At 72.6% G+C, this 40,587-nt stretch carries 32 protein-coding genes; 11 read left to right on the plus strand and 21 right to left on the minus strand.

Annotated features, from left to right (window positions below):
- The first annotated feature begins 3 nt into the window (after nt 1-3).
- From ACFC0D_RS28295 to ACFC0D_RS28310, 4 genes are read left to right on the plus strand one after another with little or no spacing between them, the layout of a single operon-like run.
- Nucleotides 4-1,026, plus strand: a complete 1,023-nt coding sequence (locus tag ACFC0D_RS28295) for an ABC transporter permease (protein ID WP_376441739.1) — start codon at nt 4-6, stop codon at nt 1,024-1,026.
- A complete protein-coding gene (locus ACFC0D_RS28300; RefSeq protein WP_376441663.1) occupies nt 1,023-1,907 on the plus strand; it encodes an ABC transporter permease in 885 nt (294 codons plus the stop codon). Before ACFC0D_RS28295 ends, ACFC0D_RS28300 begins: the two co-directional genes overlap by 4 nt.
- Nucleotides 1,904-2,869, plus strand: coding sequence for an ABC transporter ATP-binding protein (locus ACFC0D_RS28305; protein WP_376441666.1), 966 nt, complete (start codon nt 1,904-1,906; stop codon nt 2,867-2,869). The genes ACFC0D_RS28300 and ACFC0D_RS28305 overlap by 4 nt, the downstream gene beginning before the upstream one ends.
- Nucleotides 2,866-3,945 (plus strand): ABC transporter ATP-binding protein, encoded by a 1,080-nt coding sequence (locus ACFC0D_RS28310; protein ID WP_376441668.1) that lies wholly within the window; start codon nt 2,866-2,868, stop codon nt 3,943-3,945. The genes ACFC0D_RS28305 and ACFC0D_RS28310 overlap by 4 nt, the downstream gene beginning before the upstream one ends.
- 79 nt (nt 3,946-4,024) lie before the next feature.
- Here ACFC0D_RS28310 and ACFC0D_RS28315 read toward each other — a convergent pair whose 3' ends face one another.
- The 9 genes from ACFC0D_RS28315 to rimP all read right to left on the minus strand — a co-directional run bounded on the left by ACFC0D_RS28315 (nt 4,025) and on the right by rimP (nt 16,308).
- Nucleotides 4,025-4,981, minus strand: coding sequence for a bifunctional riboflavin kinase/FAD synthetase (locus ACFC0D_RS28315; RefSeq protein WP_329115235.1), 957 nt, complete (start codon nt 4,979-4,981; stop codon nt 4,025-4,027).
- Between the two features lie 31 nt (nt 4,982-5,012).
- Nucleotides 5,013-9,068: a trypsin-like peptidase domain-containing protein gene (locus tag ACFC0D_RS28320; RefSeq protein WP_376441672.1), complete on the minus strand. Its 4,056-nt coding sequence runs from the start codon at nt 9,066-9,068 to the stop codon at nt 5,013-5,015.
- Nucleotides 9,069-9,282: 214 nt separating this feature from the next.
- On the minus strand, nt 9,283-10,179 hold the full coding sequence (gene truB, locus ACFC0D_RS28325) for a tRNA pseudouridine(55) synthase TruB (protein ID WP_376441674.1): 897 nt from the start codon (nt 10,177-10,179) through the stop codon (nt 9,283-9,285).
- A complete protein-coding gene (gene rbfA / locus ACFC0D_RS28330) occupies nt 10,179-10,628 on the minus strand; it encodes a 30S ribosome-binding factor RbfA (protein WP_361434416.1) in 450 nt (149 codons plus the stop codon). The genes truB and rbfA overlap by 1 nt, the downstream gene beginning before the upstream one ends.
- 29 nt (nt 10,629-10,657) lie before the next feature.
- Entirely contained in the window at nt 10,658-10,951 is a 294-nt protein-coding gene (locus ACFC0D_RS28335; RefSeq protein ID WP_019889861.1) for a DUF503 domain-containing protein, read from the minus strand.
- 193 nt (nt 10,952-11,144) lie between these two features.
- Nucleotides 11,145-14,243: a translation initiation factor IF-2 gene (gene infB / locus ACFC0D_RS28340; RefSeq protein ID WP_376441678.1), complete on the minus strand. Its 3,099-nt coding sequence runs from the start codon at nt 14,241-14,243 to the stop codon at nt 11,145-11,147.
- 147 nt (nt 14,244-14,390) lie between these two features.
- Nucleotides 14,391-14,669: a YlxR family protein gene (locus ACFC0D_RS28345; protein ID WP_376441681.1), complete on the minus strand. Its 279-nt coding sequence runs from the start codon at nt 14,667-14,669 to the stop codon at nt 14,391-14,393.
- A gap of 131 nt (nt 14,670-14,800) precedes the next feature.
- Entirely contained in the window at nt 14,801-15,808 is a 1,008-nt protein-coding gene (gene nusA, locus ACFC0D_RS28350) for a transcription termination factor NusA (protein WP_376441684.1), read from the minus strand.
- Between the two features lie 2 nt (nt 15,809-15,810).
- Nucleotides 15,811-16,308: a ribosome maturation factor RimP gene (rimP, locus tag ACFC0D_RS28355; protein WP_376441687.1), complete on the minus strand. Its 498-nt coding sequence runs from the start codon at nt 16,306-16,308 to the stop codon at nt 15,811-15,813.
- 152 nt (nt 16,309-16,460) lie between these two features.
- On the opposite strand from rimP, the gene ACFC0D_RS28360 reads away from it, so the two are divergent.
- From ACFC0D_RS28360 to ACFC0D_RS28375, 4 genes are read left to right on the plus strand one after another with little or no spacing between them, the layout of a single operon-like run.
- The gene (locus ACFC0D_RS28360) at nt 16,461-17,072 is read left to right on the plus strand and encodes a hypothetical protein (RefSeq protein ID WP_376441690.1); all 612 of its coding nucleotides are present in this window, start codon (nt 16,461-16,463) and stop codon (nt 17,070-17,072) included.
- Nucleotides 17,069-17,485, plus strand: a complete 417-nt coding sequence (locus ACFC0D_RS28365; RefSeq protein WP_376441693.1) for a ferritin-like domain-containing protein — start codon at nt 17,069-17,071, stop codon at nt 17,483-17,485. Before ACFC0D_RS28360 ends, ACFC0D_RS28365 begins: the two co-directional genes overlap by 4 nt.
- A 56-nt stretch (nt 17,486-17,541) precedes the next feature.
- Nucleotides 17,542-18,441 carry an aminoglycoside phosphotransferase family protein gene (locus ACFC0D_RS28370; protein WP_376441696.1) on the plus strand — a complete coding sequence of 300 codons (900 nt, stop codon included), beginning with the start codon at nt 17,542-17,544 and terminating at the stop codon, nt 18,439-18,441.
- A 47-nt stretch (nt 18,442-18,488) separates the two neighbouring features.
- Nucleotides 18,489-19,460, plus strand: coding sequence for an SPFH domain-containing protein (locus tag ACFC0D_RS28375; RefSeq protein WP_376441699.1), 972 nt, complete (start codon nt 18,489-18,491; stop codon nt 19,458-19,460).
- Nucleotides 19,461-20,089: 629 nt separating this feature from the next.
- On the opposite strand, the gene ACFC0D_RS28380 is transcribed toward ACFC0D_RS28375, so the two are convergent.
- The 12 genes from ACFC0D_RS28380 to ACFC0D_RS28435 form a co-directional block, all read right to left on the minus strand.
- Nucleotides 20,090-21,790 carry a proline--tRNA ligase gene (locus ACFC0D_RS28380; protein ID WP_376441702.1) on the minus strand — a complete coding sequence of 567 codons (1,701 nt, stop codon included), beginning with the start codon at nt 21,788-21,790 and terminating at the stop codon, nt 20,090-20,092.
- Between the two features lie 68 nt (nt 21,791-21,858).
- Nucleotides 21,859-22,434 (minus strand): GNAT family N-acetyltransferase, encoded by a 576-nt coding sequence (locus tag ACFC0D_RS28385; protein WP_376441705.1) that lies wholly within the window; start codon nt 22,432-22,434, stop codon nt 21,859-21,861.
- A 20-nt stretch (nt 22,435-22,454) separates the two neighbouring features.
- Entirely contained in the window at nt 22,455-23,300 is an 846-nt protein-coding gene (locus tag ACFC0D_RS28390) for a GNAT family N-acetyltransferase (RefSeq protein ID WP_376441708.1), read from the minus strand.
- A gap of 140 nt (nt 23,301-23,440) precedes the next feature.
- Nucleotides 23,441-24,598, minus strand: a complete 1,158-nt coding sequence (gene ispG, locus ACFC0D_RS28395) for a flavodoxin-dependent (E)-4-hydroxy-3-methylbut-2-enyl-diphosphate synthase (protein WP_361434427.1) — start codon at nt 24,596-24,598, stop codon at nt 23,441-23,443.
- Nucleotides 24,599-24,700: 102 nt separating this feature from the next.
- Nucleotides 24,701-26,005: an RIP metalloprotease gene (locus ACFC0D_RS28400; RefSeq protein ID WP_376441712.1), complete on the minus strand. Its 1,305-nt coding sequence runs from the start codon at nt 26,003-26,005 to the stop codon at nt 24,701-24,703.
- Nucleotides 26,002-27,261 (minus strand): 1-deoxy-D-xylulose-5-phosphate reductoisomerase, encoded by a 1,260-nt coding sequence (gene dxr, locus ACFC0D_RS28405; protein WP_376441715.1) that lies wholly within the window; start codon nt 27,259-27,261, stop codon nt 26,002-26,004. Before dxr ends, ACFC0D_RS28400 begins: the two co-directional genes overlap by 4 nt.
- A 73-nt stretch (nt 27,262-27,334) precedes the next feature.
- Nucleotides 27,335-28,582 carry a 3-phosphoshikimate 1-carboxyvinyltransferase gene (aroA, locus tag ACFC0D_RS28410; RefSeq protein ID WP_376441718.1) on the minus strand — a complete coding sequence of 416 codons (1,248 nt, stop codon included), beginning with the start codon at nt 28,580-28,582 and terminating at the stop codon, nt 27,335-27,337.
- An 85-nt stretch (nt 28,583-28,667) separates the two neighbouring features.
- Nucleotides 28,668-30,593, minus strand: a complete 1,926-nt coding sequence (locus ACFC0D_RS28415) for an acyl-CoA dehydrogenase family protein (protein WP_376441720.1) — start codon at nt 30,591-30,593, stop codon at nt 28,668-28,670.
- A 166-nt stretch (nt 30,594-30,759) separates the two neighbouring features.
- Nucleotides 30,760-32,205, minus strand: a complete 1,446-nt coding sequence (locus tag ACFC0D_RS28420) for an aldehyde dehydrogenase family protein (protein ID WP_329115277.1) — start codon at nt 32,203-32,205, stop codon at nt 30,760-30,762.
- A gap of 159 nt (nt 32,206-32,364) precedes the next feature.
- Nucleotides 32,365-33,324, minus strand: a complete 960-nt coding sequence (locus tag ACFC0D_RS28425; RefSeq protein ID WP_376441723.1) for an EamA family transporter — start codon at nt 33,322-33,324, stop codon at nt 32,365-32,367.
- Nucleotides 33,325-33,424: 100 nt separating this feature from the next.
- Nucleotides 33,425-34,984, minus strand: coding sequence for a PucR family transcriptional regulator (locus tag ACFC0D_RS28430; protein WP_376441726.1), 1,560 nt, complete (start codon nt 34,982-34,984; stop codon nt 33,425-33,427).
- Between the two features lie 88 nt (nt 34,985-35,072).
- The gene (locus ACFC0D_RS28435) at nt 35,073-37,472 is read right to left on the minus strand and encodes an ATP/GTP-binding protein (protein ID WP_376441729.1); all 2,400 of its coding nucleotides are present in this window, start codon (nt 37,470-37,472) and stop codon (nt 35,073-35,075) included.
- A gap of 218 nt (nt 37,473-37,690) precedes the next feature.
- Here ACFC0D_RS28435 and gabT point away from each other — a divergent pair, with 218 nt between their 5' ends.
- The 3 genes from gabT (at nt 37,691) to ACFC0D_RS28450 (ending at nt 40,568) form a co-directional block, all read left to right on the plus strand.
- Nucleotides 37,691-39,025, plus strand: a complete 1,335-nt coding sequence (gene gabT / locus ACFC0D_RS28440) for a 4-aminobutyrate--2-oxoglutarate transaminase (protein WP_376441731.1) — start codon at nt 37,691-37,693, stop codon at nt 39,023-39,025.
- 332 nt (nt 39,026-39,357) lie between these two features.
- A complete protein-coding gene (locus ACFC0D_RS28445) occupies nt 39,358-39,894 on the plus strand; it encodes a phosphatase PAP2 family protein (RefSeq protein ID WP_376441734.1) in 537 nt (178 codons plus the stop codon).
- 20 nt (nt 39,895-39,914) lie between these two features.
- Nucleotides 39,915-40,568, plus strand: coding sequence for a hypothetical protein (locus tag ACFC0D_RS28450; RefSeq protein WP_376441737.1), 654 nt, complete (start codon nt 39,915-39,917; stop codon nt 40,566-40,568).
- Nucleotides 40,569-40,587: the final 19 nt, after the last annotated feature.

Consider the following 40,587-nt stretch of genomic DNA (forward strand, 5'->3'; position numbering starts at 1 on the left):
CCTCTGCGGCCCCCCACCACGGACGGCGCCTCCCGCACCGGTACGACCCTCCAGTACCTCCGCTACGTGGCCGGCAAGCTGGGCGGCGCGGCCGTCTCGCTGCTCGCCGTGCTCGTCACCAGCTTCTTCCTCTTCCGGATCATCCCGGGTGACCCGGTCAAGGCGATGACGCACGGTGTGCCGACATCGGCCGAACAGCTGGCGACCCTGCGTCGGCAGTTCGGGCTCGATCTGCCGCTCTGGCAGCAGTTCACCGACTACTGCGCCAAGGCGCTGAGCGGCGACCTCGGCACCTCGTACCAGTTCCACGCCCCGGTCGGCGATCTCATCGCCACGAAACTGCCGGCCACCCTGCTGCTCACCGGCGTGGCCGTGATGATCTACTCGGCGCTCGGGCTGTGGCTCGGCACCCGCTCCGCCTGGCACCACGGCGGGCTGGGCGACAAGCTCAACACGGGCGTCGCGCTGACCCTGTGGTCCGTGCCGTCGTTCTGGCTCGGACTGCTTCTGATCATCGTGTTCTCGGTGGGCATCGGCCCGATCCCGGGGCTCTTCCCGACGGGCGGCATGGAGTCGGGCGCGGGCGAGACCGGCTTCGCGTACGTTCTCGACGTCGCGCACCACATGGTGCTGCCGGTCCTCACCCTGGTGGCCGTCGGCTACGCGCAGACCCTCCTGGTGATGCGCTCCTCGCTGCTCGACGAGATGGGCAGCGACTATCTGACCACCGCGCGGGCCAAGGGGCTCCGGGACGACGTCGTACGACGCCGCCACGCGGTTCCGAACGCGCTGCTGCCGACCGTGACGATGGTCTTCATCAACCTCGGCCATGTGGCGGCGGGCTCGATCCTGGTGGAGACCGTGTTCTCCTGGCCGGGGCTCGGCGGGCTGTTCTACCAGGCGCTCAGCGTGCCCGATCTGCCGCTCGTCCAGGGCCTGTTCGTGGTCTTCGCCGGCGCGATGATCGTGATGAACCTGATCGCCGATCTGCTCTATCCGCTGCTCGACCCCCGGGTGGGCCGATGACTTCTCTCACATGGGAACGCCGACGCGGTACGGTGTCCCGCTTCTGGAAGCAGTACCGTACCCACCGCGCCGGTCTCTACGGTCTGGCCGGGCTCGCCGTCATCGCGCTGCTCGCGCTCGCCGCCCCGCTGATCGTCGGCGCCGACGTCCAGTCGGTCACCAATGCGCCGGGTACGGCCCTGGAGCCCCCCAGCGCCGAATTCCCGCTGGGGACCGACCAGTTCGGCCGCTCGCTGCTCGGTCTGCTGCTCTGGGGAGCGAGGATCTCACTGCTCGTCGGCCTGCTCGCGGCGGCGCTGTCGGTCGCCATCGGCACACTCGTGGGCATCATCGCCGGCCACTACGGAGGCTGGTTCTCGACCGTCGTCATGCGGATCACCGACTGGTTCCTGGTGATGCCGACGCTGGTCCTCGCGATCGTGCTGGCGACCGTGCTGTCCCGGTCGATGTGGACGGTGATCCTGGCGATCGGCGTCACCACCTGGCCGACCACCGCCCGGCTGGTGCGGGCCCAGACGATCGCGGTGGAGTCCCGGCCGTACATCGAACGGGCCACCGCGCTGGGCGGCGGACACGGGCACATCATGAGCCGGCACGTGCTGCCCAATGTGATGCCGCTGGTGCTCGCGCAGACCACGCTCGGCATCTCCACCGCGATCCTCACCGAGGCGACGCTCGCCTTCCTCGGCCTCGGCGACCCGACGGTGGTGTCCTGGGGCGGAATGCTCCAGGACGCGCGGGAGGCGGGCGCGGTCTCCTCGGGTCACTGGTGGTACCTCGCCCCGCCCGGGATCGCGATCGCACTGGTCGCGCTCGCGTTCACGCTGTGCGGGCGGGCGGTCGAGTCCGTGCTGAACCCGAAGCTGGGAGTGGGTCGATGAGCCTGCTGGAGGTACGGAACCTGAGCGTGACGTACGGGTCGGGGGCGGCCGCCGTCCCCGCCCTGCGGGGGGTCGATCTGACCCTGGCCGCCGGGCAGAAGCTCGGGGTCGCGGGCGAGTCGGGCTGCGGGAAGTCGACGATGGCGCTCGCCCTGCTGCGCCTGCTGCCGCCGTCGGCCCGGCTGACCGGGGAGATCCTGCTCGACGGCGAGGACGTCCTCGCCATGAAATGGGGACGGCTGCGGGCCGTGCGCTGGGCGGGGGCGTCGATCGTCTTCCAGGGCGCGATGCACTCGCTCAACGCGGTGCACCGGATCGGCGACCAGATCGCCGAGCCGCTGCTCACCCACGGGCGCTCCACCCCGGCGGCAGCACGCAGGCGGGTCGGGGAGCTCCTGGAACACGTGGGGCTGCCGCCCGCGCGGGCGGCGGGCTATCCGCACGAACTGTCCGGCGGGCAACGCCAGCGGGTGATGATCGCGATGGCGCTCGCCTGCGATCCCCGGTTGATCGTGGCCGACGAGCCGACGACGGCGCTGGACGTGATGATCCAGGCGCAGATCCTGCGGCTGATCGAGCGCCTGGTGGCCGACGACGGGATCAGCCTGCTGATGATCAGCCACGATCTCGCCGTGCTCGCCGACACCTGCGACCGGCTCGCGGTGATGTACGCCGGCCGGGTGGTGGAGGAGGGCCCGGCCCGGGCCGTGTACGACGCGGCCGAGCACCCGTACGGACGGGCGCTGTCCTCGGCCTTCCCGAGGATCGGCGACCCGGCGTCCCGGCGGGCTCCGCGCGGGCTCCCGGGCGATCCGCCGGACCCGGCGGATCTGCCGGTCGGCTGCGCGTTCCACCCGCGCTGCCCGATGGCGGTGGAGGTGTGCGGTGAGCAGGACCAGGAACTGCGGGAGGCGGGCGCGGGGCGCCGGGCGGCCTGCGTACACGTGGGGAGTGGCTCGTGAATCCGTTGACACCTGACGGCGGCGCGTCCGAGGCGGGCTCGCCGGTCCGGGCCGGGGCGTCGAGCGCCGCACCATCCGCGCCCGCGCCGTCGACTCCCCTGTTGTCGGCGACCGGACTGAAGGTCACCTTCCCCGGGCGGCGGGGTGCGCCGGCCGCCCGCGCGGTGGACGGGGTGGACCTGGACATCGGCGCGGGCGAGATCGTGGCGCTGGTCGGCGAGTCGGGGTGCGGCAAGACCACGCTGGCCCGTTCGCTGCTCGGCCTGGTGCCCCCGACGTCCGGGACCGTCACCTTCGCCGGGCAGCCGCTGTCGTACACCTCCCGCGCCCTCAAGGCGTACCGGAAGCGGGCGCAGTTGGTCCTCCAGGACCCCAGCGGCTCGCTGAATCCGCGCCACACGGTGTACGACGCCGTGGCCGAGGGGCTGCGGATCCACGGCTACCCGGGGGACGAGCGGGCCGCCGTCGGGGAGGCCCTGTCACGGGCCGGGCTGCGCCCGCCGGAGCGCTTCTTCCTGCGCTACCCGCACGAGCTGTCCGGCGGGCAGCGTCAGCGGGTCGTCATCGCGGGCGCGCTGGTCCTCCAGCCCGAGCTGATCGTCGCGGACGAGCCGGTGGCCTCGCTGGACGCCTCGGTACGGGGCGAGATCCTGGCGCTGCTGCTCCGTCTGCGGGACGAACTGGGCCTGTCGGCGCTGGTCGTCACGCACGACCTGGGTCTCGCGTGGAACATCGCGGACCGGGTGGCGGTGATGTACCTGGGACGGATCGTGGAGACCGGCACGGTGGAGTCGGTCCTGACCTCACCTCAGCACCCGTACACCCGGGCCCTGTTGTCGGTCCTGCCGGAGTCGGAGGGCGAGCCGGTGGTCCTGACCGGCGAGCCCCCGGACCCGGCCCGCATCCCGTCCGGGTGCCGCTTCCACGCCCGCTGCCAGGTTCTGGCCTCGGGGGAGGCGTCCGCCGTCGCGGACCGCTGCCGGGGCGAGGAGCTGCCGGTGCTGGGCGGCAGCGGGGCGCGGGACGTGGCGTGCCACTGGGTGCGTGACGGGGCGGAGGTCACGAGCGGGCGCTGACGCCCGCCGGAGGCGTCTGCGCCGCGCAGAGCCGGAGCTGCGGGGCGGGCCTCGCCCCGGACCTCCGGCGCGGCCCCGATCAGCTCTTCCGGTCGTACGCCTCGGTCAGTTCACGGCAGCGCTTCACGTCGCCGGCCATCGCTTCCAACAGGTCGTCCAGGGTGTCGAACTTCAGCATCCCGCGGACGTACGCCAGGAAGTCCACGGCCACGTGCAGGCCGTACAGGTCGAGCCCTTCCCGGTCGATCGCGTACGCCTCGACGGTCCGCTCGGTGCCGTCGAACTGGGGGTTGGTGCCGACCGAGATCGCGGCCGGCATCCGCTCCCCCGCGGCCGTCAGCCAGCCGGCGTACACGCCGTCGGCCGGGATGGCGGTGTGCGGCAGGGTCTCGACGTTGGCGGTCGGGAAGCCGAGCTCGCGGCCGCGCTGGGCGCCGCGGACGACGATGCCCTCGACTCGGTGCGGGCGGCCGAGGATCTCGCCGGCGCCCTCCATGTCGCCCTCGGCGACCAGGCGGCGGGTGAGCGTGGAGGAGAACGGCTCGCCGCCACCCGCCGTACCGCTCACGTAGAGGTCGACGACCTCGACCTCGTAGTCGTAGGTGGCGCCGAGCTCGGCCAGGAAGTCGACGTTGCCGGCGGCCCGGTGGCCGAACCGGAAGTTCGGACCCTCGATGACGGCCTTCGCGTGCAGCTTGTCGACGAGGACCTTCACGATGAAGTCCGCCGGGGAGAGCTGCGAGAACTCGGCCGTGAAGGGCAGGACGAGCACCGCGTCCACGCCCAGCTTGGCCATCAGCTCCGCGCGCCGGTGGTGCGGGGCGAGCAGGGGCGGGTGGCTTCCGGGCCGTACGACCTCGGAGGGGTGCGGGTCGAAGGTGACGACGACCGAGGGGACGCCGAGCTCGCGGGCGCGGTCCACCGCCCGCCCGATGATCAGCTGGTGCCCGCGGTGCACACCGTCGTAGGAGCCGATGGTGACGACGCTGCGCCCCCAGTCCTGGGGGATGTCCTCCAAGCCACGCCAGCGCTGCACTGTGACCGCTCCTCGTCCGCCTGTTCGCCGATTACGCAGGTCTAAGACTGCCATGCCCACGGCCGTCGTCCCGCATCGGCATGGAACTGCCGAGGCTCAGGACCGTACGGCGGGTGCCGGGGCCGACGACGGAGGCCCATTCCGCGGGGGCGGCGGTGAGCCAGCGGGCCAGCTGGGCCGCGAAGGCGGGGACTTCGCGGGCGAGCTCGCCGAGGCGTCTGTCGAGACAGGTGGCGCCCTCGGGGGTGCGGACGAGGAGGAGGGCGGCGCGGTGGACGAGGTCGCGGGTACGGACCTCGGTGCGCCGCTCGCAGCCGAGGGCGGCGGCGCGCAGCAGGGCGTCGAGGACGGCCAGGTCCCGGGCCTCGTACCGCTCGTGGTCGAGCAGGAGGTCGAGGAGTTCGGTACGCAGGAGGCGGGAGGCGCCGGTGCCGGGGGCGGCGAACACGGGGGCGAGGGCGCTGCGGACCTGGACGGGGCGGTTCTTGAGGAGGCCGGTGACGAGCGGGAAGAGGATCGCGCGGGCGGCCGGTCCGTGTTCGAGGCGCCGGTCGACGAAGGCGGCGGCGTGGCGGGCGCCGTCGGGGTGGCGGTCGACGTATTCACGCACGAGGGCGGCGGCGCGGCGGGCGAGGGCGGGAGTGGTGACCTCGGCGAGGGCGCGGAGCACCTCGCCCGCGGCCTCCCCCGGGCCGTCCAGGCGGGTCTGGAAGGCGGCGAGGACCGGTTCGGGGTGGGTGGGGAGCGCGGCGGCGAGCGCGCACGCCGGGACGCCGGCGTCGGTGAGGGCGCGGGGCAGATGGCGGGAGCGGGTGTGCGGGTCGCGGACGAGGAGGCCGAGGGCGGGGCCGTGCAGGGCGGCGTCGCCGGGGCGGGCGAGCAGGGCGAGGGCCGTGTAGCGGAGGAGTTCACGGTCGGGTCCGGTCGTGACGCGCTCGGCGACGAGGCACCCGTACGCGGCGGCGGCGGCCCGACGGGCGGGGCGCCCGTCGTCGTGGGCCCACCGGTCGACGGCCCGGCACACGGCGGACGGCTCGTCCTCGACGAGGGCGGTCAGCAGCCCGTCGGCGAGCGGATGGGCGGTGGCGACGAGGGCCTCGCAGAGGTCGTCGACGGCGAGGTGCCGATGGGTGTGCAGCAACGCCTGCGCGGCGGTGGCGACGGTGGCGTCCGGCGCGGCGGCCAACGCGCGCGTGTCGCCGAACCAACGACAGAGCAACGGCTGCACACCCCGGGGCTCGGCGACGAGCCGAGCGGCCACGGCATCGAGAAACCGTGGCACCCCATCGCCCCCGGGCGCGGCATCGGCGGGGACGACCCGCCGCAGGAGGTCCATCCGCTCCCCTTCCCCGATGCGCAACGCTTCCCAGAAGACGGGCCCGAAGGGAGCGAAGGCACCGGCGAGGGGGGCGGGGGCGGGCCCGGGCGGGTCGGCGGGCCCGGGCAGGTCGGCGGACCCGGGCAGGTCGGCGGACCCGGGCAGCTCGGTAGGTCCGGGCAGGCCGGCGGGCTGACGCGGCCCGGGTGGGTCGGCCGGCTGACGCGGCCCGGGCAGGCCGGCGGGCCCAGGCGGGCCGACCACCTGATGCGGCCCGGGCAGGCCGACTGGGCGACGCGCCCGCCGTCTGCCGGGTGACCCGGTCGGCTCGTGTGCCTGCGGCCCGCCCGGCGGGTCGGGCGGCTGGTGCGGGCGCGGCCCGGGCGGGCCCGAAGGCCCGGACGGCGCGAGGGTCCGCTGGGCGGGCAGGAGCAGCCTGGGAGCGGGGGCCTGCGGCGGGGGTGGCGGGCCGGTGCCGATGCGGTCGGCGAGATGGCGGAGGACCGGGAGGTAGGGCTTGGGGTCCGGGAGGCGCAGCAGGGTCTGGGACAGGAGTTGGGCGCCCCACCAGGCGGCGTCGGTGGACTCCCGGCCCGCGGCGGACAGGCGGTCGAGGGCGTCGGCCAGGGCCGTCAGGCGCGGCCCGAGCGCGGCAGGACCCTGTTCGCGGTCCAGGAGGAGCAGGGCCTGGACGACCGGGCCGATCCGGTGGCGGGGCACGGGGAGCGAGCGCGCGGGCTCCTCGCCGGTGCCGTGCGCGCCGGGCGGCGGGGGTACGTGTCCTGCCGGCATGGCGCGCGGCGCCCCGGAGCGGGACGGGAGCCCGACCGGCGCGCTCTCGTGCCAGCGGTGGACAAGTGCGTGCAGGGCGCCGTCGACGTCCAGGTGAGCGCCCTGGATCCAGTCGGCGAGCTCCTCGTGACCGAAGCGGTAGCCGGATCCGGCGGGAACGACGAGTCCCTCCGTGAGGACGGCGGACGCCCAGCCGGTCCGCCACGGGAAGATCTCCTCGAAGGACTCCCGGTCCAGTTCCCCCTGCCCCGGCCCGAGGCACCGACGCGCGGCCTCGTGAACCCGCCCCGCCACCCGTGCCGCGAGCCGTCGTACGGCGGTACCCCGTGGGAGTGGGCGGGACCCGGCGGCGATCCGTACCGCGACGCGCAGACACATCAGATCCAGATAGGAGCCGAAGATCTCCTCCCGCCCGGGGCGTCCGGGCACATCGCCGGGCAGCGCCTCGCGCACCTCGGCGAGCAGCCGCAGCGCGAGCGGATGCCGCGCGTCGTCGATCCCCGGATCGGTCCCACTGAGCCCGTATCGCCCCAGGGCCAGGGCCGCCTCGCCCTCGGCCAGGTCCCCGATCGGCACCCCACCGGCGGCACAGGCCGGGGACCCGAGTACGTGCACCGGCGTACGCCCACCGATGCCGGGCTCCGCGCCGGACGGGCCCGAGCCTTCGAGCCCGGCCGGGCCGGTCGGCCCCCAGCCCCCCGAACGGCCGAGGTCGGGCCGTCCGTGTCCGGCATCGCCCCGCGGACCCGACCCCTCACCCCCGCGCGCCGGACCACCTCCGTGCAAGGACTCCGGCGCGTACAGGCCGCTCGCCTGGTCCCAGTGTTCCGGGCGGCAGCCGAGCATCAGGCGGGTGCCGTGGGCGTGGAGCCAGGATTCCGTGCCCTTCGTCCAGGCGGGGAGGCGGTGGGCGAGGGTAGGGGGCATCTCCTCCGGGCCGTCGAGGATCACGAGTAGCGGGCGGCCCGCCGCACGGGCGAGGGCGGCGGCCCGTTCCGGGGTCGCGGTGGTGGCATCACCGCGCGCGCCGGTCGTCGCGACGATCCGGCCGGCCTGGCGCAGGACGCGGGCGACGGCGTCGGCGACCGAGGTGTCCTCCGCGCGCAGGTCCGCGCCGCGCAGCCAGACGGTGGGCGCGGGCTCGGCGCCCCGGGCGCGGTCGGCGCAGTGGGCCGCGAGCGCCGTGGTGCGGCCGGTGCCGGGCGCGCCGACGAGCGCGAGGACCACCGCGCCGCCCTGGGCGAAGGCGGCGAACTCCCGGACGCACACGGCCCGTTCGACGGGCTCACCCCATCCCCTGGGGCCGCCGGCCGAGCCGAGGGAGGTGGCGGTGAGTTCCAGGACGCCCGCCAGGTTCAGGTCCTGGCCGTAGCAGGGGACCGTCGCCGCGTTCCGTCGCAGCAGCGCGGCCAGCGGCTCCACGGCCGCGAGGGACACCGCGTACCCGGCCGCGTCGCGGCGGTCGCCATGCAGCGCGGTACCGAGGACCGCGACCACGGCCCCGGTCCCGGGGTCCACGACCGGGCCGCCGGCGGCCCACCCACCGAGGCGGAGCGCCTCCGCGCCCTCGGTGCCGATGGCCAGTTCGAGGGCGTGGTCGAGGACATGGAAGCGATCGGTGGCGGTGTATGTGACGGACGCACTGCCCAGGACCCGCGCCTCGCGCCAGCCGTGCGCGGCGATCCGCACGTACGTCCCGGCCTCGATCCGGGTCCGGGACGAGACGGGCAGTGGGCGGACCCCGAGCCCCTCGGTCCGTACGAGCGCGAGACCGGCCTCGGGGAGGGTCGTGATGGCATCGGCCTCGGCGAGGCACATCCGCTCGTCGGCGGCGTGCAGCACGATCCGTACGAGCCCGTCGACGGCCTCGTGGCTGGTGACGACGGTCCCCCGGTCGTCGGCGACGAAGCCCGTTCCGCGCGGTCGGCCCGCCAGATCGCAGATCCGTACCAACGTCGCCAGGTCCCCGCGTCCCATGGTGTCGACGGTAGGTCGGCAGTGATCACTCCGAGAAGTGCACCGGACGAACGCGCCCCCCAGCGCTCCCCCGTTTCACTCCGAGCGCCTGCTCGAAGGGGTGAATGAGGGGTTCGGAGTGGATAGACAGTCCCCGGAGGGGGATCGTGGAGCGGCCCCGCGCGCGTCCCCGCTCCACCATGATCAGGGCCGTCGGCCCCTGTGCGAAGGCCGCTCAGCCGAAGACGGCCAGGCTCTTGGCCTTGCCCTTCTGCTCCTCCACGAGAGCCAGCAGCCGACCGTCCGGGGCGAAGACCGCCACGGGGCCCGCCGGATAGGACGGCATCTCCAGACGGACGCCGTTCAGCAGCAGCCGGGCCCGCTTCTCGTCGACATCCCAGCGGGGGAACGCCGCCCCGGCCGCCTCGGCGACCGGCATGACCGTCAGCTCCTCCTGGAGCTGGTCCAGGGTCCTGGCCGAGTCCAGCTTGTAGGGGCCGACCCGAGTTCGCCGCAGCGCGGTCAGATGACCGCCCACGCCGAGCCCGGCGCCCAGGTCACGGGCGAGCGCCCTGATGTACGTACCGGAGGAGCAGACCACGGAGACGACGAGGTCGACGACGGGCGTGCCGTCCTCGGCGGTGGCCTCCCGGACGTCGTACACCTGGAAGGACGAGACCGTGACCGGCCGGGCCGGGATCTCGAACTCCTCGCCGCCGCGCACCCGCGCGTACGACCGCTTGCCGTCGATCTTGATGGCGGAGACCTTCGACGGCACCTGCATGATGGCGCCGGTCAGCTCCGCCACTCCCGCGTCGATCCCCTCACGGGTCACCTTGGACGCGTCCACGGAGGCCGTGATCTCGCCCTCGGCGTCGTCGGTGATCGTGGTCTGGCCGAGACGGATGGTGCCGAGGTACTCCTTCTCGGTCAGCGCGAGGTGACCGAGCAGCTTGGTCGCCCGCTCCACGCCGAGGACGAGGACGCCCGTCGCCATGGGGTCGAGCGTGCCCGCGTGGCCCACGCGGCGGGTCTTGGCGATCCCGCGCATCTTGGCCACGACGTCGTGCGAAGTGAAGCCCGACGGCTTGTCGACGATGACAAGGCCGTCGGGCGTCTTTGCGGTGCTCATCAGGCGGTGGTGCCCTCTTCGTCCTCGTCCTCGGGCTTGCGGTACGGGTCGGCCTCGCCGGCGTACTTCGCGCCCGAGGACGCCTCGCGCACCTTGGCGTCCGAGGCCCGCGCCTTGTCGAGGAGGTCCTCGATCGTCTTGGCGGTCTCCGGAAGGGCGTCCGCGACGAAGGTCAGCGTCGGCGTGAACTTCGTCCCGGCGGCGGCACCGACGGCGGAGCGCAGGATGCCCTTGGCGCTCTCCAGTCCGGCGGCCGCGCTGGCCCGCTCCTCGTCGTCGCCGTAGACCGTGTAGAAGACCGTGGCCTCCCGCAGGTCACCGGTGACGCGGGTGTCCGTGATGGTCACGTGCGTACCCAGGCGCGGGTCCTTGATGCCGCGCTGCAGCTTCTCGGCGACCACCTCCCTGATGAGGTCCGCCAGCTTCTTCGCCCGCGCGTTGTCGGCCACTGGTCCTTCTCCTTCTTCGCCTTGCTCATTCAGTCTTCATCAGTGTGGAGCCTGCGTCGCACCGACAGCAGCTCCACCTCGGGCCTGGCCGCCACCAGCCGCTCGCAGCGGTCCAGTACGTCCGACACGAACCCCGGGTCCCCGGACACCAGCGCGACGCCCAGCCGGGCCCTGCGATGGAGGTCCTGGTCGCCCACCTCGGCCGCGCTCACGGAGAACTTGCGCTGGAGCTCGGCGACGATGGGCCGGACGACGGAGCGTTTCTCCTTCAACGAATGAACGTCGCCGAGGAGCAGATCGAAGGACAGAGTCCCCACGTACATGTAGTGCCGGATGTCCCGCCGGTTCGGGTTCGGTGGCCCGCCACGCCGTCGCTTGGCAGGAACACCAGAACCGTACACGCAACGGCCGGGGCCGATCGACGGAAATAACTCCCGCCGACCGGCCCCGTCCCACCCGCCGCCCGGCCACCACCCCTGGTGGACCGCGCTACGCGCGGGCTGTTACCAATTGCGCTCAGGCGCGCGGCTTCTCGCGCATCTCGTACGTCGCGATGACGTCGTCGATCTTGATGTCGTTGAAGTTTCCGAGGTTGATACCGCCCTCGAAGCCTTCGCGGATCTCGGTGACGTCGTCCTTGAAGCGGCGCAGACCGTGGATCGTGAGGTCCTCGGCGATGACCTTGCCGTCGCGGACGAGGCGCGCCTTGGTGTTGCGCTTGACCTCGCCGGAGCGGATGAGGACACCGGCGATGTTGCCCAGCTTGGACGAGCGGAAGACCTCGCGGATCTCCGCCGTACCGAGCTCGACCTCTTCGTACTCCGGCTTGAGGAGGCCCTTGAGCGCCGCCTCGATCTCCTCGATCGCCTGGTAGATGACCGAGTAGTACCGGACGTCGACGCCCTCGCGCTCCGCCATCTGCGCCGCGCGGCCCGCAGCGCGGACGTTGTAGCCGATGACGATGGCGTCGGAGCCCATGGCCAGGTCGATGTCCGACTCGGTGACCGCACCCACACCGCGGTGCAGGACACGGATGTCGACCTCTTCGCCGACGTCGAGCTGGAGCAGCGAGGCCTCCAGGGCCTCGACCGCACCGGACGCGTCGCCCTTGATGATGAGGTTGAGTTCCTGGACGAGACCGGCCTTGAGCACCTTGTCGAGGTCCTCGAGGGACACCCGGCGGACGCGCTTGGCGAAGGCGGCGTTGCGCTCACGCGCCGCGCGCTTCTCGGCGATCTGACGGGCCGTACGGTCCTCGTCGACAACCAGGAGGTTGTCGCCGGCACCCGGGACGTTGGTGAGACCCAGGACCAGGACGGGAGTCGACGGGGTCGCCTCCTCGACGTTGTTGCCCTTGTCGTCGAGCATCGCCCGGACACGGCCGTACGCGTCGCCGACCACCACGGTGTCGCCGATGCGCAGCGTTCCGCGCTGGACCAGGACGGTCGAGACGGCACCGCGACCACGGTCGAGGTGCGACTCGATCGCAATACCCTGCGCGTCCTGGTTCGGGTTGGCCCGCAGGTCGAGCGAGGCGTCGGCGGTGAGGACGACGGCCTCGAGCAGGGAGTCGATGTGCAGACCCTGCTTGGCGGAGATGTCGACGAACATCGTGTCGCCGCCGTACTCCTCGGCCACCAGACCGAACTCGGTCAGCTGACCGCGGACCTTGGTCGGGTCCGCACCCTCGACGTCGATCTTGTTGACCGCGACGACGATCGGGACGCCGGCGGCCTTGGCGTGGTTGAGCGCCTCGATCGTCTGCGGCATGACGCCGTCGTTGGCCGCGACCACGAGGATCGCGATGTCGGTCGACTTCGCACCACGGGCACGCATGGCGGTGAACGCCTCGTGACCCGGGGTGTCGATGAAGGTGATGCGACGCTCTTCGCCGTTGACCTCGGTACCCACCTGGTAGGCACCGATGTGCTGGGTGATGCCACCGGCCTCGCCCGCGACGACGTTCGTCTTGCGGATCGCGTCGAGAAGTCGGGTCTTACCGTGGTCGACGTGACCCATGACGGTGACGACCGGCGGACGGGAGACCAGAGCCTCTTCGCCGCCCTCGTCCTCGCCGAACTCGATGTCGAAGGACTCGAGGAGCTCGCGGTCCTCCTCCTCCGGCGAGACGATCTGAACGGTGTAGTTCATCTCCTCGCCGAGCATCGTCAGCGTGTCGTCGGAGACGGACTGCGTGGCCGTGACCATCTCGCCGAGGTTCATCATCACCGCGACGAGCGACGCCGGGTTGGCGCCGATCTTCTCGGCGAAGTCGGTGAGGGACGCACCGCGCGACAGGCGAATGGCTTCGCCGTTGCCGCGAGGCAGCATCACGCCGCCGACCGACGGGGCCTGCATGGCCTCGTACTCCTGGCGCCTCTGACGCTTCGACTTGCGACCGCGACGCGCGGGACCGCCGGGACGACCGAAGGCGCCCTGCGTGCCACCACGGCCACCGGGGCCACCGGGACGGCCACCGAAGCCGCCGGGACGACCGCCGAAGCCGCCGCCACCGCCGCCGGGACCACCCGGACGACCGCCGCCGCCACCGGGACCACCGGGACGACCGGCGAAGCCGCCGCCGCCACCGCCGGGACCGGCCGGACGACCGGCGAAGCCGCCGCCGCCACCGGGACGACCGCCGCCGCCACCCGGACGACCACCGGGGCCACCGGGGCCACGGCCGCCGGGGCCACCACCGGGACGCGGGCCGGCAGCGGGACGCTGCGGCATCATGCCCGGGTTCGGACGGTTACCGCCGGGCGCGCCGCCCGGACGGGGAGCCTGCGGACGAGGCATGCCACCGGGGGTCGGACGAGCGCCGCCCTGGCCCTGGGGACGCGGGGCGCCACCGGGGCCGCCCTGCGGACGCGGGGCACCCGGAGCGGCACCGCCGCCGGGACGGGGGGCACCGCCACCCGGACGGGGCGCCTGCGGGCGCGCCATTCCGGTGGAGCCACCCGAGGTGAAGGGGTTGTTGCCCGGACGCGGACCGGCCGGACGGGCACCGCCCGGACGCGGAGCGCCCTGGCCCTGCGGACGCGGGGCACCCTGGCCCTGCGGACGCGGCGCGCCCTGACCCGGACGGGCGGGGCGCTCGCCGGTGGGACGGGGTCCCGGGGCCGCGCCACCGGGACGCTGACCGGCGGCGGGAGCCGACGGGGGCGCGGTGAACTCGGGGGCGGCCGGAGCCGGCGTGACCGGCTTGGGCGCGGGCTTCGGACCCGGGCGGGGGCCCGAGGCGGCCGGAGCCGGAGAGGGGGTGCTGCTCGCGGGCGCGGCCGGAGTGACCGGAGCCGGCGCCGCAGGCGCGGCGGGGGCCGGCTTGGGGGCCGGGGCGCCGGGCTTGGGGGCAGCGGGACGTGCCGCGGCGGCCGGAGACGGCGCCGCGGGCTTCGAGGGGGCGGCCTTGCGAGGCGCGCCAGGCTTCGCAGCGGTCTTGCCGGCGCCACCGCCGGGACCCTGCAACGCATCAGTCAACTTGCGCACGACCGGCGCCTCGATAGTCGAGGACGCCGAACGGACGAATTCACCGAGTTCTTGGAGCTTGGCCATGACGACCTTGCTCTCCACACCGAACTCCTTGGCGAGTTCGTATACCCGGACCTTAGCCACTTCGCTCCTTTTAGGTCCGGTTACCGCCGGACCGTCGCTACTTCATGGGCGTACTCATCGCGTACTCATCGAGTGCTCATCGCAATCTCGACCTACTTCCAACTCGCGAGGTACCTGACCGCACGGTCTTCCGTGCCGTACTTCTTCTTACAAAGCCTGCCGCTCTACGTGATAGCGAATATCCGCCGTTTCGAGCGGACCCTGGACCCTGAAGGCCCTCGGGAACGCCCGGCGGCGGACCGCCAGGTCGAGGCAGACCGAGGCGGGATGCAGATACGCACCCCGGCCGGGCAGCGTACCGCGATGATCGGGGACACATGCGCCCTCGACCTCCACGATGCGCAGCAAATCGCTCTTGGCCGCCCGCTCCCGGCATCCCACACAGGTTCGCTCAGGGCACGCTCGGTCTTGCGTCCGGCCAGACACGGCTAAGTCTACCTCCCCGTAGCGACCTCACCCGTTTGGGGCAAGAATCGAACGGTCGTTTGTCGTGATCTCGCCCTCACACAACGTGACGAGAGCGGGAGCTGTTCCCTGCGGCAGCCCTGCGGCGCGACTCAGTCGCGGTCGCGCTGCTCGTCGGAGGGGTGCTCCGTGTCCGGACGGATGTCGATGCGCCAGCCGGTGAGGCGGGCGGCGAGGCGGGCGTTCTGCCCTTCCTTGCCGATGGCCAGCGACAGCTGGTAATCGGGCACGGTCACCCGGGCGGAACGGGCGGCCAGGTCGACGATCTCGACTTTCGAGACCCGGGCCGGGGAGAGCGCGCTGGCCACCATCTCGGCCGGGTCGTCGGACCAGTCGACGATGTCGATCTTCTCGCCGAGCAGCTCCGCCATGACGTTGCGGACACGGCTGCCCATGGGGCCGATGCAGGCGCCCTTGGCGTTCAGGCCCGAACGGGTGGACCGTACGGCGATCTTGGTGCGGTGACCGGCCTCACGGGCGATCGCCGCGATCTCGACGGAACCGTCGGCGATCTCGGGGACCTCCAGCGCGAAGAGCTTCTTCACCAGATTGGGGTGGGTGCGCGAAAGGGTGACGGACGGACCGCGGACACCCTTGGCGACGCGGACCACGTACGTGCGCAGCCGCAGGCCGTGCGTGTACTCCTCGCCCGGCACCTGCTCCTGCACCGGAAGGATGGCTTCCAGCTTGTCGTCGAGCTTGACGAGGACGTTCTTCGGGTCCTTGCCCTGCTGCACCATGCCGGCGACGATGTCGCCCTCGCGGCGGGCGTACTCGCCGAAGGTGACGTCGTTCTCGGCGTCGCGCAGCCGCTGCTGGATGACCTGACGGGCAGTGCTCGCCGCGATCCGGCCGAAGTCCGACGGGGTGTCGTCGAAGTCCTTGGGCTCCTGGCCCTCCTCCAGTTCGGAGGGGTCCTCCTTGGCCCACACCGTCACATGACCGGTCTGCCGGTTCAGCTCCACGCGCGCGTGGCGGCGGGCGGACGGGGTGCGGTGGTATGCGATGAGGAGGGCCGACTCGATCGCCTCGACCAACAGGTCGAAGGAGATCTCCTTCTCTTGTGCCAAGCCCTTCAGGAGCTTCACGTCGATGTCCACGGCTACGCCTCCTCTTCCTTCTTGTCCTTGCGGTTGAACTCGATCTCGACACGCGCCTTGGCGATGTCGGCGAACTCGACCCGGCGGGCGGTGGGCTTGCGCCCCTTCACGCCCGGCACTTCGAGGTCGATGCCGTCGTCGTCCACGGTGAGGATCCGCGCGACGAGCTCTCCACCGTCGTTCAGCTGCAGCTTGGCAAGGCGGCCGGTGGCGCGCACGTAGTGACGGGGCTCGGTGAGCGGGCGCTCCGCGCCCGGGGTGCCGACCTCAAGGGTGTACTCCCCCTCGCCCATCGCGTCCGTCTCGTCCAGCTTCGCCGAGAGCGCGCGGCTCACATCGGCGACCTGGTCCAGGTCGGCTCCCTCGTCGGAGTCGACGACGACGCGCAGCACCCGCTTGCGTCCCACGGAGGCCACCTCGAGCTCTTCGAGATCGAGTCCCTGCGAGGCGATGAGCGGCTCAAGGAGTGCTCGCAGCCTGTCGCTCTGGGTGGTGCTCATCCGGGTGACTCCTCGGCCGCGTGTGCTGTTGTGGGTTCGTCGCGTGTCAGACCAAAGGGTATCCGGTCGCGGGGGGTGTTGCCGTCCACGGGGCCGGGGGCCGCGGGTACGCTCGCCTGCGGTGATCTTCGACCGAGGCCGAGGGAGTGGATGTGGGGCGCACGGGGACCGTGGGCAGGCGGGCGCTCCTGGCGGCGGGGGCGGTGACGCTGGTCGGCTGCACGTCCGAATCGGGTGGTGGTGAGCGGCCGAGGAAGCAGACCGCGGCCGAACGGGCGGCGCTCGCGGAGGCGGCTCTGCGCCGCGGATCGGTGACGACGAGCCTGACCCTGCTGGAACGTTACGACGCGGTGCTGGCCGCGCACCCCTCGCTGACGGAGCGGCTGACCCCGCTGCGACGCGCGGTGGCCGCGCACGCAGCCGCCCTGGCCGAGGGCGTGACACCGCTGCCGACCGGCGGGTCCACCGCGAGCGGGGAGGCGCACGATTCCGAAGGCACGGAGGCCAAGGCCGGCCCTTCGGCGGACACCCCCGGTGCCGCCGCGTCCGCTCCCGGTCCCACCGCGTCGGGCCCCGCGGCCGCGGCCGTTGCGGCCGACCCGGCGGTCGCCCTCAAGGACCTGGCGGCCGCCGTCCGCAGGACCGCCGACGCACACACGGCGACGCTGCTCGACGCACCGCCCGAGTACGCCCGGCTGCTCGCCTCGGTGGCGGCGGCCGGCGCGGCGCACGCCTATCTGCTGACCGAAGGAGGCCGGGGATGAGCGCCCTGGACGCGGCGCAGGCCGCGCTCGCCGCCGAACACGCGGCGGTGTACGGATACGGGGTCGTCGGCGGCCGGATCGGTACCGAACGGCGCGCGGAGGCCACCTCGGCGTACGAGGCGCACCGGGCCCGGCGGGACGGGCTGCGCAGGACCGTACGGGACCTGGGCGGGGAGCCGGCCGCGGCGGCGGCGGGCTACGAGCTGCCGTTCCCGGTGCCGGACACGGCCGCGGCCGTACGGCTCGCGGCGGTCCTGGAGGACCGGGTGGCGGGGGTGTACTCCGATCTCGTACGGGCCGCCGAGGGACCGCTGCGGCGGGACGCGGCCGCCGCGTTGCGCGAGGCAGCGGTACGGGCCGTTCGCTGGCGTGGCACCGACGTAACCTTTCCTGGGCTCGCCGAGCGCGTGTGAGTCCGGCTCTGACGGCCCTGACCAGGCTCCGGTACTGCAGAAGGAACAACGTACGCATGGGTTTCGAACCGCCGCAGCGACTGGTACGGGTGCTCGGCGAGACGTACGGGAACGCCGTCGCGGCCGAGTGGCTCGGGAAACTGCCCGAGCTGGCGCGGACCGCGCTGGAGCACGCCTCCCTGGAGAGCGAGCGGGTGGTGGCGCCCGGCGGACGCAGCAGCCTGGTCGTCCTCGTACGGCAGCAGGACGGCTCCCCGGCGGCTCTGAAGATCGCCCCCGAGCTCGCCCGGCCCGACCTGGAGCGGGACGCGCTGGCGCACTGGAACGGCTGGGGCGCGGTACGGCTCCTGGAGGCGCCCGAGGACGGCTCGCTGGTCCTCGAACGGCTGCACACCGAGGTGTCGCTGCGGTCCCTCCCGGAGGCGAAGGCGCTGCTCGAGGCGGCGGGCACGGTCCGGAAGCTGTGGGTCGAGCCGCCCGCGGAGCACGGTTTCGAGTCGGTGGCCGAGCGCACGGCCTGGCAGGCGACGGCGATGGAGCCCTACCGTGCCGACGCCGAGGCCGGTGCGCTGACGGCCGCCGCGCTGGCGGCACGCGAGGAGCTGGTCGCCGACTCCCCCGAGACGCTGCTGCTGCACGGCTGCTTCCGGCAGGGCAAGGTCCTGGCGGGCGAACGCGCGCCCTGGCTGGCCGTGGGCCCCGAGCCGCTGGTGGGCGAGCGCGCCTACGATCTGGCGCGGCTCGTACGGGACCGGGTCGAGGACCTGGTGGCGGCCTCGGCGGGGGCGTCGGCGGCCCGTCGGCGGGTCAACAAGCTGGCGGACTCGCTGGAGGTGGACCGGGAGCGGCTGCGGGGCTGGACGCTCTTCCGGGCGGTCGAGTCCGGTACCCGGGCGCTGGCGGCGGGGCGACATCAGGACGCGGAGCTGTTGCTGGAGTTCGCGGGCTGGCTGTAGGGGAATACCCTTCCTGTAACGCTCTGCTCGGACCTCAGGGGGCCGTGATGCTCGAGGAGCTGTTGACAGCGGCGGCGGCGACCGGAGTGGCGGTCGTGGTGTACGCGGGTGCGGCCGCGCGCGTGGTGAAGCAGTACGAACGGGGCGTGGTGTTCCGCTTCGGTCGGCTGCTGAACGATGTCCGCCAGCCGGGGTTCACGATGATCGTGCCGGTCATCGACCGGCTGCACAAGGTGAACCTGCAGATCGTGACGCTGCCCGTGCCGGCGCAGGAGGGCATCACCCGGGACAACGTGACGGTGCGGGTGGACGCGGTCGTGTACTTCAAGGTGGTCGACGCGGCGGACGCGCTGGTGCGGGTGGAGGACTACAAGTTCGCGGTCTCGCAGATGGCGCAGACGTCGCTGCGGTCGATCATCGGCAAGAGCGATCTGGACGACCTGCTGTCGAACCGGGAGAAGCTCAACCAGGGGCTCGAGCTGATGCTGGACAGTCCGGCGATGGGCTGGGGCGTCGCGATCGACCGGGTCGAGATCAAGGACGTCTCGCTGCCGGAGACGATGAAGCGCTCGATGGCGCGGCAGGCGGAGGCGGACCGGGAGCGGCGGGCGCGGGTGATCAACGCGGACGCGGAGCTGCAGGCGTCGAAGAAGCTGGCGGAGGCGGCGGCGGTGATGTCGGAGCAGCCGGCGGCGCTGCAGCTGCGGCTGTTGCAGACGGTGGTGGCGGTGGCGGCGGAGAAGAACTCGACGCTGGTGCTGCCGTTCCCGGTGGAGCTGCTGCGGTTCCTGGAGCGGGCGGCGCCGACGCAGGGCGTGGCGGGCGGGGAGTCGGCCGCGCCGCATGTGCCGGTGGCGGCACCGGAGACCTTCCAGGACCCCTTGCCGGGCCTCCCTGCGGAGCCCCGCCCCACGAGGGACCTCCCGGACCTGTCGGACCTGGCGGACCTCCCACCCCTACCGGACGAGACCGTCGCGGGGCCCCCGGCGGACCCGATCCCACGGGACGAGGCGGCGTAGGGCACGCGGGGGTCGACGTCGGGCGCCCGGCCCTGAGCCCGTAGGCACCCTCGTTGCGGGCAGGCGCTCTCCAGGGCGGTGCCCACCCTCAGCCCTCGCCACCCGGTCGTGAGCAGGCGCTCCACGGGGGCGGTGCCCACCCCTCAACCCCGCTCACGCGGGTTGTGGACAGGTGTTCCCGGGCGGTGCCCACCCCTCACAACCCCGCTCACGCGGGTTGTGGGCAGGCGTTCCGGGCGGTACCCACCCCTCACAACCCCGCTCACACGGGTTGTGGGCAGGCGTTCCGCAGGGCGGAACGGGTGGGCACAACCCGACAACGGCGCCGCACCCTTGCGCACCGTACGGACCGGGAGCCTGGGCCCGGCAAGGGCACCGTTCCGTTGTGCCCACCCTCCCCCAGACTCCGTCCGGGGGGACCCCCAGCCCCAGCGGAACAGTTGCCCACAACGGGGGGTGGGTGGGCGAGGTCGTGAGGGTGGGCGCCGGCCCGGCGGAATCGTTGTCCGCAACGGAGGTGGGGAGGGTGATGCGTGGGTGGGTCCGGGCCGGCGGAGCGCGGGCCCGCAGGGGGTGAAGAGGCGCCGCCCCCTGCCTCGGGGAGGCAGGGGGCGGCTTGGGGCGAAGTGTTACGCGCTCAGGCGCGCGATCGCCTCGGCCACCGGGAGTTCCTCGCGCTCACCCGTGCGGCGGTCCTTCAGTTCCACGACGCCCTCCGCCGAGCGGCGGCCGGCGACCAGGATCTTCGGGACGCCGATCAGCTCCGCGTCGGTGAACTTCACGCCCGGCGAGACGCCCGCCCGGTCGTCGACCAGGACCCGCAGGCCCGCGGCGCGCAGCTGCTCCGAGACCTCGAGCGCCAGCTCGGTCTGGAGGGCCTTGCCCGCCGCGACGACGTGGACGTCGGCCGGGGCGACCTCGGCGGGCCAGCACAGGCCCTTCTCGTCGGCCGACTGCTCGGCCAGCGCGGCGACCGCGCGCGAGACACCGATGCCGTACGAGCCCATGGTCACGCGGACCGGCTTGCCGTTCTGGCCGAGGACGTCGAGCTTGAGGGCGTCGGCGTACTTGCGGCCCAGCTGGAAGATGTGGCCGATCTCGATCGCGCGGTCCAGCGTCAGGCCGGTGCCGCACTTCGGGCACGGGTCGCCCTCCTGGACGACCACGACGTCGACGTACTCGTCGACCTCGAAGTCACGCCCCGCGACGACGTTCTTCGCGTGCATCCCGTCCTTGTTCGCGCCCGTGATCCACGCCGTGCCGGGCGCCACGCGCGGGTCGGCGATGTACGTGACCTTCCCCAGGCCCTGCGGGCCGACGTACCCGCGGACGAGGTCCCGGCGCTCGGCGAAGTCGGCCTCGGTGACCATCTCGACGGTCGCGGGGGCGAAGTGCTCCTCGACCTTGCCCATGTCGACCTCGCGGTCGCCGGGGACGCCCACCGCGACGATCTCGCCGTCGACCTTCACCAGGAGGTTCTTGAGCGTGGCGGAGGCCGGCACGCCGAGGGAGGCGGCCAGGGTCTCGATGGTCGGGGTGTCGGGGGTGGGGATCTCCTCGAGCGCCGGGACGGCGGAGCCGTCGACCGGCTTGAGCTCGTAGGAGATCGCCTCGGTGTTGGCGGCGAAGTCGCAGTTCGGGCAGTCGGCGAAGGTGTCCTCGCCGGCCTCGGCCGGGGCGAGGAACTCCTCGGACTTCGAGCCGCCCATGGCGCCCGCGGTGGCGGCGACGATGCGGTAGTCGAGGCCGAGGCGCTCGAAGATGCGCTTGTAGGCCTCGCGGTGCAGGGCGTAGGACTGGGCGAGGCCCTCGTCCTCCGTGTCGAAGGAGTACGAGTCCTTCATCTGGAACTCGCGGCCGCGCAGGATGCCGGCGCGCGGGCGGGCCTCGTCGCGGAACTTCGTCTGGATCTGGTACAGGATGACCGGCAGGTCCTTGTAGGACGAGCACTGGTCCTTGACCAGGAGCGTGAAGATCTCCTCGTGGGTCGGGCCGAGGAGGTAGTCGCCGCCCTTGCGGTCGTTGAGGCGGAAGAGCTCGGCGCCGTACTCGTCCCAGCGCCCGGTCGCCTCGTAGGGCTCACGCGGCAGCAGGGCGGGGAGCAGCACCTCCTGGGCGCCGATGGCGTCCATCTCCTCGCGGACGATGCGCTCGACGTTGGAGAAGACCTTCTTGCCCAGGGGCAGCCAGCTCCAGATGCCGGCGGCCGTACGACGGACGTAGCCGGCCCGGACGAGGAGCTTGTGGCTGAGGACCTCGGCGTCCGCCGGGTCGTCGCGCAGCGTCTTCGCCATCAACTGGGACATGCGCTGGACCGGTACGTTGGCCATGGTTCTCGTACTCCTGCCGGGTAAGGGTGATGGCAGGAGGTTAGCCGGGCGGCACCGGCTCGGTGAAATCAGTTCCGTGGCGAACCGGTTGCGCGGAGTCCGTTCCGGCGCGGCAACGGCAGCGGGGCGCCCATGACGGCGTACGGGCGGGGCGCGCTGGGGAAGTGGACCTGACGGGCCAGGTCCTGGTAGCCGAGGGCCCGGTACAGACCGCGGGCCGGGCTCTCCGTGTCGATCGCCGAGAGGATCGACCGGGGCAGGTCCGACTGGTCGGTGATGGCGGTGATCAGCTCACGGCCGATGCCCCGCCCCTGGTAGGAGGGGTGGACATGGAGCTCGGTGATCACGAACGAGTCGTCGAGCCAGTCCGCGGTGCCGCCGGCGCGGAGGTACGGCTCCACGATGCCGGACCACCAGTGGGTGCGGTCGTTGGGCATCCCGTACACGAAGCCGATCAGCCGGCCTGCGGCGTTGGTCGCACCGTAGGCGCAGGCGCCGGGGTTGAGCAGATGGCGGAGCACGATGTGGCGTCGTACGACGATCTCGTCCTCACTGAGCCCGAAGGCGAGCGCTTGGACGGCGAGGGCGTCGTCCACCCGCGCGGCGAGATTGACCGGTCCGATCGTGACGTCAGCGGCATCCATGCGCGCACCTTACAAGTGCCTCAGAAGAGCACGCTCATGAAGGCCCCGACCTCGCGGAAGCCGACGCGGCGGTACGAAGCCCTGGCCGGGGCGTTGTAGTCGTTGACGTAGAGGCTGACGACCGGGGCGACGTCGGCGAGGGCGTAGCGCAGCACGGCGGCCATTCCGGTCTCGGAGAGGCCGCGGCCGCGGAACTCGGGGGCCACCCAGACGCCCTGGATCTGGCAGGCCTGGCGGGTGGCGGCGCCGATCTCGGCCTTGAAGACGACCTTGCCGTCCTCGATGCGGGCGAAGGAGCGGCCGGCGCCGACGAGTTCGGCGACGCGGGCCTGGTAGAGCAGTCCGCCGTCGCCGGCCATCGGCGAGATGCCGACCTCCTCGGTGAACATGGCCACGCACGCGGGCATGATCACCTCCATCTCGTCCTTGCGGATGCGGCGGACGAGGGGGTCGGGCTCGACGGTGGCGGAGGGCTCCTCGGTGACCATCAGGGGCTGGTGGCCGCGGACGTCGCGGGCGGGCCCCCAGCTGGGCTCGAGGAGCCTCCAGAGCTGGGTGGTGGGCTCGGAGGGGCCGACGATGGAGGAGCAGCGGCGGCCGGTCCTGCGGGCGCGTTCGGCGAAGGCGCGGACGGCGTCGGGGGTGGCGCAGATGGGGACGAGGTTGGCGCCGGAGTAGCAGAGGGAGCGCAGCTGTCCGTCGGCGTACCAGCCCCACATCTCGCCGCCGAGGCGCCAGGGGTCGAGGCCGGCCGCTTGGACGCGGGCGGCGACGAAGGCGTTCTCGACGGGGGCGCTCTCGAGGACGGCGAGCGCGGCGCCGAGGTCGACGGGTTCGAGGACCCGGGTGGTGGTCTGCGTCAACACGAGGGGGCCTCACCATGCGGTCTGCTGATCTCCGCACTGTACCCGGAGCGTCGCGGAGGTGTCGGGCGAGCGCGACGAAGCCCCGCCGGGGCCCGGTTCGACGGGCGCCGCGACGGGGCTTCGTGGGGTGCTCGGGCCGGTCAGACGCCGATGGCGACCGTCGGCTCGCCGGACATCACGCCGTCCTTCTCCATCTGCTCGGCGATCTTCAGCGCCTCTTCGATGAGGGTCTCGACGATCTTCGACTCGGGGACGGTCTTGATGACCTCGCCCTTGACGAAGATCTGGCCCTTGCCGTTGCCGGAGGCGACGCCGAGGTCGGCCTCGCGGGCCTCGCCGGGGCCGTTGACGACGCAGCCCATGACGGCGACGCGCAGCGGGACCTCCATGCCCTCGAGGCCGGCGGTGACCTCTTCGGCGAGCTTGTAGACGTCGACCTGGGCGCGGCCGCAGGACGGGCAGGAAACGATCTCCAGGCGGCGCGGCTTGAGGTTCAGCGACTCCAGGATCTGGTTGCCGACCTTGACCTCCTCGACCGGCGGCGCGGAGAGCGAGACGCGGATGGTGTCGCCGATGCCCTCGGAGAGCAGCGCGCCGAAGGCGACGGCGGACTTGATGGTGCCCTGGAACGCGGGGCCGGCCTCGGTGACGCCGAGGTGCAGCGGGTAGTCGCAGGCGGCGGCGAGCTGGCGGTAGGCGTTGACCATGACGACCGGGTCGTTGTGCTTGACCGAGATCTTGATGTCGCCGAAGCCGTGCTCCTCGAAGAGGGAGGCCTCCCACAGCGCGGACTCGACCAGCGCCTCGGGGGTGGCCTTGCCGTACTTCTTCAGCAGCCGGGCGTCGAGCGAGCCCGCGTTGACGCCGATCCGGATCGGGGTGCCCGCGGCCTTGGCCGCGTGCGCGATCTCCTTGACCTTGTCGTCGAACTGCTTGATGTTGCCGGGGTTGACGCGGACCGCGGCGCAGCCGGCGTCGATGGCGGCGAAGACGTACTTCGGCTGGAAGTGGATGTCCGCGATCACCGGGATCTGCGACTTCTTGGCGATGGTCGCCAGCGCGTCGGCGTCGTCCTGGGTGGGGCACGCCACGCGGACGATCTGGCAGCCGGAGGCGGTCAGCTCGGCGATCTGCTGGAGCGTGGCCCCGATGTCGGAGGTCCGGGTCGTCGTCATGGACTGGACAGAGACGGGTGCGTCGCCGCCCACGGCCACCGATCCGACCTGGATCTGGCGGCTCTTGCGCCGCTCGGCGAGCCTGGTCGGAACGGACGGAATACCGAGAGAGATCGCGGTCATCAGCTGTACAACCCCAAGGTGTGGTTCATCGGGCTCAGGTCTTCGAGATTACCGCCCCGGCGGCGGGTGGCCGGACACCCAGGGGGTCCGGCCACCCTCTCGTCACGTCAGCTTCACCGGGTTGACGATGTCCGCGGCGAGGACGAGGAGCGTGAAGCAGACGAACACTCCCGCCACCACATACGCGGCCGGCATCAGCTTGGCGACGTCGAACGGGCCCGGGTCGGGGCGCCGGAAGATCCGCGCGGTGTGGCGGCGTACGGACTCCCACAGGGCGCCCGCGATGTGCCCGCCGTCGAGCGGGAGCAGCGGCAGCATGTTGAACAGGAACAGCGAGACGTTGAACATGACGACGAGCTGCAGGAAGAAGACCAGGATGGTCTGCGGGGGCGCGTCGATGTTCATCAGCTCGCCGCTGATACGGGCGGCGCCGACGACGCCGACCGGGGAGTCGGCCTTGCGTTCGCCGTCGCCGAAGGTGGCGTCCCACAGGTCCGGGATCTTGCCGGGCAGGGCGAGCACGGACTCGGCGCCGGCCTGGAGCTGGTCGGTCATGCGGGAGGCGGACTCGCCGAAGGTGAGCGGGACGACCTCGCGGCCGGACTCGAAGCCCAGGTAGCCGGCGGTGACGTACTGCAGCGGCTGGACGACCTTGCCGTCCGCGTCCTTCTTGAGCACCTTGTTCTCGAGGAGCGTGGCCTTGAGGTCCATCTCCTTGCCGTCGCGCTGGACGGTGACGGTGGCGGCCCCGGTGGTGGCGCGGATGCGGTCGGAGAGGGTGTTCCAGTCGGAGACGCGTTCGCCGTTGAAGGCGACGATGCGGTCGCCCTTGAGGAGTCCGGCGGCCTTGGCGGGTGACTCGGGGTCGCCGGCCTTGCAGGTGTCGCGCTTCTCGCTCTGGTCGATGACGCAGTTGGTGACGCCGGCGACCTTGGTGGTCTGGGTCTCGAACCCGACGGCCATGGCGCTGCCGAAGAACAGCAGGACGGCGAGGATCAGGTTCATGAACGGGCCGGCGAACATCACGATGACGCGCTTCCACGGCTTGCGCGTGTAGAAGAGCCGCTTCTCGTCGCCGGGCTGGAGCTCCTCGAAGGAGGCCTCGCGGGCGTCCTCGATCATGGAGCGCCAGGGCGAGGTGGAGCGGGCCTCGATACGGCCGTCCCTGCCGGGCGGGAACATCCCGATCATGCGGATGTAGCCGCCGGCCGGGATGGCCTTGATGCCGTACTCCGTCTCGCCCTTCTTCTTCGACCAGATGGTGGGGCCGAAGCCGACCATGTACTGCGGCACGCGGATGCCGAAGAGCTTGGCCGTGGAGAGGTGGCCGAGTTCGTGCCAGGCGATGGAGACGAGCAGCCCCACCGCGAACAGCGCGATGCCGAGGAGCGTGAGAAGTACGGTCATGCGCGCGCCTCCGCGGTTGCGTTCGCTGCGAGTTCTGCCAGTTCACGGGCCCGGGCGCGGGCCCAGGTCTCCGCTTCGAGGACGTCCGACACCGTGAGGGAGGTTCCCTGGGTGGGCTTTCCGTGTTCGGTGACGACTGCCGTGACCGTATCCATGATTCCGTTGAACGGCAGCCTGCCTGCGAGAAACGCCTCCACGCACTCCTCGTTGGCGGCGTTGAAGACGGCGGGGGCGGTGCCGCCCAGTTCGCCGACGTGGCGGGCCAGGCCGACGGACGGGAACGCCTCGGTGTCGAGCGGGAAGAACTCCCAGCTGGACGCCTTGGTCCAGTCGAAGGCGGGGGCGGCGTCCGGGACGCGCTCGGGCCAGCCGATGCCGAGGGCGATCGGGCCGCGCATGTCGGGCGGCGTGGCCTGGGCGAGGGTGGAGCCGTCGGTGAACTCGACCATCGAGTGGACGTACGACTGGGGGTGGACGACGACCTCGATGCGGTCGAAGGGGATGTCGTAGAGGAGGTGCGCCTCGATGACCTCCAGGCCCTTGTTCACGAGGGTGGCGCTGTTCACCGTGATGACCGGGCCCATGGCCCAGGTGGGGTGGGCGAGCGCGTCCTCGCGGGTGACATGGGCCAGCTCCGCCCTCGTGCGGCCGCGGAAGGGGCCGCCGGAGGCGGTGACGACCAGCTTGCGGACGTCGGCCCGGGTGCCGGCGGCGAGCGCCTGGAAGAGGGCGGCGTGCTCGGAGTCGACCGGGATGATCTGGCCGGGCTTGGCGAGCGCCTTGACCAGCGGGCCGCCGACGATCAGCGACTCCTTGTTGGCCAGGGCGAGGGTGCGGCCGGCTTGGAGGGCGGCGAGCGTGGGCGCCAGGCCGATGGATCCGGTGATGCCGTTGAGCACCGTGTGGCAGGGCGAGGCGGCGAGCTGGGTGGCGGCGTCGGCCCCCGCCAGGATCTCGGGCAGGGGCTCGGCGCCGTACAGCTCCTTGAGCGCGTCGCGCAGCTCGGGCACCACGTCCTCACGGGCGACGGCGACCGCCGCGACCTTCAGCCGGTGCGCCTGCTCGGCGAGCAGCCCGACGCGGCCGCCGGAGGCGGCGAGGGCGGTGACCCGGAACCGGTCGGGGTTGCGCAGGACCAGGTCGATGGCCTGGGTGCCGATGGATCCCGTGGAGCCGAGGACGACGATGTCCCGGCGGCCTTCGACCGGTGCGAAGACGATGTGCGGGTCGGCGAGAGGAGAGGGGCGGTCGCTCATGCCCCCCATTCTTGCCGCAAAGACTGTGCGGTCTTCACGGGGTGCCTCTCGTGGGTGTCTTCGCCCGGTGTGGTCACTCTGCGGAGGCGGCCGTTCCGAAGGCTTCGCCGAAGACGCGGTGGAAGTCCGGGAAGGTCTTCCGTACGCAGCCGGGGTCGTCGAAGGTGATGCCGGGCGTGCGCAGACCGGTGACCGCGAAGGACATGACGATCCGGTGGTCGCCGTGGGTGGCGATCTCGGCGGGGCCGGCCGGGGTCCCGGGCCGGATCTCGATCCAGTCGTGGCCGGTCGCGACCTCGATGCCGAGGCGGCGGAGGTTCTCGGCGCAGGCGTCGAGGCGGTCGCACTCCTTGACGCGCGTGTTGGCGACGTCCTCGATGCGGACGGGTCCGTCGGCGAAGGGCGCGAGGGCGGCGAGGGTCGGCATGGTGTCGGAGATGTCGCGCATGTTCACGGTGAGGCCGCGCAGCGTTCCCGTGCCGCGGACGGTGGTGGCCGTGTCGGTGATCTCCACGTCCGCGCCCATGCGGCGCAGGACGTCGACGAAGCCGAGGTCGCCCTGGAGGGCGCCGGTGCCGAGGCCGGGGACGGTGACGGTGCGGCCGGGGTGGAGAGCGGCGGCGGCGAAGAAGTAGGAGGACGTGGAGGCGTCGGGCTCGACGGGGTAGGTGGCCGCCTGGTAGCCGGTGGGGGCGACGGTGTAGGTGCGGTCCTGCCGGGTCACCTCGGCGCCGAAGGCGCGCATCATCGCGAGGGTGATCTCGACGTACGGCTCCGAGACCAGGTCGGTGACGGTGATCGCGAGGCCCTCGGCGGTCAGCGGACCGAGCATCAGGAGGGCGGTCAGGTACTGGGAGGACTGGCCGGCGTCGAGGGTGAGCGCACCGCCCTTGATGCCCCGGGCGGCGACGGTGAGCGGGTGGTGGCCCTCGTTCTCCTCGTGGCGGAGGTCGACGCCGAGGGTGCGCAGGGCGGTGGAGAGGGGGCCGAGGGGGCGGCGGCGCATCTGGGGCGAGGCGTCGAAGCGGAAGGTGCCGTGGCCGGCGGCGGCGAGGGTGGGGAGGAAGCGGGCGGTGGTCGCGCCGTCGCGGCAGTACACGTCGGCGGTGCCGACGGCGGGCCCTGCGGGCCGGCCCTCGATATGCCAGGCCCCCGGCTCCTGCCGGACCTCGTATCCGAGGGTGTTCAGCCCTTCGGCGAAGCCCTCGGTGTCGTCGGAGAGGAGCGGCCGGAGGAGGGTGGTGGTCCCGTCGGCGGCGGCGGCGAGGAAGAGCGCGCGGGCGGTGACGGACTTGGAACCGGGAATCTCTATGACGGTCACGGGACCATCCTGCCGTGGCTTCCGCCGTCGTGGGCCATCGTTCCGCAGGACGGGACACCTGCGGAACGATGGCCCACGCCTCCGGTCAGGGGATCTTGCGGTGGACGTTCTCCTCCGTCGAGGCGCCCGGTGTCGCGTCCGCGATCCAGGGGCCGTCGTCGCTCGGGTCGACCACCCCCGCCTCCAGCCACTCGTAGCGTCCGGCGAGGACCCCGTCCACGACCCGGCGGTCCAGGTCGTCCGTGTTGGACCAGAGGCGGCCGAAGAGCTCCTCCACCCGCAGCCGGGACTGTCGGCAGAACGCGTCGGCGAGCGCGTACGCCTCCTTGCCGTGGTCGTCGGTGGACCGCAGCAGTTCCGCGCGTACGCACGCCGCGCTCATCGCGAAGAGCTCCGCGCCGATGTCCACGATCCGCCCGAGGAAGGCCTGCTTCAGCTCCATCCGGCCCTGCCATCGCGACATCGCGTAGAAGGTGGACCGGGCGAGCTTCCGCGACGTCCGCTCCACGTACCGCAGATGGGTGGCGAGGGCGCCGAACTCCCGGTACGCGCCCGGTACCTGCCCCTGCCCGGTGACGAGCTTCGGCAGCCAGCGGGCGTAGAAGCCGCCGGCCCGCGCACCCGCCTTCGCCTTGTCGCCCAGCGACTTCTCGGGGTCGATGATGTCGCCGGCGACGGCCAGATGGGCGTCGACGGCCTCGCGGGCGATCAGCAGGTGCATGATCTCGGTCGAGCCCTCGAAGATCCGGTTGATCCGCAGATCGCGGAGCAACTGCTCCGCCGGTACGGCCCGTTCTCCGCGCGCCGCCAGCGAGTCGGCGGTCTCGTATCCGCGTCCGCCGCGGATCTGGACCAGTTCGTCGGCGATGAGGCAGCCCATCTCGGAGCCGTAGAGCTTGGCGAGCGCCGCCTCGATGCGGATGTCGTTGCGGTCCTCGTCGGCCATCTGCGAGGAGAGGTCGACGACCGCCTCCAGCGCGAACGTGGTCGCCGCGATGAAGGAGATCTTCGTGCCGACCGCCTCGTGGCGTGCGACCGGCTTGCCCCACTGTTCCCGTACGGTCGCCCATTCGCGGGCGATCTTCAGCGCCCACTTTCCGGCGCCGACGCACATCGCGGGGAGCGAGAGCCGGCCGGTGTTGAGCGTCGTCAGCGCGATCTTGAGGCCGGCGCCCTCCGGGCCGATGCGGTTCTCGGCGGGGACCCGGACGCCGTGGAAGCGGGTGACGCCGTTCTCGAGCCCTCGCAGGCCCATGAAGGCGTTGCGGTGCTCGACGGTGATGCCGGGCGAGTCCGCCTCGACGACGAAGGCGGTGATGCCGCCCCGGTGGCCCGGCGAGGCGGGGACGCGCGCCATGACGACGAGCAGATCGGCGACGACCCCGTTGGTCGTCCAGAGCTTCACCCCGTCGATGACATAGGCGTCGTCGCCGTCCGGTACCGCCGTGGTGGCGAGCCGGGCCGGGTCGGAGCCGACGTCGGGTTCGGTGAGGAGGAAGGCCGAGATGTCGGTGCTGGCGAGGCGGGGGAGGTAGGTGTCCCGCTGTTCCTGGGTGCCGAAGATCTTCAGCGGCTGGGGAACGCCGATGGACTGATGGGCCGAGAGCAGTGCGCCGATCGCGGGGCTCGCGGACCCGACGAGGGCGAGGGCGCGGTTGTAGTAGACCTGGGTGAGGCCGAGCCCGCCGTACTTCGGGTCGATCTTCATCCCGAGCGCGCCGAGTTCCTTGAGGCCGGTGACGACCTCGTCGGGGATGCGGGCCTCGCGCTCGATGAGCCGACCGTCGATGCGTGTCTCGCAGAAGGTGCGCAGCTTGGCGAGGAAGGCCTCGCCGCGCCGTACGTCCTCCTGGGAGGGGAGGGGATGGGGGTGGATGAGGTCGAGTCGGAAGCGGCCGAGGAAGAGTTCCTTGGCAAAGCTGGGTTTGCGCCAGTCCTGCTCGCGCGCTGCCTCGGCGACCTGCCGGGCCTCGCGTTCGGTGACCTTGGGCCGCTGGGTGGGTGCGGACATGAGGAGCTCACCTCGCCGCTCGTAGGGGGCCATGTGGCTACTCGTCCGTAGTACCCGATTTCCGCGCGCACCGATAGACGAGAAGACGGCCGGAGCCCCCGCACAGTGGGCTCCGGCCGTCGGTCTCAGGGATCCGTACGACTTCGCACGGACTACTGAATACGGGTTACAGCGCGAGGCCCGTGAGGACCAGGACCCGCTCGTAGGTGTAGTCGTCCATGGCGTACTTGACGCCCTCGCGGCCGACGCCGGACTTCTTGGCGCCGCCGTACGGCATCTGGTCGGCGCGGTAGGACGGGACGTCGCCGATGATCACGCCGCCGACCTCGAGCGCGCGGTGGGCGCGGAAGGCGGTCTGCAGGTCGTGGGTGAAGACGCCGGCCTGGAGGCCGAAGTCCGAGTCGTTGACGGCGGCGAAGGCCTCGGCCTCGCCGTCGACCTTGGCGATGGTGAGGACCGGGCCGAAGACCTCGGCGCGGGCCAGGGTGACATCGCCCGGGAGGTCGGTGAGGACGGTCGGGGCGTAGGTCGCGCCCTCGCGCTTGCCGCCCGCGAGCAGCTTCGCGCCGGCCGCGACGGCCTCGTCCACCCAGGCCTCGACACGCTTGGCGGCGTTCTCGTCGACGAGCGGGCCGACGTCGGTGGCGTCGTCCGCCGGGTCACCGGAGACCTGCGCCTCGACGGCGGCGACGACCTTGGGGACGAGCCGGTCGTAGACCGAGGCGTCGGCGATCACGCGCTGTACGGAGATGCAGGACTGGCCGCCCTGGTAGTTGGAGAAGGTGGCGATACGGCTCGCCGCCCAGTCCAGGTCCTGCTCGGACGCCCAGTCGCCGAGGACGACGGCGGCGGCGTTGCCGCCGAGCTCCAGGGTGCAGTGCTTGTGCGGCACGGACTCCTGGATGGCGTAGCCGACCTTGTCGGAGCCGGTGAAGGAGATGACCGGGAGGCGCTCGTCCTTCACGAGGGCGGGCATCCGGTCGTTCGGCACGGTCAGGACGGACCAGGAGCCGGCCGGCAGGTCGGTCTCGGCCAGCAGCTCGCCCAGGATCAGGGACGAGATCGGGGTGGCCGGGGCCGGCTTGAGGATGATCGGGGCACCGACGGCGATGGCCGGGGCGACCTTGTGGGCGCTGAGGTTCAGCGGGAAGTTGAACGGAGCGATGCCGAGGACGACGCCCTTGGGGATACGGCGGGTGATGGCCAGCCGGCCGACGCCACCGGCCTCGGTGTCGAGACGCTGGGCCTCGCCGCCGTTGAAGCGGCGGGCTTCCTCGGCGGCGAAGCGGAATACGGAGACGGCGCGGCCGACCTCGCCGCGGGCCCACTTGATGGGCTTGCCGTTCTCGGCGGAGATCACCTGGGCGATCTCCTCGGTGCGCTCGGCGAGGCGCTTCGACACGTGGTCGAGGGCGGCGGCGCGGACGTGCGCCGGCGTCGCGGCGAACTCGTCGACCACGGCGTGCGCGGCGGCGACGGCTTCCTCGACCTGGGCTTCGGTGGGCACGCTGACCTTGCCGACCAGACGTCCGTCGAAGGAGTTCGTGACGTCGAAGGTGGCCTCGCCGGTGGCCTCGCGGCCGGCGAGCCAGAAGGCGTGGGTGGTCGTCATTGCGTCCCGGCCCTTTCCGTATCGGGGGTGCGAGCGATCGCTCTCGTGCCACGTTAGGGCGAAGCGGGCGCAATGGCGCTTGTCCGCCGTGGAGTGGTGCGCGGGGGCTCCTGTCCGCTTTGGCGGAAGGAGACCCCGAACCTCACCCGAGCGCGATGATCACGCCCGCCGTTCCGTCGAGACGATCAGACAGACGCCTCCGACGACGATCGCGCCGCCGAGCGCGATGGGCCAGGTCAGGGCCTCACCGAGGACGAGGGCGCCGAGGAGCACGGCGACGACCGGGTTGACGTAGGCGTAGGTGGCGACCAGGGAGAGCGGGGCGGTCTGGAGGAGCCAGGCGTACGCGGTGAAGGCGATCAGCGAGCCGAAGACGACGAGGTAGCCGAGGGCGATCCAGGAGCGGGAGGAGACGTCGGCGAGGTCGAAGCCGTGGTGCTCGCCGCGGACCAGGGCGACACCGAGGCCCCCGAGCCCGCCGGCGAGCATCTCGTACGCGCTGGCGGTGAACGGGTTGGCGGGCATCGGAAGCCGGCCGGAGGAGAACGATCCGACGGACCACAGGAGCGCGGCGACGACGACGAGGACCACGCCGCCGATCCTGACCTCGCCACTGAGGCCGGGAAGGGTCAGGACGCCGAGGCCGACCAGACCGAGGGCCACGCCGGCGAAGGCGCCGCGGCCGGGACGCTCGCCGGCGACGGCGCGCAGGACGACCACCCAGGCGGGCACGCTCGCGACGAGGAGAGCGGCGAGGCCGGAGGGGATGTCGGTCTCGGCGAGGACGACGAGCGCGTTGCCGCCGACGAGCAGCAGCACGCCGACCACCACGGCGGAAACGAGTTGGCGCGGGGTCACCTTCAGCGCCGCCGGGCCCTGCCGCCAGGCGATGAGCGCGGCGAGCAGCAGGCCGGCGACGACGTATCGCATCCCCGCGGAGAGGAACGGCGGCATCGTCTCGACGACGATCCGGATCCCGAGGTAGGTGGACCCCCAGACGACGTACACGATCCCGAGCGCGAGCCAGACGGCGCCGGAGATCCGGCGGGGAGCGCGTCCGGGGGCGGCGGGAGCGGAGGTGCGTTCCTCGGAGGCGGGATCGACCGCGGGGGTTGTCATGCCCAGGAGAGTAAGGAGTTTCAAGGCGAATGATCAATGATCCTGCCCGTGATCGGGCAGGAATGGCGCAGTCGAGGCGGCGCGATCGGCGAAATGGGCCCTAGCGCTCCTCCGCGTCCGCCCCCGTCGCCTTCAGCGCCAGCCACAGCTCCATCCGTACGTCCGGGTCGTCGAGGGAGCGGCCCAGGATCTCCTCCACCCGGCGCATCCGGTAGCGGAGGGTGTGGCGGTGGACGCCCAGGTCGGCCGCCGCCGCGTCCCACTGGCCGTGGCGGGAGAGCCAGGCCCGCAGCGAGGCGACCAGGTCGCCCCGGCCCGTCGCGTCGTGCTCGTACAGGGCGCGGAGCATCCCGTCGGCGAAGGCGCGGACCGCGTCGTCGGCCAGCAGCGGCAGGACCGAGCCGGCCGCCAGATCCTCGTGCTCGACCAGCGCCCGGCCGCGCCGCCGCGCCACCGACAGCGCCTGCTCGGCCTGCTTGTACGCGGCCGCCGCCGCGATCGGCCCGGCCGGGGCCGAGAGGCCGACGACGACACCGGTCTCCTCCGCCTCCCGCTCCGTATAGCTCTCGCAGGCCGTGACGACCGCCCCGCCGTCCCCGGCCAGGACCAGGAGCCGCTCCTCGCCCTCCGGAACGGTCAGCACCGTCTCGCCCGCCCGTGCGGCGGCGGACTCCAGCTCCTCCGCGAGGACCGGAAGGGGCGGTTCGCCCTCCCGCTCCCCCGCCACCGTTTCGGCGATCAGCAGCCGGAAGGGCGCGTCGAGGAGCCCGCCGTACAGGTCGCCGGCCACCGCCCGGGCGTGGTCGGGCTGGCCGGACAGCATCATCCGCAGCACCGCCGCGCCCAGCCGCGCCTCGGCCGCCTGGAGCGAGCGCGAGCGCTCCGTGGTGAGGGTCAGCAGGGCGATCGCGGAGTGCACGGCGTACCGTTCCGCCGTCCCGAGCGGGGCTCCGGTGCCGACAGCGAGGGCACCCCTGACCCGCCGTCCGGTTCCCAGCGACTGGAGTTCCACCCGGTCGTCCGTTCCTCCGACGACCGCGCTCGCGGGCGCGGGCCGCTCCCGGAGCCGTTCGACGTCGGGCGTGAGCCGGGCGGCGCGGCGCGTCGCCCACTCGGGCGACACGGCGAGGACGGTGCCGGAGGTGTCGTACAGCGCCGCCCATCCGTCGACATGGGCCGCGAGCCGCGCGATCACCGCGTCCGGGCCCTCGGCGAGCGCGGCGCGGGTCAGCTCTCGCTGGGCCTCGAAACCGGCCGTGACGGCCCGGTACTGATCGGCCGCGATCGCCGCCGAGACGGCCTTGCTGATCGCGAGGAACGGTGTGCGCCTCGGTACTTCGAGGAGCGGGAGCCCCTCGGCCCCCGCCGCGTCCACGAGGGGCTGCGGGATGTTGTCGTAGTTGACGCCGACGGCGAAGCCGAGCCCCACTACGCCCGCGGCGAGCAGCCGCCGGACGTAGCGGTGCATCGCCTCGGAGTCCTCGGCGTCCAGGGTGAGCGCCGTGGTGAGCAGCAGCTCGCCGCCCTCCATGTACGGGACGGGGTCGGCGAGCTCGCTGACGTGGGCCCAGCGCACGGGGGTGTCGAGGCGGTCCTCGCCGGCACGGACGGTGAGCTTGAGCGCCGAGTGCTGGACGAGTGAGGCGAGGGTGGGCGGCATTGGGGACCGTCGGACCTTTGGGGAGGGGGCGCCGCTCAGCCGAGCGGCGCCCTCGATTGTGCCAGGGCCCGCCGATGGCCGCTCCGGCTCAGCCGCGGAGGTCCACGAGCAGGGGCGGCGTGTGCTCGCCCCGCACATGGGTGAGGGACAGGACGGCGTGCCCGGCGGGGACGGCGTGGGCGAGGTCGGAGGCCGACCAGCGCTCGCGCTCCACCTCCCGTACGGTCACGGCCTCCGCCGTCGCCGCCTTGCCGGTCACGAGGCGTCGCATGAAGTGCAGGGCCTTGGTGAGGGGCTCGTCGGAGATGATCTGCCGGTTGGTGACGTCCCGGGTCTGCACCCATTCGGTGCCCCAGGTCTCGGCGAACCGTCCGCCGTCCCAGGGCGCGATCCCGGCGAACGCCATCCGGCAGCCGACCGCCCCGAGCAGCGGCCCCCGCAGCGCCTCGGGCACGTCCTCCAGGCTGCGCAGCGCGAGGACGACGCCGGCGTTGGCGGAGCGGAGCCGTTGGATGGCCCGTACGGAGTCGGCGGTGACGGTGTACGTGGCGTCGTCGAGGACCAGGCAGGCGAAGAGGGAGCGGTCGCGGCGGGCCAGGGCGGCCTCCGCGAACTGGGCGAGCAGCAGCCGGGAGACGATCCGGGAGGCTTCGGCGTGGCCGCGTTCGGGGAGGTCGACGCGGACGCGGAGCGGGTGCTCGACGGCGCGGAGGGAGAACTGCGGCGCTTCGTCCTGGCGGTCCGTGCGGAAGAAGCGGGCGAAGGCGGGTCGGTCGAGGAAGGCGATGCGTTCGGCGAGGAGGACGCCGACGTCGTCGCCGCGATCGGCCTGGCGCTGCCGGGCGTCGAGCTCGCGCAGCTGGGCGGGGTCGCCGGCGACGGCTTCGCGAAGCGCGGCGAACGCCTCGGGCGTCCCGCCGAGCAGCTCGCGCAGCTCGGGCACGGAGGGGAAGCGTCCGTGCGCGGCCCGGAACGGCCCGATGAGCTGCGCGAGCGCGGTGGCGGCCCGCCGGCTGTCGGCGACGAGGTCCCCGACGAGCGCCTCGGCGAGGATCCGCGCGGCCTCGTCGGGGTCGTCGGCGCCGCCGTACAGGTCGAGGTCGTGGGTGGACTCGGCGCGCCCGACGGAGACGACGACGTCGAAGCCCTCGTCGGGGCCGAGCGCGGCGCCGTGGGAGGTGACGGCGACGACGGCGGCGCGGTTGGCGAGCGCCTGCAGGCAGAGCGACTCGACGACGGGCCGCACCACCCGCACGGTCTTCCCGGCCCCCGCGGGCCCGACGGCGACCAACGAGGTGCCGAGCAGCCCGGGGTCCAGGGCGACGCCGGTGGTGCGGCGGGGGTAGGGGTTGCGCGGGTGGTCGGCTGCGGTGCCGATGAGGACCTGGTCGGTGGCCAGGTCGTGGGTGGCGGTACGGACGGGCAGGTCACGCCGGCCCGAGGGGTGGCCGCAGGCGGCGGCGCCCCGGGTGCGCACGGCCTCGGTGAAGGCGGCGAGCCGCTCCGGCCGGGTCCGTACGCCCTGCCAGGCGCGGCGGATCCTGGCGTAGTCCACGTCCCCGAGGACACCCTGCCGGGTGGCCTCGGCGAGCTGGGCCGCGGTCTCGGTCAGCCCGGCGTCGCGCAGTTCGGGCCACTCGGCGGGGTCGGCGGCCGGGGCCGGCGGCACCGGTGGGGTGTCGGCGGCGTGGGACGTTCCCAGGCGCCGCCGCACGGAGGGCCAGGTTCCGACGCGGCCCACGGCCGCGCCGAGGGCGGCGATCAGCAGGACGTAGTAGATGTTCGAGGTCCAGGTGAGCCAGGTGACCGTGCGGGGCATCTCCCGCCAGACCCCCGGCAGGAGGACGAACAGGGGCCAGATGGGCACGCCGTAGCGCTGCCAGACCTCGCGCCAGTTGCCGACGCGGCCGAAGCCGACGGAGAACAGGACGAGGAGGACGGCGTACCAGAGGTACGTCGCCGCGACGTACAGCTCGACGTCGGGGCTCTGGGGGGACCGCCATTCGGTGGGCACGAGCCACAGCATGGGCAGCAGCCACCAGTTGTCGACGAAGATCCACCACCCCTCGAGGTAGCCGTTCCACAGCAGCGACCACAGCAGCCAGCCGCAGAGGTACGCCACGAACGCGCCGGTGATCAGCTGACGGCCGGGCACGACGTCCGGCTCCTGCTCGGGCCGCTCGCGATGCCCGAGCCGCCAGATGCCGGGGGCGGCGGCGGGGCGCGGGATACGGAGCCAGTCGGCGACCGCAAGGCGGGTCGGCGGGTGCGCGGGTTGCGGCGGTACGAGGGGCTGCCCGGCCGGCGGCCTTGGCGCGTTGGGGCCGGTCGGGCCCGGAGTCTGCCCGGAGGGCGGTACGCCCGGCCCGGGGACCTGCCCGGTCGGCGGTACGACCGGCTGTGGAGCCGTGGCCGGAGCCGGCGGCGCCGGACGGGGCACGCCGCTCCCCCGCGTGTCGCGTGACTCGTACGCACCTTCGGTCTCCATGAAACCCCTGCCCCCTGACCAGCCAGGTCGCCGCATCTGTGCCACCGTCAATCTAGTGGGCCCGGGACGCCCCGGAGTGGTTTCGTGGCCGCCATGTCCACTGCGGACAACGACACACCCCCCAACACTCCCGATCGGCGCATGCCCACGCCCCTCCCCCGCGCCTAGCCTGCGGAAGAAACCCACAAGTGCGTCCAGAACACCCCCAGGAGCCCCGCATGAACGCTGTCCCGCAGGAGCGGCGCGTCGTCACCGCCATCCCCGGTCCGAAGTCGCAGGAGCTGCAGGCCCGCCGCCTCGACGCCGTGGCCGGCGGCGTGGGCTCCGTGCTGCCCGTCTTCACCGCGAAGGCCGGCGGCGGCATCATCGAGGACGTCGACGGCAACCGTCTGATCGACTTCGGCTCCGGCATCGCCGTGACCTCCGTCGGCGCCTCCGCCGAGGCCGTCGTCCGCCGCGCCGCCGCGCAGCTCGCCGACTTCACGCACACCTGTTTCATGGTGACGCCGTACGAGGGCTACGTCGAGGTCTGTGAGGCACTCTCCGAGCTGACCCCGGGCGACCACGCCAAGAAGTCCGCGCTGTTCAACTCGGGCGCCGAGGCCGTCGAGAACGCCGTCAAGATCGCCCGTTCGTACACCAAGCGCCAGGCCGTCGTCGTCTTCGACCACGGCTACCACGGCCGTACGAACCTGACGATGGCTCTGACCTCGAAGAACATGCCGTACAAGCAGGGCTTCGGCCCGTTCGCGCCCGAGGTCTACCGCGTGCCGGTCGCCTACGGCTACCGCTGGCCCACCGGTGCCGAGAACTGCGGCCCCGAGGCCGCCGCCCAGGCGATCGACCAGATCTCCAAGCAGATCGGCGCGGAGAACGTCGCCGCGATCATCATCGAGCCGGTCCTCGGCGAGGGCGGCTTCATCGAGCCGGCCAAGGGCTTCCTGCCGGCGATCGTGAAGTTCGCCAACGACAACGGCATCGTCTTCGTCGCCGACGAGATCCAGTCCGGCTTCTGCCGCACCGGCCAGTGGTTCGCCTGCGAGGACGAGGGCATCGTCCCGGACCTGATCACCACCGCCAAGGGCATCGCGGGCGGTCTGCCGCTCGCCGCCGTCACCGGCCGCGCCGAGATCATGGACTCCGTCCACGGCGGCGGCCTCGGCGGCACCTACGGCGGCAACCCGGTCGCCTGCGCCGGTGCGCTCGGCTCCATCGAGACCATGAAGGAGCTCGACCTCAACGCCAAGGCGAAGAAGATCGAGTCGCTCATGAAGGCCCGCCTGGCCGCCATGCAGGAGAAGTACGAGATCATCGGCGACATCCGCGGCCGCGGCGCCATGATCGCGATCGAGCTGGTCAAGGACCCGGCCACCAAGGAGCCGAACCCGGAGGCCGCGGGCGCGCTGGCGAAGGCCTGCCACGCCGAGGGCGTGATGGTCCTGACCTGTGGCACCTACGGCAACGTGCTGCGTTTCCTGCCGCCGCTGGTCATCGGCGAGGACCTGCTGAACGAGGGTCTCGACGTCATCGAGAGCGCGTTCGGCCAGATCTGACGCCTCTTCGGCACAGGTGTGAAGAAGGTGTGGGGGGCCGATGGCGGGATGGAGTTCCGGCTGTCGGTCCCCCTTTCTCTGCCGTACGGTTTCTGCAGATGAGAGAAACACCCCGCTCACAGGAGACTGCGGGCGACAACAGGGCGGAGCCTCCCCAGCCCCGCCTTGATCGTGCCTTCGCGCACACCACTGGAGCCTCCGGCTCCGGAACTCCTCACCGATCGGATGGCCGCCCGCCCCACACCCCCCGGGGCGCGCGGTGGCCCGATCAGGTCGGCCTCCCCGGAACCACCCCCCCTGTTCCGGGGAGGCCGACTGTCTTCTCGGCGATCGTGGCCTTCGCCCTCGTCACCTGGCAGGTCCTCGTCGGTGGGCCTCTCGCCCGTCACGACGAACACCTCTCGCGCTCTCTTGTCGACACCGTCCCGCGGTGGCTCTCCGAACTGGGCGCCGATCTCGGCAATCTGACGGTCGCCCTCCCGGTCCTCGTGTGCGCGATGACGTACGCGATCCTCCGCGGCCGGCGCGCCCAGGCCCTGTGCGCGGGGGTCACCATGGCCCTCGTACCGGCCCTCGTCATCCCCCTCAAGGAGTGGACCGCCCGACCGGGCCCGCTGGAGCCCTGGGCCGCGGGCTACTACCCGTCGGGCCACACGGCGACGGCGATGGTGGCGTACTTCGGGGCGGCGTTCCTCGTGTCGAACCGCCTGATCCCGGTCGCCGCCCTCCTGACGGCGTTGACGGGTGTCGGCCTGATCCTGCGCGGCTACCACTGGCCGCTGGACGTACTGGCCTCGCTCGCCCTGTGCGTGCCCCTGCTCACCTGGCCTGTCGTGGCCGAGCGGTACGGTCGCCCCTCACGTTCGTGACCGACGATCCGGAGAGCAGGATGACGATTCAACGGCCGGGACTGCCGGGAGACTTGCCGTCCCCGGAGCTGCTGTGGGCCCGCTGGGCGCTGGTCGCCGTACTGGAGGCGACCACAGAGGCGGAGGAGAGCAAGGGGTACCGGACCGGCCACTGGATCGACGAGGAGGGCCTCCACCTCGACGACTGCGGCTGCACCTGGTGGACGTTCTCCCGCGTCGGCGAGGGCCGGTACGTGCTGTTCGGTGAGGACGAGTCGAGTGGCGTCAAGTGGCACGGGACGCCGATCGACATGCTGGCGGGCGGCCCCGACTGGCTCCCCTACGAGGAGCTGCGCGACCGGCTCGCGGGGAACGAACTGGGCTGTGTCTACTGGTACGAGAACGGCACCTGGGCCCGCGCCCCGTACCCCGACGACCTGGACGACGACGGCCTCGACTGCGGGATGAGCCGCTTCGTCGACCGGGACGACGCGATGGGCCTGCTGGCCGATCACATCCGGCACGACGGCCAGAGTGCGGAGATTCTCATGGACCACGCAGAGGGGTACCGGCTGACGCCGGAGCTGTTGGAGTCCTACGCCGCCCCCGAGGACGGGGGCGCTCCGGACCTCCCGGCCATGGGCCGGGCTCTTGGCCGGGCCGGGCTGGCGCCGCGGACGGCCACGGCCGGCTGAGCTCGGCAGCGCCCGGCCG

Origin of the sequence: Streptomyces sp. NPDC056222 (assembly GCF_042264065.1) — a bacterium.
Lineage (GTDB): Bacteria > Actinomycetota > Actinomycetes > Streptomycetales > Streptomycetaceae > Streptomyces.

Bases quoted from the DNA above. Each gene is read 5' to 3' on its own strand.
- ACFC0D_RS28300 (WP_376441663.1), top strand. From the start codon at position 1,023: ATGACTTCTCTCACATGGGAACGCCGACGCGGTACGGTGTCCCGCTTC.
- ACFC0D_RS28305 (WP_376441666.1), top strand. From the start codon at position 1,904: ATGAGCCTGCTGGAGGTACGGAACCTGAGCGTGACGTACGGGTCGGGG.
- ACFC0D_RS28320 (WP_376441672.1), bottom strand. From the start codon at position 9,068: ATGGGACGCGGGGACCTGGCGACGTTGGTACGGATCTGCGATCTGGCG.
- truB (WP_376441674.1), bottom strand. From the start codon at position 10,179: ATGAGCACCGCAAAGACGCCCGACGGCCTTGTCATCGTCGACAAGCCG.
- ACFC0D_RS28335 (WP_019889861.1), bottom strand. From the start codon at position 10,951: ATGTACGTGGGGACTCTGTCCTTCGATCTGCTCCTCGGCGACGTTCAT.
- rimP (WP_376441687.1), bottom strand. From the start codon at position 16,308: ATGAGCACCACCCAGAGCGACAGGCTGCGAGCACTCCTTGAGCCGCTC.
- ACFC0D_RS28365 (WP_376441693.1), top strand. From the start codon at position 17,069: ATGAGCGCCCTGGACGCGGCGCAGGCCGCGCTCGCCGCCGAACACGCG.
- ACFC0D_RS28370 (WP_376441696.1), top strand. From the start codon at position 17,542: ATGGGTTTCGAACCGCCGCAGCGACTGGTACGGGTGCTCGGCGAGACG.
- ACFC0D_RS28375 (WP_376441699.1), top strand. From the start codon at position 18,489: ATGCTCGAGGAGCTGTTGACAGCGGCGGCGGCGACCGGAGTGGCGGTC.
- ACFC0D_RS28380 (WP_376441702.1), bottom strand. From the start codon at position 21,790: ATGGCCAACGTACCGGTCCAGCGCATGTCCCAGTTGATGGCGAAGACG.
- ACFC0D_RS28385 (WP_376441705.1), bottom strand. From the start codon at position 22,434: ATGGATGCCGCTGACGTCACGATCGGACCGGTCAATCTCGCCGCGCGG.
- ispG (WP_361434427.1), bottom strand. From the start codon at position 24,598: ATGACCGCGATCTCTCTCGGTATTCCGTCCGTTCCGACCAGGCTCGCC.
- ACFC0D_RS28400 (WP_376441712.1), bottom strand. From the start codon at position 26,005: ATGACCGTACTTCTCACGCTCCTCGGCATCGCGCTGTTCGCGGTGGGG.
- dxr (WP_376441715.1), bottom strand. From the start codon at position 27,261: ATGAGCGACCGCCCCTCTCCTCTCGCCGACCCGCACATCGTCTTCGCA.
- ACFC0D_RS28415 (WP_376441720.1), bottom strand. From the start codon at position 30,593: ATGTCCGCACCCACCCAGCGGCCCAAGGTCACCGAACGCGAGGCCCGG.
- ACFC0D_RS28420 (WP_329115277.1), bottom strand. From the start codon at position 32,205: ATGACGACCACCCACGCCTTCTGGCTCGCCGGCCGCGAGGCCACCGGC.
- ACFC0D_RS28425 (WP_376441723.1), bottom strand. From the start codon at position 33,324: ATGACAACCCCCGCGGTCGATCCCGCCTCCGAGGAACGCACCTCCGCT.
- ACFC0D_RS28430 (WP_376441726.1), bottom strand. From the start codon at position 34,984: ATGCCGCCCACCCTCGCCTCACTCGTCCAGCACTCGGCGCTCAAGCTC.
- ACFC0D_RS28435 (WP_376441729.1), bottom strand. From the start codon at position 37,472: ATGGAGACCGAAGGTGCGTACGAGTCACGCGACACGCGGGGGAGCGGC.
- gabT (WP_376441731.1), top strand. From the start codon at position 37,691: ATGAACGCTGTCCCGCAGGAGCGGCGCGTCGTCACCGCCATCCCCGGT.
- ACFC0D_RS28450 (WP_376441737.1), top strand. From the start codon at position 39,915: ATGACGATTCAACGGCCGGGACTGCCGGGAGACTTGCCGTCCCCGGAG.